The sequence below is a fragment of the Allolucifera butyrica genome, assembly GCF_900476375.1.
In the GTDB taxonomy this organism is placed as follows: domain Bacteria; phylum Bacillota; class Negativicutes; order Sporomusales; family UPPP01; genus Lucifera; species Lucifera butyrica.
In genome coordinates this window covers 1-57,671 of record NZ_UPPP01000074.1, presented here as the reverse complement: position 1 = coordinate 57,671, position 57,671 = coordinate 1, and the positions used below count along the sequence as shown (strand labels likewise).

General features: G+C 48.8%; 53 protein-coding genes and 4 tRNA genes (1 of these 57 running past the window's edge). 46 read left to right on the top strand and 11 right to left on the bottom strand.

Annotation, left to right across the window (positions count from 1 at the left end):
• The 17 genes from nifE to LUCIF_RS13255 form a co-directional block, all read left to right on the top strand.
• Positions 1-1,285, top strand: partial view of a nitrogenase iron-molybdenum cofactor biosynthesis protein NifE gene (gene nifE / locus LUCIF_RS13335; RefSeq protein WP_122628392.1) — the 3' portion only. It extends 68 nt beyond the left edge of the window; only the last 1,285 of its 1,353 coding nucleotides appear in the window; the start codon falls outside the window, past its left edge; it ends in the stop codon at positions 1,283-1,285.
• A gap of 2 nt (positions 1,286-1,287) precedes the next feature.
• Positions 1,288-2,652 carry a nitrogenase component 1 gene (locus LUCIF_RS13330; protein ID WP_122628391.1) on the top strand — a complete coding sequence of 455 codons (1,365 nt, stop codon included), beginning with the start codon at positions 1,288-1,290 and terminating at the stop codon, positions 2,650-2,652.
• Positions 2,653-2,685: 33 nt separating this feature from the next.
• Positions 2,686-3,927: a nitrogenase cofactor biosynthesis protein NifB gene (gene nifB / locus LUCIF_RS13325; RefSeq protein ID WP_122628390.1), complete on the top strand. Its 1,242-nt coding sequence runs from the start codon at positions 2,686-2,688 to the stop codon at positions 3,925-3,927.
• A gap of 13 nt (positions 3,928-3,940) precedes the next feature.
• On the top strand, positions 3,941-4,249 hold the full coding sequence (locus tag LUCIF_RS13320; protein ID WP_122628389.1) for a 2Fe-2S ferredoxin: 309 nt from the start codon (positions 3,941-3,943) through the stop codon (positions 4,247-4,249).
• A gap of 16 nt (positions 4,250-4,265) precedes the next feature.
• Positions 4,266-4,904, top strand: coding sequence for a Fe-only nitrogenase accessory AnfO family protein (locus LUCIF_RS13315; protein ID WP_122628388.1), 639 nt, complete (start codon positions 4,266-4,268; stop codon positions 4,902-4,904).
• A gap of 148 nt (positions 4,905-5,052) precedes the next feature.
• Positions 5,053-5,910: a flavodoxin family protein gene (locus tag LUCIF_RS13310; protein ID WP_122628387.1), complete on the top strand. Its 858-nt coding sequence runs from the start codon at positions 5,053-5,055 to the stop codon at positions 5,908-5,910.
• A gap of 240 nt (positions 5,911-6,150) precedes the next feature.
• Complete coding sequence (locus tag LUCIF_RS13305; protein WP_122628386.1) at positions 6,151-6,645, top strand: hypothetical protein; 495 nt, start codon at positions 6,151-6,153, stop codon at positions 6,643-6,645.
• Positions 6,629-7,393 (top strand): 6-carboxyhexanoate--CoA ligase, encoded by a 765-nt coding sequence (locus tag LUCIF_RS13300; RefSeq protein WP_122628385.1) that lies wholly within the window; start codon positions 6,629-6,631, stop codon positions 7,391-7,393. Before LUCIF_RS13305 ends, LUCIF_RS13300 begins: the two co-directional genes overlap by 17 nt.
• Before the next feature lies 1 nt (position 7,394).
• Positions 7,395-8,576: an 8-amino-7-oxononanoate synthase gene (bioF, locus tag LUCIF_RS13295; protein ID WP_122628384.1), complete on the top strand. Its 1,182-nt coding sequence runs from the start codon at positions 7,395-7,397 to the stop codon at positions 8,574-8,576.
• Positions 8,573-9,313, top strand: coding sequence for a dethiobiotin synthase (bioD, locus tag LUCIF_RS13290; protein WP_122628383.1), 741 nt, complete (start codon positions 8,573-8,575; stop codon positions 9,311-9,313). The genes bioF and bioD overlap by 4 nt, the downstream gene beginning before the upstream one ends.
• Positions 9,306-10,685 (top strand): adenosylmethionine--8-amino-7-oxononanoate transaminase, encoded by a 1,380-nt coding sequence (bioA, locus tag LUCIF_RS13285; RefSeq protein WP_122628382.1) that lies wholly within the window; start codon positions 9,306-9,308, stop codon positions 10,683-10,685. Before bioD ends, bioA begins: the two co-directional genes overlap by 8 nt.
• 281 nt (positions 10,686-10,966) lie before the next feature.
• Positions 10,967-12,448: an L-fucose/L-arabinose isomerase family protein gene (locus tag LUCIF_RS13280; protein ID WP_122628381.1), complete on the top strand. Its 1,482-nt coding sequence runs from the start codon at positions 10,967-10,969 to the stop codon at positions 12,446-12,448.
• Between the two features lie 186 nt (positions 12,449-12,634).
• Positions 12,635-14,350, top strand: coding sequence for an adenine deaminase (ade, locus tag LUCIF_RS13275; protein WP_122628380.1), 1,716 nt, complete (start codon positions 12,635-12,637; stop codon positions 14,348-14,350).
• A 259-nt stretch (positions 14,351-14,609) separates the two neighbouring features.
• Positions 14,610-15,776: an efflux RND transporter periplasmic adaptor subunit gene (locus LUCIF_RS13270; protein ID WP_122628379.1), complete on the top strand. Its 1,167-nt coding sequence runs from the start codon at positions 14,610-14,612 to the stop codon at positions 15,774-15,776.
• A gap of 11 nt (positions 15,777-15,787) precedes the next feature.
• Positions 15,788-18,946: an efflux RND transporter permease subunit gene (locus LUCIF_RS13265; RefSeq protein WP_122628378.1), complete on the top strand. Its 3,159-nt coding sequence runs from the start codon at positions 15,788-15,790 to the stop codon at positions 18,944-18,946.
• A gap of 100 nt (positions 18,947-19,046) precedes the next feature.
• Positions 19,047-19,697, top strand: a complete 651-nt coding sequence (locus LUCIF_RS13260; protein WP_165865997.1) for a TetR/AcrR family transcriptional regulator — start codon at positions 19,047-19,049, stop codon at positions 19,695-19,697.
• A gap of 18 nt (positions 19,698-19,715) precedes the next feature.
• Complete coding sequence (locus tag LUCIF_RS13255; RefSeq protein WP_122628376.1) at positions 19,716-20,504, top strand: inositol monophosphatase family protein; 789 nt, start codon at positions 19,716-19,718, stop codon at positions 20,502-20,504.
• Here LUCIF_RS13255 and LUCIF_RS13250 read toward each other — a convergent pair.
• Entirely contained in the window at positions 20,501-21,433 is a 933-nt protein-coding gene (locus LUCIF_RS13250; RefSeq protein WP_207857633.1) for an AEC family transporter, read from the bottom strand. The two genes, LUCIF_RS13255 and LUCIF_RS13250, sit on opposite strands and share 4 nt — an antisense overlap.
• A gap of 206 nt (positions 21,434-21,639) precedes the next feature.
• Between LUCIF_RS13250 and LUCIF_RS13245 the strand changes: the two genes are divergently transcribed.
• From LUCIF_RS13245 to LUCIF_RS13225, 5 genes are all read left to right on the top strand, one after another.
• The gene (locus LUCIF_RS13245) at positions 21,640-22,407 is read left to right on the top strand and encodes a histidinol phosphate phosphatase (protein ID WP_122628374.1); all 768 of its coding nucleotides are present in this window, start codon (positions 21,640-21,642) and stop codon (positions 22,405-22,407) included.
• A gap of 200 nt (positions 22,408-22,607) precedes the next feature.
• Positions 22,608-23,651 (top strand): type III polyketide synthase, encoded by a 1,044-nt coding sequence (locus tag LUCIF_RS13240; protein WP_122628373.1) that lies wholly within the window; start codon positions 22,608-22,610, stop codon positions 23,649-23,651.
• A complete protein-coding gene (locus LUCIF_RS13235) occupies positions 23,645-24,163 on the top strand; it encodes an isoprenylcysteine carboxyl methyltransferase family protein (protein WP_122628372.1) in 519 nt (172 codons plus the stop codon). Before LUCIF_RS13240 ends, LUCIF_RS13235 begins: the two co-directional genes overlap by 7 nt.
• A gap of 278 nt (positions 24,164-24,441) precedes the next feature.
• Positions 24,442-25,488: a stage V sporulation protein AD gene (spoVAD, locus tag LUCIF_RS13230; RefSeq protein WP_207857631.1), complete on the top strand. Its 1,047-nt coding sequence runs from the start codon at positions 24,442-24,444 to the stop codon at positions 25,486-25,488.
• Positions 25,489-25,579: 91 nt separating this feature from the next.
• Complete coding sequence (locus LUCIF_RS13225) at positions 25,580-25,777, top strand: DUF1657 domain-containing protein (protein ID WP_122628371.1); 198 nt, start codon at positions 25,580-25,582, stop codon at positions 25,775-25,777.
• 70 nt (positions 25,778-25,847) lie between these two features.
• On the opposite strand, the gene LUCIF_RS13220 is transcribed toward LUCIF_RS13225, so the two are convergent.
• A complete protein-coding gene (locus tag LUCIF_RS13220) occupies positions 25,848-27,281 on the bottom strand; it encodes a PIG-L deacetylase family protein (protein ID WP_122628370.1) in 1,434 nt (477 codons plus the stop codon).
• Between the two features lie 167 nt (positions 27,282-27,448).
• Here LUCIF_RS13220 and LUCIF_RS13215 point away from each other — a divergent pair, with 167 nt between their 5' ends.
• Positions 27,449-28,726: a TolC family protein gene (locus LUCIF_RS13215; protein ID WP_122628369.1), complete on the top strand. Its 1,278-nt coding sequence runs from the start codon at positions 27,449-27,451 to the stop codon at positions 28,724-28,726.
• Positions 28,727-28,779: 53 nt separating this feature from the next.
• On the opposite strand, the gene LUCIF_RS13210 is transcribed toward LUCIF_RS13215, so the two are convergent.
• Entirely contained in the window at positions 28,780-29,178 is a 399-nt protein-coding gene (locus LUCIF_RS13210) for a hypothetical protein (protein WP_122628368.1), read from the bottom strand.
• Between the two features lie 359 nt (positions 29,179-29,537).
• On the opposite strand from LUCIF_RS13210, the gene LUCIF_RS13205 reads away from it, so the two are divergent.
• Positions 29,538-30,665 (top strand): HD-GYP domain-containing protein, encoded by a 1,128-nt coding sequence (locus LUCIF_RS13205; protein WP_122628367.1) that lies wholly within the window; start codon positions 29,538-29,540, stop codon positions 30,663-30,665.
• Positions 30,666-30,991: 326 nt separating this feature from the next.
• The gene (locus tag LUCIF_RS13200) at positions 30,992-32,668 is read left to right on the top strand and encodes a glutamine--tRNA ligase/YqeY domain fusion protein (protein WP_122628366.1); all 1,677 of its coding nucleotides are present in this window, start codon (positions 30,992-30,994) and stop codon (positions 32,666-32,668) included.
• Between the two features lie 139 nt (positions 32,669-32,807).
• Here LUCIF_RS13200 and LUCIF_RS13195 read toward each other — a convergent pair whose 3' ends face one another.
• Both LUCIF_RS13195 and LUCIF_RS13190 read right to left on the bottom strand, forming a co-directional pair.
• Positions 32,808-33,467 (bottom strand): HAD family hydrolase, encoded by a 660-nt coding sequence (locus LUCIF_RS13195; RefSeq protein ID WP_122628365.1) that lies wholly within the window; start codon positions 33,465-33,467, stop codon positions 32,808-32,810.
• Between the two features lie 147 nt (positions 33,468-33,614).
• A complete protein-coding gene (locus tag LUCIF_RS13190) occupies positions 33,615-34,832 on the bottom strand; it encodes an ArsA family ATPase (RefSeq protein WP_122628364.1) in 1,218 nt (405 codons plus the stop codon).
• A 281-nt stretch (positions 34,833-35,113) separates the two neighbouring features.
• Here LUCIF_RS13190 and LUCIF_RS13185 point away from each other — a divergent pair, with 281 nt between their 5' ends.
• The 4 genes from LUCIF_RS13185 (at position 35,114) to LUCIF_RS13170 (ending at position 40,419) form a co-directional block, all read left to right on the top strand.
• On the top strand, positions 35,114-35,695 hold the full coding sequence (locus LUCIF_RS13185) for a TetR/AcrR family transcriptional regulator (RefSeq protein WP_122628363.1): 582 nt from the start codon (positions 35,114-35,116) through the stop codon (positions 35,693-35,695).
• Between the two features lie 179 nt (positions 35,696-35,874).
• On the top strand, positions 35,875-36,960 hold the full coding sequence (locus LUCIF_RS13180) for an efflux RND transporter periplasmic adaptor subunit (protein ID WP_122628362.1): 1,086 nt from the start codon (positions 35,875-35,877) through the stop codon (positions 36,958-36,960).
• A complete protein-coding gene (locus LUCIF_RS13175) occupies positions 36,957-40,052 on the top strand; it encodes an efflux RND transporter permease subunit (protein WP_122628361.1) in 3,096 nt (1,031 codons plus the stop codon). The genes LUCIF_RS13180 and LUCIF_RS13175 overlap by 4 nt, the downstream gene beginning before the upstream one ends.
• Before the next feature lie 94 nt (positions 40,053-40,146).
• A complete protein-coding gene (locus tag LUCIF_RS13170) occupies positions 40,147-40,419 on the top strand; it encodes a LysM peptidoglycan-binding domain-containing protein (protein ID WP_122628360.1) in 273 nt (90 codons plus the stop codon).
• A 17-nt stretch (positions 40,420-40,436) separates the two neighbouring features.
• Here the strand turns inward: LUCIF_RS13170 and LUCIF_RS13165 are convergent, their stop codons facing one another.
• Positions 40,437-40,892: a chemotaxis protein CheX gene (locus LUCIF_RS13165; protein ID WP_122628359.1), complete on the bottom strand. Its 456-nt coding sequence runs from the start codon at positions 40,890-40,892 to the stop codon at positions 40,437-40,439.
• Between the two features lie 320 nt (positions 40,893-41,212).
• Between LUCIF_RS13165 and LUCIF_RS13160 the strand changes: the two genes are divergently transcribed.
• The 3 genes from LUCIF_RS13160 to LUCIF_RS13150 all read left to right on the top strand — a co-directional run bounded on the left by LUCIF_RS13160 (position 41,213) and on the right by LUCIF_RS13150 (position 42,775).
• Positions 41,213-41,449: a hypothetical protein gene (locus LUCIF_RS13160; RefSeq protein WP_122628358.1), complete on the top strand. Its 237-nt coding sequence runs from the start codon at positions 41,213-41,215 to the stop codon at positions 41,447-41,449.
• A 195-nt stretch (positions 41,450-41,644) separates the two neighbouring features.
• Positions 41,645-42,253 (top strand): hypothetical protein, encoded by a 609-nt coding sequence (locus tag LUCIF_RS13155; RefSeq protein WP_122628357.1) that lies wholly within the window; start codon positions 41,645-41,647, stop codon positions 42,251-42,253.
• Positions 42,254-42,370: 117 nt separating this feature from the next.
• Entirely contained in the window at positions 42,371-42,775 is a 405-nt protein-coding gene (locus tag LUCIF_RS13150; protein ID WP_122628356.1) for a CBS domain-containing protein, read from the top strand.
• An 85-nt stretch (positions 42,776-42,860) separates the two neighbouring features.
• Here LUCIF_RS13150 and LUCIF_RS13145 read toward each other — a convergent pair whose 3' ends face one another.
• On the bottom strand, positions 42,861-43,469 hold the full coding sequence (locus LUCIF_RS13145; protein ID WP_207857629.1) for a phospholipase D family nuclease: 609 nt from the start codon (positions 43,467-43,469) through the stop codon (positions 42,861-42,863).
• Between the two features lie 352 nt (positions 43,470-43,821).
• On the opposite strand from LUCIF_RS13145, the gene LUCIF_RS13140 reads away from it, so the two are divergent.
• From LUCIF_RS13140 to LUCIF_RS13115, 6 genes are all read left to right on the top strand, one after another.
• Positions 43,822-44,439, top strand: coding sequence for a GNAT family N-acetyltransferase (locus LUCIF_RS13140; protein ID WP_122628355.1), 618 nt, complete (start codon positions 43,822-43,824; stop codon positions 44,437-44,439).
• A gap of 215 nt (positions 44,440-44,654) precedes the next feature.
• Positions 44,655-45,824, top strand: a complete 1,170-nt coding sequence (locus LUCIF_RS13135; RefSeq protein ID WP_122628354.1) for a TAT (twin-arginine translocation) pathway signal sequence — start codon at positions 44,655-44,657, stop codon at positions 45,822-45,824.
• A gap of 303 nt (positions 45,825-46,127) precedes the next feature.
• A complete protein-coding gene (locus LUCIF_RS13130) occupies positions 46,128-46,853 on the top strand; it encodes an amino acid ABC transporter ATP-binding protein (protein WP_122628353.1) in 726 nt (241 codons plus the stop codon).
• Positions 46,854-46,879: 26 nt separating this feature from the next.
• Positions 46,880-47,707 (top strand): transporter substrate-binding domain-containing protein, encoded by an 828-nt coding sequence (locus tag LUCIF_RS13125; protein WP_122628352.1) that lies wholly within the window; start codon positions 46,880-46,882, stop codon positions 47,705-47,707.
• Entirely contained in the window at positions 47,707-48,378 is a 672-nt protein-coding gene (locus LUCIF_RS13120) for an amino acid ABC transporter permease (RefSeq protein ID WP_122628351.1), read from the top strand. Before LUCIF_RS13125 ends, LUCIF_RS13120 begins: the two co-directional genes overlap by 1 nt.
• Complete coding sequence (locus LUCIF_RS13115) at positions 48,378-49,025, top strand: amino acid ABC transporter permease (protein ID WP_122628350.1); 648 nt, start codon at positions 48,378-48,380, stop codon at positions 49,023-49,025. The genes LUCIF_RS13120 and LUCIF_RS13115 overlap by 1 nt, the downstream gene beginning before the upstream one ends.
• A 173-nt stretch (positions 49,026-49,198) precedes the next feature.
• Here LUCIF_RS13115 and LUCIF_RS13110 read toward each other — a convergent pair whose 3' ends face one another.
• A complete protein-coding gene (locus tag LUCIF_RS13110; protein ID WP_165865996.1) occupies positions 49,199-50,800 on the bottom strand; it encodes a glycoside hydrolase family 26 protein in 1,602 nt (533 codons plus the stop codon).
• Between the two features lie 241 nt (positions 50,801-51,041).
• On the opposite strand from LUCIF_RS13110, the gene speE reads away from it, so the two are divergent.
• Positions 51,042-51,875, top strand: coding sequence for a polyamine aminopropyltransferase (speE, locus tag LUCIF_RS13105; RefSeq protein ID WP_122628348.1), 834 nt, complete (start codon positions 51,042-51,044; stop codon positions 51,873-51,875).
• A gap of 105 nt (positions 51,876-51,980) precedes the next feature.
• Here speE and LUCIF_RS13100 read toward each other — a convergent pair whose 3' ends face one another.
• Positions 51,981-53,093, bottom strand: coding sequence for an aminopeptidase (locus LUCIF_RS13100; protein ID WP_122628347.1), 1,113 nt, complete (start codon positions 53,091-53,093; stop codon positions 51,981-51,983).
• 171 nt (positions 53,094-53,264) lie between these two features.
• Here LUCIF_RS13100 and LUCIF_RS13095 point away from each other — a divergent pair.
• The 3 genes from LUCIF_RS13095 to LUCIF_RS13085 all read left to right on the top strand — a co-directional run bounded on the left by LUCIF_RS13095 (position 53,265) and on the right by LUCIF_RS13085 (position 53,501).
• Positions 53,265-53,340: transfer RNA gene (locus LUCIF_RS13095), tRNA-Asn, on the top strand.
• 5 nt (positions 53,341-53,345) lie between these two features.
• Positions 53,346-53,420, top strand: a tRNA-Glu gene (locus LUCIF_RS13090).
• Between the two features lie 5 nt (positions 53,421-53,425).
• Positions 53,426-53,501 (top strand) — tRNA-Val (locus LUCIF_RS13085).
• 98 nt (positions 53,502-53,599) lie between these two features.
• On the opposite strand, the gene LUCIF_RS13080 is transcribed toward LUCIF_RS13085, so the two are convergent.
• Positions 53,600-54,241, bottom strand: a complete 642-nt coding sequence (locus LUCIF_RS13080; protein WP_122628346.1) for a lactate utilization protein — start codon at positions 54,239-54,241, stop codon at positions 53,600-53,602.
• 148 nt (positions 54,242-54,389) lie between these two features.
• Between LUCIF_RS13080 and LUCIF_RS13075 the strand changes: the two genes are divergently transcribed.
• The 4 genes from LUCIF_RS13075 (at position 54,390) to LUCIF_RS13060 (ending at position 57,203) form a co-directional block, all read left to right on the top strand.
• Complete coding sequence (locus LUCIF_RS13075; RefSeq protein ID WP_122628345.1) at positions 54,390-54,905, top strand: transcription repressor NadR; 516 nt, start codon at positions 54,390-54,392, stop codon at positions 54,903-54,905.
• Positions 54,906-55,018: 113 nt separating this feature from the next.
• Complete coding sequence (locus LUCIF_RS13070; RefSeq protein WP_122628344.1) at positions 55,019-56,338, top strand: MFS transporter; 1,320 nt, start codon at positions 55,019-55,021, stop codon at positions 56,336-56,338.
• Between the two features lie 285 nt (positions 56,339-56,623).
• On the top strand, positions 56,624-57,010 hold the full coding sequence (locus LUCIF_RS13065; protein ID WP_207857627.1) for a zinc ribbon domain-containing protein: 387 nt from the start codon (positions 56,624-56,626) through the stop codon (positions 57,008-57,010).
• A gap of 118 nt (positions 57,011-57,128) precedes the next feature.
• Positions 57,129-57,203 (top strand) — tRNA-Arg (locus LUCIF_RS13060).
• 204 nt (positions 57,204-57,407) lie between these two features.
• Here the strand turns inward: LUCIF_RS13060 and LUCIF_RS26535 are convergent.
• Positions 57,408-57,671, bottom strand: a 264-nt coding sequence (locus tag LUCIF_RS26535; RefSeq protein WP_207857624.1) for a hypothetical protein, incomplete at its 5' end; no start/stop codon positions are given.

Below are 57,671 nucleotides of genomic sequence, written 5' to 3'. Positions count from 1 at the left end.
GCTGCGCTGTGATGCGGACAGCATTGCCGGCTGTGTCAGTCAGCGCGCCTGTGTCTATTGCGGTGCGCGGGTCGTCTTAAACCCGGTTACCGACGCCATTCATCTGGTCCACGGCCCCATCGGCTGTGCCAGTTATACCTGGGATATCCGCGGCAGCCTGAGCAGCGGCTCCGAGTTGTACCGCAACAGTTTCTCCACCGATTTGAAGGAACAGGACGTGATTTTCGGCGGTGAGAAAAAGCTGGCCGCAGCCATTGATCAATTGGTAGCCGCTTACCGGCCGCCGGTGGTATTTGTTTATTCCACCTGCATTGTCGGCGTCATTGGCGATGATTTGGAAGCGGTATGCAAAAAGGCGGCGCAAAAACATAAAATTGAAGTGATTCCCGTACAGTCAAGCGGCTTTATTGGCAATAAGTCGGCTGGGTACCGGGCGGCCTGTGATGCGCTGCTCCGGCTTATTGTGCCGGCCGGGCCGGCAACGGCAAAGCACGGCAAATCCGTCAATTATCTGGGTGACTTCAATCTGGCCGGAGAAGCGTGGATTATCCGCAACTATTTGCAGCAAATCGGCGTTACGGTAAATGCCGTGTTTACGGGGGATTCCAGCTACGCAGCCCTGAAAGAGGCGGCCCGGGCTTCGTTCAATATCATTCAGTGCGCCGGTTCCATGGCTTATTTGGCGGGGAAAATGGAAGAACTCTATCAGATTCCCTATCAGCAGGTTTCTTTCCTGGGGGTCCAGGATACCAGGGAGTCCTTGCGCAAAATCGCCGTCATGACGGAAGATGCGGCCGTAATGCGCCGCACCGAAGAACTGGTGGCTAGAGAAATGGCGGCGGTGCAGCCGGTGCTTGCGGGGTACCGGGCCAAACTGGCAGGAAAAAAAGCGGCCGTTTATGTAGGCGGCGGCTTCAAGGCCATTTCTCTTATCAAACAATTCCGGGAAATCGGCATTGATGTGGTTATGATCGGTACACAGACGGGCCGCCGGGAAGAATATCAGGTCATCAACGAACTGGTCGACGACGGTACGGTGATTCTGGATGACGCCAATCCGTCGGAATTGGAAAAATTCATGATGGAAAAAGGCGCCCATCTCCTGGTGGGGGGCGTCAAAGAGCGCCCACTGGCCTATAAACTGGGCATCGCCTTTATTGACCATAACCACGACCGCAAACATCCTTTGAGCGGTTTTACCGGCGCCGTGAACTTCGCCCGGGAAGTGTATTCAACCGTTTGCTCGCCTGTATGGAACTATGTCCGGCCGGAAGGGGGACAGTAAAAATGAAAGAAGAATGCTGCCGTAATGTAAATGAGAATCCCTGCAATATGTGCATGCCCATGGGCGGGATCCTGCCTTTGAAGGGAATTGAGCGCTCTATGGTAATTTTGCACGGTTCCCAGGGCTGCAGCACCTATATGCGGCGCCATATTTCCGAGCATTTTAGCGAGCCCATTGATATCGGTTCCTCTTCTCTGAATGAGAAGGGTACCATTTATGGCGGGGAAAAGAATCTCCGTCTGGCCCTGGATAATATTCGTAAAGTTTATAACCCGCAGTTGATCGGCGTGCTCACAACCTGCCTGGCTGAAACGATCGGCGAGGATGTGAACCGGATTACGGCCGAGTACCGGGAACAAAACGGACTGGACGACTTATTTATTGTCCCGGTTTCCACGCCGGGCTACGGGGGAAGCCATGCGGAGGGCTATTTTTACACCCTGCGGGCCATTATTGCCCAGTTGGCGGCGCCAGCCCCCAAACATAACAAAATTAATCTGCTGCTTCCTAACTTAAGTCCGGCGGATATCCGAGAAATTAAACGTCTGCTGGCAGTCATGCAGGTGGACTATACCCTTTGTCCCGATATTTCCGATACCCTGGACAGGCCGTTTGTCCGGCCTTATACCAAGATGCCTGAAGGCGGAACCCGGATTGCCGATATCCGGGCCATGCCGGGAGCGCCGGCCACGATTCAGATGGGAATGACCGTGGCCGATGACTTGTCGCCGGGTAAATATCTTGCCGATACCTTTGGCGTGCCCCTTTATACTGTACCCATTCCCCTGGGTGTCGAGAATACGGACCGCTTTTTGGCCGTACTGAGTGAAATTACGGGCCGTCCCGTACCGGAAGCGCTGCAGCGCGAGCGCGGCCGTTTATTGGATTGTATGGTGGATTCCCATAAATACAATTTTCAGGGCCGCAGTGTTATTTTCGGGGAGCCGGAACTGGTATATGCCGTGACGGCCGTTTGTATGGAAAATGGCATTTTTCCGGTCGCTGTGGCGACGGGGAGCAGGCCGGGGCCGTTAAGGGCGGTTTTGTCGCAGCTGACCCGGGATTGTCCGGAGCCGGTTGAATTTTTGGAGGAAGCCGATTTTGTCCAAATCCGGACTGTCAGCCGGCAAAAGAAAGCCAATATTGCCATTGGTCATTCCGACGGACGGTATCTGACGGAAAGAGAGGGAATCCCCCTGGTGCGCATCGGCTTTCCCATTCTTGACCGGGTTGGCGGACCAAGACTGCTGTCTGTCGGCTATACAGGGACAGCCGTTTTCCTGGACCGGCTGACGAATACCCTTCTGGAAGCAAAGCACGGATCGTACCGCCGGACGCTGTACGATCAATATTATCAGGCCAACTAAGTTTGGCGACTAAAAAATGGAGGTGAAAACAGAATGGGGTGTTCCTATTCGTGGACGGAAAAACATCCTTGCTTTTCTTTGGCGGCGCATCATAAATACGCCAGGATGCACCTTCCTGTTGCACCTCTGTGCAATATTAGCTGCAACTATTGCAACCGTCAATATGACTGTGTAAATGAGAGCCGGCCGGGGGTAACCAGTGAAATCCTTTCCCCGGCTGCGGCCAGGCAAAAGTTTGACTGGGTCCGGGAGAAGATCGACAATCTAAGCGTGATCGGCATTGCCGGTCCGGGCGACGCCCTGGCGAACTGGCAGGAAACACGAGAGACCATTGAATTGATCCGGGACGCCGACGCCGGTATTCTTGTCTGCTTATCCACCAACGGACTGATGCTTCCCGCCTATGTCCCGGAAATTGTGGAGCTGGGCATATCGCATGTTACTGTCACGGTCAATTGCCTGGAGCCGGAAATTGGCGCGCAAATTTACCGGTTTGTCAGTTATCAGGGAAAAACCTATACGGGGGCTGAGGGGGCCGGAATTCTGCTGCAGAATCAAATGGAAGGCATCACTTATCTGGCCGGCAATGGCGTGGTGGTGAAGGTTAATATTGTCATGATACCCGGGATTAATGATTTTCATATTCCCGAAGTGGTGGCCGAAGTCAAAGCAAAAGGCGCTTTTATTACTAATATCATGCCCCTGATTCCGGCCGGCGGCAGTGTGTTTCAGCATTTTCCCCAGACCAGCATGAAGGCAATCAACGACATGCGTAACCGGTGTCAGGCGGATTTGCCGCAAATGCGGCACTGCCGGCAGTGCCGGGCCGATGCCATCGGCCTGCTGGGGGAAGACCGTTCGCAGGAATTTTGCCTGCGTAACCGGGATAAGGAAAGGAAACAACCGGCCATGCCACCGTCCAAGCCGGTTAAAATAGCCGTAACGTCCCGCTATGGGCGCCTTGTTGACCTGCATTTCGGCCATGCGGCGGAATTTCTTATTTTTCAGGGTTCAGGACCGGAGTTTCATTTGCTGGAGAAACGACCGACCGACCGCTATTGTCTGGGGATGGAGGAATGTGACAGCGAAGAATCCCGACGGGATGCCATCCTGGAGACCATTCAGGACTGTGATGCCGTGCTGACCATGCGGATCGGGCACAGCGCGCAGCAACAGCTGCGGCAAAAAGGAATTTTAAGTGTGGAATACTGTTATACCGTCGAAGACGGATTGCGGTTTGCGCAGGCCCAGTTGGCCGGCAGTCAGGAAAAATGAAGGAGTGAATCGAATGAGAAAACCCGCCTATCATATTTTTGTTTGCACCAGCTCCCGGATTACGGGGCAGCAGAAGGGCTATTGCCACTCCAAAGAAGGCGTTACTATTGTCGCCAAATTTATGGAAGAAATTGAAGACCAGGATTTAGGCGGTGAAGTCTTTGTTTCCAACACGGGCTGCTTCGGGCTCTGCGAAAAAGGGCCCGTGGTGGTGGTATATCCCGGCAATGTATGGTATGGCGCCGTAACGCCGGCAGACGTGGAGGAAATTGTTACGGAACATATCAAAGGCGGTAAGGTAGTGAAACGGTTGGAAATTTAATAAAAAGGGTGATGTTATGTCCCGGGAAATTGCAGTGTTTACCGGCGGGGACGGTGCGACGGCTTCCTTATATGAACCGGGTACAATCAGTATTTATAAACGGCAGCAGGGAATTTGGACCATTACGCGGGCCATGCCGTTTGGTCTTGATAAGGAACGGGGTTTACGGGAAATGAGGGACAAGATGACGGAAGTTCTGCGTTTTCTGGAAAATTGCTCCGTCTTTGTTGCTTTGTCTGTTACCGGCGTACCCTATTATGAGTTGGAAAAAGGCCGGGTCAGCGTATGGGAATATGAAGGAATCCCGGCCGGGTTTTTGGATGCCGTTTTGGCGGAGGAGGAAGCGAGCCGGCAGGCTTCCCAGGATGAAGGCAAATTATGCGCCGTGCCGGTGCCGCAGGAAATCGGCCCCGGTCATTATCAGATTTCGATCAAAGAAATCCAGGAAGGCTGCTCCGGGATTACCTCCAAGCAAGTGTTGCTGCCATTGCTCCGCCAAGGGGGATTTTACCAGCTGGATGTGGTGTGCAAACACCTTCCGCCCTGGCTGGAAGGGGAGCTGTTGAGCGGCAACCTTACGGGCAGTCTGGAAAAAATGGACAATCAGGAACTGAAGTTGAAAATTGCCCGTAAAACCTGTTGCGAAAACCGTTAGACAGTTTTGGCCGGAGCCCGGGGTTGGGCTCAGGCCGCTTTAAAAATGCCAAGATCCGGATGATAAAAATCGTACCGTTCGCAGGTACGGTTTTTTTGTTATAATAACTATAAATCCCACATTCTTTGATATAACGGAGGTAGTTCCTTTGAAAATTCTTGGTCTTGTGGCTTCGCCGCGAAAACTGGGAAACTCGGAAATTCTCGTGCGGGAAATGTTTGCCGCATTGCCGGATGATACGGAAAAAGAGATGATCCGTCTGACCGAGCTCGATATAAAGCCCTGTAAGGCTTGCTATGCCTGTCTGCCTGGCGGCCGGGAATGTGTTATCCAGGATGACCTGGCTTTTTTACTGTCAAAAATAAAAGCGGCCGACGGCGTGATTATTGCTTCCGCCTGTTATTTTCTGGGTTGTCATACCAGCCTGAAGCGGATCGGCGACCGGCTCATTTCCGTTTTGGCCGAAGCGCCACAGTATGCCGGCAAGCGGTGTGTCACGGCGGTAACCTACGGCATTGCCGGCTGGGAAGGGTATGCCCGGGAAATGGTCAATAATTTCGCCCGGTTTCTTCATTTAGAGATAGTAGGTGACATGACCGTCCGGGCGGCGAATCCGGGAGAAGCCGTACGGCCCGAGGTGCTTTCCCGGGCGGGGGAACTGGCGCAAGCGCTGCTTTCGGCCGGCGAAAATTCCGGCTGTGCCGGCAGTGACTGGCCGGATTCCCTTTTGTGTCCAAGCTGCGGCAGCAGCCTGCTCCGTCTCGCGCCGTCCGGGGCAGTCCGGTGTGTTATGTGTGGTGCGACCGGCCGGATTGCGCCGGCCGGTACAGAGTATGCGATTCAGTTTCAGCCGCCGCAGCCGGCCCGCTATTCACCGGCCGGAATGGAAGAACACAGCCGGTTACTGGCCCAAATTAAGCAGGACTACCTCGCAAACCGCAGCCGGTTGTTTGGAGTGCGGAAAGCCTATGAGAAACCGGACTGGTGGGTCAAGCCTGAAGAATGATTCGGGACAATGCGCGGATTATGAGGATACGCCCGTGGGGTGGCTGTATCCTCGCCCGCATTTGGTAAAGCGTTAAGCTTTTTAGCTATTTACAACAGGCGGAGTATGGTATATGATGGAGGTAATGTTAACGAACAAATTGAAGATGGTTGACATTTTATTTTTATGTCTTTTGTTAACTTGTTATTTTGTTTTGGTTAACCATCCGGGATTTAGTACCGGCAAAGGAGGAGAGAGTGGTTGAGACACATTCGTCAATTGACAGAAACAGGATTATTGGCGGCATTGATTACCATCACCGGGGCCATAAAACTGCCCGGACTGTTTCCGGGAACGGAATTTCAGCTTTCGGCGCCGCTGGCTGTCGCCATATGCGGTGTTTTCGGTTTCCGCCAATATATTATAGCCGGGGTGATCTCCAGCTTGCTGGGTTTGGCTTTGGGCACGCAGAATGGTCTGGCGGTGCTGGTGGCGATGGTATTCCGGCTAACGGCAGGCGGTGTCCTTTATCTTGGCGGTTCGTCCTGGCCGGTGGTGGCCATCGCCGGTCCGGTTGCGTCGGCGGCAGCCAGAATGGTCGTGGGGTTGGTAGTGAATGTTTCTCCCTGGCCGCTGCTGGTGGCGGCTTTGCCGGGAATGGCGTATACAGCCGCCGCGTCCTGGCCTTTAACCCTGATACTGAGAAAGATCAAAAATCAATCAACCAAGGTGATGATCCATGTTATACAGCGTTAGAATGCGGGCGGCTCAGGGCGGTTCGCATGAGCAAGGCGGCAGGCATATATCGGGAGCTGAGCGGCTGGTTCCGGCGGAAGAGATTGCCCGTTTGACCGGGGTAATGATTGAAAGGGCGATGTTACATAGCCGGGGGCGGGCTGATTTTATTAATCTGACCATCGAGGCCATGGAGGCGGCAGCGGTGAAAAAAGTACCCCTGCTGCCGGTCCGGACGGTTGCTGAATCCGGCGTTGAAACAAGCCGCTTGGCGGCCCGGCGAGCACTGGCCGGCTTCGGGGTAAACCCGGTTGCGGCAGAGGCCGGGTTTGAACAATTATTGTCATTGGACGACAGTATGCATGGTGCGATGCTGATATGCTCGCAGACAGGCCGCCGGCTCGACGGGCGTGGTCAGCGGGGTGTCCGTGTATCCCGCATGGATATTACGGAAGAAGCCGCGTACAACAACTGGCTGCGGCAAAACGGACTGAGCGGGATTCATGTGCGGGAAGCGCTGGTTTTAGCCGCCAAAGTAGCGGCGGCAACCGAGGTGGCGGCCGAACTCTGCTGGTCCGATGATCCCGAATATACCACCGGCTATGTTGCCGCCGGGACTGCCTATATCCGCTTTTCCCATTTGAAGCCCTATGGCAGCCCCCGGGGAGGACGGGTATTTTTTGTTAAGCCGGGCAGTGATTTGGACCGTTTATGCGGGTATCTTGAACGGGAGGCCGTTCTGGTCACCGTTCCGGCGGAGGAGCGGTAAAATGAAAGACTGGAAGGAAGCGCTGGCGGGCTTAAAGCAAGAGAATCTGTTCCGGGAGACTTGTTCCTATGCTCCGGAAGACGCGGTGCATGTTCGCCTTGAAGGACGTTCCTACCTTCTGCTGGCGTCCAATAATTATCTGGGATTGACTCATTCTCCGGCGGTGAAGGAGGCGGCCCGGGCGGCCATTGACCGCTGGGGAACCGGTTCGGGGGGAGCTCGCCTGACTACCGGCAGTCATCCCCTTTATGCCGAGCTGGAAACGGAACTGGCCCGGTTCAAAGGAACAGAGGCGGCGGTAGTATTTAATACGGGCTATATGGCCAATGTGGGAACAATCAGCGCGGTAGCGGGAAGCGGCGACGTGATTTTTAGCGACGCCCTGAACCATGCCAGTATTATTGACGGCTGCCGCCTGTCTAAAGCCCGCACAGTTATTTTCCGCCACAACGATATGCCCCATTTAGCCGCCTGTTTAGCGCAGGTTCCCTGCACCGGGCAGCGGCTGATTGTAGTTGACGGGGTATTCAGTATGGATGGTGATATGGCGCCCCTAAAAGAAATCACTCAGTTAGCGGAACGGTATAGTGCCCTGGTTATGGTGGATGAGGCCCACGCCGCCGGTGTAATCGGACCGGCAGGGGCCGGTGCGGCCGCCTACTGGGGCGTCAAGGACCGGATTTCGATTCATATGGGGACCCTCAGCAAGGCGCTGGCGTCGGAAGGCGGCTATGTGGCCGGCAGCAGGGAACTGATTGCTTACTTGGTAAATAAAGCCCGCAGCTTTATTTTTTCTACGGCGTTGTCACCGGCGAGCGTTGCGGCGGCTCTTGCCGCTCTCCGGGAACTGAAAAAGCAGCCTGATTTAGCGGAACGGCTGTTATCTAATGCCCAATTTGTACGCCGGCAGCTGATTGACGCCGGGTTCGCCGTTAGCCGGGAGCCGACGCCGATTATTCCGGTCATGGTAGGTTCAGCGGCCAAGGCGGTGCAGTTGTCCCAGGCGCTGAAGGAGGCAGGCATACTGATTAGTGCCATTCGTCCGCCTACGGTTCCGCCGGATGCCAGCCGGCTGCGGCTAACCGTTTCCGCCGCTCATGAACAGACCGAACTGGCGGCGGCGGTGCAAAAAATAGCCAAGGCGGCGCAGGATTTGGGAGTTTTAAAGGGAGGATCCATATGAAAGGCTTTTTTATAACTGCTACTGATACGGAAACCGGTAAAACGGTAATTACCGGGGCGATTGCGGCGGCCCTGAGAAACCGGGGCATGCAGGTCGGTGTAGTGAAACCGGTCGCTTCCGGCGGTACCGCAGGCGCCGGTGGCCGTCTGCAATCGGAAGACGCGCTGTTTCTGATGCAGGCGGCCGGCATGGAGGCAAGGGATTATTCCACCGTAAATTTTGTATGCCTGAAACCGGCACTTACCCCCGCTGTGGCCGCTGCAGAAAGCGGCATTGCCATTGATATGGCGGCGGTTATTGCCCAATGCCGTTCGGCCGGAGCCCGTTACGACACGGTTCTGGTGGAAGGAGTCGGTGGGATTATGGCGCCGCTGTGGCAGGATTATCTTGTTGCCGACATGATTGAGGAACTGAAGCTGCCCTTGATTATCGTGGCCAATCCCCGGCTGGGGGCCATTAATCATACCGTATTGACGGCCAACTATGCCAAACAGCGCGGTTTTCCCGTGGCCGGCATCATTATCAATCAATGGCGGGAAGAAAGCGCCGGCTTGCTTGAACGCAGCAATATTGCCTATATTAAACGGCTGACCGGTTTGCCGGTCCTGGGATTGTTTCCTTTTGCAGCCGGTGTTTCCGTGCCGCAAAGGAAGACTGAATCGCTGGCCGGGCTGGCGGAACAGCATCTGAGCATCAGCGATTTGTTATGCCGGATGGAGGGGTTAAAGCGTGAATGAGTTTGAAGCCAAGGATAAAGAATTTATCTGGCATCCTTTTACCCAGATGAAAAGCTGGCGGGAAACCCCGCAGACCGTGATTGTGGCCGCGCAGGGGAATAAGCTGATCGACCAGGACGGCAGGGAATATTATGACGGGGTTTCTTCCCTCTGGGTCAATATTCACGGCCATCGGAAAAAGGAAATTGACGCGGCCATTATCGAGCAATTGGGCAAGGTAGCTCACAGCACTATGCTGGGACTGGCCAACGTGCCGGCGTCGCAACTGGCGGAAATGCTGGTTGAAATTGCGCCGGCCGGGTTGCGCAAGGTGTTTTATTCGGATGATGGTTCGACAGCCATGGAAGTGGCGATAAAGATTGCGTTTCAATACTGGCAGCATAAAGGGCTGGGAAAGAAATGCCGCTTTGTGGCGCTGGAGCAGGCGTATCATGGCGATACGGTCGGTACGGTGAGTGTCGGCGGTATTGACTTGTTTCACCGGGTATTTAAGCCCTTGTTGTTTGACCCCATTCAGGTGCCTTCTCCTTCGTGCTACCATTGCCGTTTTGCCGCGTCCCCGGAGGAATGCTGCGGCGAATGCGTTGCGGCCATGGAGAAAGTGCTGGCCGAACAGCATGAGCAAATTGCGGCTGTTGTTCTGGAACCATTGGTTCAGGCTGCTGCCGGAATGTTGATGTCGCCGCCGGGTTATCTGGCTAAAATCAGAGAATTAACCCGGCGCTTCAATGTATTGCTCATTGTAGATGAAGTAGCCACCGGGTTTGGCCGGACCGGGAAAATGTTCGCCTGTGAACACGAAGACGTTAGTCCTGATTTGATGGCCCTTTCGAAAGGGATTACGGGCGGCTATCTGCCGCTGGCGGCCACGCTGACGACAGATGAGATTTATAATGCTTTTCTGGGAGAGATGTCTGACAAGAAAACGTTTTACCACGGTCACTCCTATACCGGAAATCCTTTAGCCTGTGCCGCCGCGGTAGCCAACTTGCGGATTTTTCAAAATGAAAAGGTGATTGAGGCGCTGCCGGCTAAAGTTGAAACCATCCGGCGCTATTTAACGCCCCTGCGGCAGCTGGCGCATGTCGGCGATGTCCGCCAGTGCGGCCTGATTGTGGGCATTGAACTGATGGCGGACCCGGCTAATAAGGTGCCGTATGCCTGGCATTGCGGTATGGGAGCCCAAGTTTGCATGAAAGCCCGGGAATATGGCCTATTTATCCGCCCGGTGGGGGATGTAGTCGTATTTATGCCGCCCCTGTCCACGACCCATGCGGAACTAAAACATATGCTGCAGATCATTTGCCGGTCCGTGGAGGAAGCAACCAGCCGGGAAGCGGAGCCCGTGGCTGTCAGCGGGGCCCATTTTTAAACTTTATTGTATTTTTAATTATTTTTTTACTTAAAGACCGCGATGGCGGTCTTTTTTATAAATTCGTTGTTTTTCCAAAATCTAATTGCCAATTTCAATTACCGAAAACCGCGTCAGCGGTTTTTTCTTTTTATTTGAGAAAATTCTGGAATAAAGCAGGAATTCAATTACTTAATAAAGAACTTAATAAAGAAGTTTGGATAAGAGGTCTGTGCCACCGGTAGGAAGCAGACGGCCGGAGTGGTAAAACCTGATTTATTTATTAAGGAGGTCTCACGATAATGATCAACATTCCTCAGGTAAAGCTTGGCATTGTGGCGGTGAGCCGGGATTGTTTTCCGGTACAGCTGAGTGAGGAGAGGAGAAAAGCCGTAGTGGCGGCTTGCCGGCAAAAAGGAATTGCCCTTGAAGAAATAACGGTTGCCGTGGAAAACGAAAAACACGTTTTGCAAGCGTTGACGGAACTCAAAAACAAAGCGGTAAATGCGCTGGTAGTTTATCTCGGTAACTTCGGCCCGGAAGGCCCCGAGACAATGCTGGCTCAAAAATTCGATGGTCCGGCCATGTTTGTAGCCGCGGCCGAAGAGACGGAGAAGAATCTGGTTAATGGCCGTGGTGACGCATACTGCGGTATGCTGAACGCTTCTTATAATCTGGGACTCAGAAAACTCAATCCCTATATTCCGGAGTATCCGGTGGGAACGGCAGCGGATATTGCCGCTATGGTCGCCGATTTTGAGAATATTGCCCGCGTTTTACTGGGCCTGGCCAAACTTAAAATTTTCGGTTTTGGACCCCGGCCGCAGGATTTCCTGGCCTGCAACGCTCCGATCAAGCCCTTGTATGATCTGGGTGTTGAGATTATGGAAAACTCGGAACTGGATTTATTTGAATCGTTTAATAAACACGAACAGGATCCCCGCATTCCGGCTGTAGTGAAAGATATGGCCGATGAGCTTGGGGCTGGAAACGGCTATCCGGGAATTTTGCCCAAACTGGCGCAATATGAACTGACCCTGCTGGATTGGCTCGAAAATAATCTGGGAGCTTCGGAGTATGGGATTTTTGCCAACAAATGCTGGCCCGCTTTTCAAACGCAGTTTAAGTTTGTTCCCTGCTACGTAAATTCACGGCTGGCTGCCAGAGGAATTCCGGTAGCCTGTGAAACAGACATTTACGGCGCTTTAAGCGAATATATCATCACCTGCGCCACCGGGATGCCGGCTACGCTGCTGGATATTAACAATACGGTGCCTCAGGATATGTTCGACAACAATAAGAGCCGGTTTGCAGGCTATCAGTTATGCGACCTGTTTATGGGTTTCCATTGCGGCAATACGGCGGCATCCTGTATGAAACAGGCGGCTATGAAGTATCAATTGATCATGCACCGGCTGCTGGAACCGGATAAAGAGCCGGATATGACCCGGGGAACGCTGGAAGGCACGATCCGGCCGGGTGAAATCACTTTATTCCGGCTGCAGAGCACGGCGGACAGCCAACTGCGCAGCTATGTGGCGAATGGTGAGGTCATTGACGTGGATCCGAAATCCTTTGGCGCAATCGGCATTTTTGCCGTGAAAGAAATGGCAAGATTCTACCGGCACGTATTGATTGCCAAACGCTATCCGCATCATGCCGGTATTGCCTTTAAATCTGCCGGCAAAGTGTTGTTTGCGGCTATGAAGATGCTGGGTGTTGAAGACGTCGCTTTCAATCAGCCGGCCTCCATGCTGTATAAAGACGAAAATCCGTTTAAATAATTTTCTTTAAAGTACAGGGAAGAAACCGCCGCCGGCTGCAAACGCAGCCGGCGGCGGTTTTTATGGGAATGGAAAGATATTTTTTGAGCAGAAACTGAAAAAAGCAGGAGAAAAAGAATGCTTTCTAGAAATTACCTGAAAATTTAGCGCGATACCGGAACCCGCGCTCACGTAAGGTGGGATAAGGTGAAAGCAGTAGAAGCTTTAATTGCTGTGGCCAGGGGGCAGACCAAGGCTGATTTGGTCTTGAAACATGCCCAGGTGTTTAACGTATTTACCGGTAAATTCCACCGCAGTGATGTGGCTGTTTGCGGTGGCTATATTGCCGGCGTGGGTGATTATACAGGATACGAAGAAATAAACCTGGAAAGGAAGTATCTGACGCCCGGCTTTATTGACGGTCACGTGCATATTGAAAGTTCCATGGTCAGTCCGGTTGAATTTGCCCGGGTTGTGGTACCCTGCGGTACAACCACAGCGGTTATTGATCCCCATGAAGTGGCCAATGTGGCCGGCGCGGCGGGCATTCGCTATATGCTGGACGCTTCGGAAGGTTTGCCGCTAACTGTTTTTATGATGCTGCCGTCTTGTGTGCCGGCCAGTACTATGGAAAATTCCGGCGCCAGATTGCTGGCGGAGGATCTGACCCAATTTATTGAACATCCCCGTGTTTTGGGTCTTGGTGAATTAATGGATTACGGGGGCGTTCTCAAGGGAGATTCCATTATTTTGGATAAACTGAAGCTTATGCCGGCCAAGCGGGTTGACGGTCATGCGCCGGGTCTTGCCGGGAAGGAGCTGGCTGCTTATGCTGCGGCCGGTATCAAGTCCGACCATGAGTGTGTAACACCGGCCGAGGCCAGGGAACGGCTTGCTTTAGGGATGTATGTAATGCTCCGGGAGGGGTCGGCGACCAGGAACCTTCTGGACCTGCTGCCGGTTGTAGACCAGTACACGACCCGGCATTGTTTATTTGTCACCGATGACCGTCATCCGGCCGACCTGATTTCCCTCGGTCATATTAACCATATGGTACGGCTGGCCGTGAAGGCAGGATGCGACCTGGCGCATGTCCTGCAAATGGCCACAATCAATACAGCGGAATATTTTCAATTGAAGGAATTGGGAGCCATTGCCCCAGGATACCGGGCCGATATGCTGGTGTTTGACGATTTGTCTACCTGGCGTCCCGCCACGGTTTTTAAAAACGGCCGGGTTGTCGCCCGGGAGGGTTCGCCGTTATTCGGTGGACGTAAAACGGCTGAACAGGCAATCCGGGATTCGCTCAGATTGAATATGCCTTCCCGGGAAAAGTTGAAAATTCCCGCCCATTCGGAGAAGGCGCTGGTAATTGGTCTTGTGCCGCATCAAATTATAACGGAACGTTTAGAAATACAAGCACCTATTCAGGATGGCGGGTATATCGCGGACCCGGCGGTAGATCTTTTAAAGCTGGCAGTCTTTGAGCGGCATCATCATACGGGCAATGTTGGCAGCGCACTGGTCAAGGGACTGGGACTCCGCAGTGGGGCCATCGCGTCTACCGTTGCGCATGACTCGCATAATTTGATTGTCATTGGCGCCGATGATGATGACATTTTACTGGCGGCGCGGGAAATCAGGCGTATCCAGGGCGGTATAGCCGTAGTAAATCAGGGACGGGTCCTGCATTCCCTGCCGCTGCCGCTGGCCGGACTTATGTCCGAGCAGGATGTATTTACCGTGGAAAAAGAATTATCCCTGCTCAGACAGCTTGCGCGGGATTTGGGAGTGAAACCGGAGTATGATCCGTTTATGACCTTGGCGTTTTTAAGTCTGCCTGTAATACCGGCATTAAAATTGACCGATTTGGGACTGGTTGATGTGGCGGAATTTTCTCTGACGCCGGTATCCCGGAACTAAAAACGGCTACGGAATTGTTTTGGAACTACATACCGAAAAAAATAGCCGACAGGGAGGGAGGAGTTCATTGCCGGGCGTCGAAATATACATATCTGACTAACCATTCAGTTAAATAAAATGGATAGAAACTTATGGTCAATGAGGTGTGATGCAAAAAATTATCAATTGGGTAAATACCGGAGCGAGCAAAAAGAGAGCAGGCTCGCGACTATTTTTTGTAACGTTCTTCGCTTGAAAAATTGAAGGAGGAGTTGAATTTATGTCTTTAAAGGACCGGAAATATCAATGGCCGCATTTAAAACTGGCTATGCTGCTGGTGCTTGTCACGCTGACAGCGGCCGGCTGCGGCAATAAGCCGGCCGCGCAAGGGCCTGCCCCAGTGGGAGTCAAGGCAATGCAGGTCATTCAGAAAGATACACCCATTACCTACGAGTATGTTGGTCAGGTGGTAGCCAAAAACGAAGTAAAAATTATGGCGAAAGTAGCCGGTAATATTGTGGCTAAAATGGTGAACGGCGGGGAAACCGTACATAAAGGACAGCCGTTGTTTCAAATTGACGATAAGCAATACAAGTCGGCCATACTGGCCGATCAGGCGGCCCTGGCGCAGTCCGAGGCGGCGTACAATAATGCCCGCATGGACGCGGAACGCTACCAGCAATTGGTAGCGCAAGACGCCGTGGCCCAGCAAACAGCCGATACGGCAGATGCAACGGCCAAGCAAGACGCCGCTGCGGTGGAAGCGAACCGGGCCAAATTGCAGCAGGCCCAGGAAGACCTGCAGGATACGCTGATTGTTTCGCCCGTTGACGGACGCATTGATGTAAATGATTTAAGCGCCGGCAACTATGCTGTGGCAGGATCGACGGTCCTGGCTACGGTGTCATCCGTGGATCCGGTCTGGGTCCAGTTTAGTATGAGCGAAAATGATTATTTAAAATTCATGCAAACAGGAAACGGAACGCTGCCAAGCAGTTTTAAGGATAACCTGAAACTGACCTTGAGTGACGGGTCAACCTATCCGCTGACCGGGAAAGTCGAGCAAATCGACCGGGGCATTAATCAAAATACGGGTACCATTACGTTGAAGGCTGTTTTCAGCAACCCGCAGAAGCTACTGCTGCCCGGCATGTTTGCCCGCGTTGTGTCAGAGGGGGAAGTCCGTAAGGGAGCACTACTGATTCCGCAGCGGGCCGTGCAGCAAATGTTAGGCAAGAACTTCGTTACCGTTGTGGCGGAAGGTGACAAGGCGGAATCGAGGGCCGTCAAGCTGGGACCCAAGGTAGGCGATTTGTGGATTGTGGAAGACGGCCTGGCGCCAACGGACCGGGTGGTTGTGGAAGGCTTGACCAAACTGCAGCCGGGAGCCGCCTTGAAAGTGACCATGATTGGGCTGGATGATTTGAAAAATCCGGCTCAGCAATAGGGGGTAGTCTGGTGGCTAGATTTTTTATTGAGCGGCCTATTTTTGCCATTGTATTGTCCATAATCATTACGCTGGTAGGTTCCATTGCCGCATTTAACCTGCCGATTGCCCAATATCCGCAAATTGCGCCGCCGACCGTCCGGGTCAGCACCACCTATCAGGGAGCGAATGCCGACGTAGTGGAACAGACGGTGGCCCAGACGATTGAAGAACAGGTTAACGGTGTGGAAGACATGACTTCTATGCAGTCCACGAGCACGGATTCCGGCACCTATACGCTAAATGTTCAGTTTGAGGTCGGTAAAGACCCGGATATTGCCACGGTGCAGACCCAGAACCGGGTATCCCAGGCGAATCCCAGTCTGCCGGACGATGTACAGCAAACCGGCGTAATTACCCGTAAATCTTCCCAGGACATGTCGCTGATTTTTAGTTTGTGGTCGCCGAATAATACTTATGATATGACTTTTTTGAAGAATTACGGCACCATTTATCTGGAAGATGCGATCAAGCGGGTTAAAGGCGTAGGCAATATTATGGAATTCGGTTCCGACTTTGCCATGCGCATCTGGCTGCAGCCGGATAAAATGGCGCAGTTGGGAATAACAACGGCGGATATTAAGAGCGCTATTCAAGCGCAAAATGTTCAGGCCCCGGCCGGCGGAATCGGCGAAAGGCCGGCGCCCCAAGGACAGGAATTTCAGTATTCGGTCCGGGTGAAAGGGCGGCTGACGAAACCGGAAGAATTCGGCAATATTATTATCCGGGCCAATTCGGACGGTTCGTTCGTCCGGATTAAGGACGTTGCGAAGGTGGAACTGGGCAGCAACAATTATGACTTCGATGTCCAGTTTAAGGGGCATCCGACGGCCGGTTTTGCCATTCAGCTGACCAGTGACGCCAATGCGCTGCAAACAATCAGCAATGTGAAACAGGTTTTGGCGGACGCTGCCAAGCGGTTTCCGCCGGATCTGAAGTATAATGTTGTAGTTGACAATACCGAATTCGTCAGAGAATCCATGAAGGAAGTCGCTAAGACTTTTGCGGAAGCATTGCTGCTGGTACTCTTAGTGGTATTTTTGTTTTTGCAGACCTGGCGTGCCACGCTAATTCCAATGCTGGCGGTGCCGGTATCTCTGGTTGGGACCTTTGGCGCATTTAAGGCTCTCGGATTTTCGATCAACACCTTAACGCTGTTCGCCATGGTGCTGGCTATCGGGCTGGTGGTGGACGACGCCATCGTGGTTATTGAAGCGGTAGAGCATCATATGCGTTATTCCGGACTGAGTCCGAAAGAGGCAACGAAACGGGCCATGAGTGAGGTGTCCGGGCCGGTTATTGCCATCGCCTTCGTGTTGGCTTCCGTATTTTTGCCGGTTGCCTTTTTTGGCGGCACCATGGGCGTGCTGTATCAGCAGTTCGCCTTGACAGTCGCCGTATCCATGGCGCTGTCGGCGATTGTGGCGCTGTCGCTGACACCGGCGCTCTGCACGCTTTTGTTAAAGCCGTATAATCCCGATGCCCATAGCGGCATCGTCGGCCGGTTTTTTGACCGGTTTAATATTTGGTTCGAAAAGACGGTGGAACGGTATGGCAGGGGACTGGGTAAAATCATTCCCCGGGCCCGCCTGGTGATTGTCCTGCTGGCCGTATTGGTAATCCTGGCCGGAGGACTGGCGCATTTTGTCCCTTCTTCCTTTGTGCCGGACGAGGACCAGGGATTTGCTATCGCTTCTTTGACTTTGCCGGAAGCGGCCAGTATGGACCGTACCGAGGCGGCGCTGAATAAACTGGTGAAAATGGTCAGTGCTCAGCCGGGGGTTGAGGACGCTATGGCGATTACCGGCTATGATCTGATCGGCGGCGGTACAAAATCCAATGCCGGAACCTTGTTTATCCGGCTGAAACCGTGGGCGGAGCGTCAGGCGCCACAGTTACAGATAAAATCGGAAATTGGCCAGATCTTTATGAATGCCGCTAAGCTGCCGGAAGGAAGCGTGATTGCTTTTAATCCGCCGTCTCTGCCGGGGCTGGGGATGGTCGGCGGCTTTACGCTGATGCTGGAAGATAAAGGCGGCAGCTCGATTGATGATTTGAACAATACAGCCCAGCAATTTTTGGCCGCCGCCCGTAAACGGCCGGAGATCGGCATGATTTATACCCAGTTTAAAGCAGATACACCCGGCTATCAGCTGGATGTCGACCGTGACAAAGTAGAAAAACTGGGAATTCCGATCAGTGATGTGTTTACGGCGCTGCAGACTTTCCTGGGTGGCGCTCAGATCAATGATTTTAACGAGTTCGGGCGGACTTATAAAGTCATGCTGCAGTCGGAGATGAAATTCCGTGATGATATTGATGCGACGCGGCTTCTGTACCTGCGGAGTTCAAACGGGACCATGGTGCCCCTAAACACCCTGCTGAAACCTAAATCAATCAATTCAGCTACCATGATTACCCGCTACAACGGTATGGACGCGATTCAAATCAACGGCAATCCGGCTCCCGGCTATAGCTCCGGCCAGGCCATGACCGCGCTGGAAGAAGTAGCGGCTCAGACGCTGCCGAGCAGTTATGGTTACGAGTGGTCCGGACAAAGCCGGGAGGAAAAAATTTCCGGCAGCCGGGCGCCCATTGTGTTTGGCTTTGCCATTGTGTTTGTCTTCCTGTGTTTGGCAGCTTTGTATGAGAGCTGGAGCGTTCCTTTTGCCGTTTTGTTGAGTGTACCTACGGGAATTTTTGGCGCTTTTCTCTTCCAGTACCTGCGCAGTCTGGAAAACAGCGTATATATGCAGATCGGTTTAGTTATGCTGATTGGGTTGGCGGCGAAAAATGCCATCTTGATCGTTGAATTCGCCAAGGTCAGGGCGGATAAAGGCATGAATCCCGTCCAGGCGGCGATCGAAGCGGCTAAAATCCGGCTGCGGCCAATTCTTATGACTTCACTGGCATTTATTATCGGCTGCGTGCCGCTGGCAATTGCCACGGGCGCCGGCGCCGGCGCCAGAAATTCAATGGGAACGACGGTTGTGGGCGGCATGCTCATGGCGACCTCTTTGGGAATCTTTCTCATTCCGGTGCTCTTTGTCGTAGTGGAAAAAATAACGGCAAAAATCCATGGACATCGGCAGCAGACAAACGATTCAGGAACTCCCCCGATTTCCCAGTAAGGCTTTACTTGTTCAAGTAAATACTGTGTGAATGGGCCAATGCCCTACAGTTTATCACTGTAGGGCATTGGTCAAACTAATAATTATATTGGAGGAAATCATGTTAGTAAGCCAACCCGGGGATAGCGGTGAATCGAAGAAAAGAATACTGGATGCTGCTAAAGCGGAGTTTTCCCATAAAGGCTTTGAAGGAGCCCGCGTTGATAAAATCGCCGATAAAGCAGGCGTTAATAAAGCGTTAATTTACTACTATTTTAAAAGCAAAGACAGGCTGTTACAGGAAATTATTTCAGAATTTTTTGATGAACTGTTACAGCAAATGAGTTATTTGCCGGTGAATGACTGCTGCAGCGAGGAATACCGGCAGCAGGCGTTTGAGCGGTTGTATTTGTTTATGAATCAAAGAAAAGCGGTGATACGCATCATTCTGGCCGAAATGGCCAAAGGGGCCGCAATGGCCGACCGGATTATAACCGAGAGTGAAGCCGTATTAGCTTTGTTTGCCAAAAAATTAGAAGAAAAGGGAATTTTATTGGACAACCGGTCCATTCATTTTAAGCTGCGTAATATTTTCTTTGGCATCACGCCTATGCTGATGTTTACGATTTTAAAAGAACCGATGGCCCGGCATGTGCACGCCTCTCAGGAAACGGTTGTCCGGGAATTTAAAAATATCGGCGAGCAAATAAACCAGGGCTGGCTTGAACAATTAATTGACACGACCGGCCAGGATTCAGCGAGTCATAGTTGAAAAGGAGGAATTTTGGGCATGATTGAATTATCAGTGGCGTTGGCAAGCGCAGAAGAAATTGCCCGGTCTGTCGGCCAAATGCAAAAGGAACGGCTTGGCCGGAAGGACCTCCGGATCAGCCGCAAGTCCAGCGGTATCGATTTAGTAACAGATGTGGATAAGAAGTCGGAGGAGGCTATTATCCGGTTTATAAAAGACCGGTATCCGTCCCATGCCATTCTGGCGGAAGAATCGGGACGTTCGGATAATGAATCGGACTATGTCTGGGTGATTGACCCTCTGGACGGGACCACCAATTATGCTCAGGGGTTGCCTGTGTTCTCCGTTTCCATCGGGCTTACCTACCGTGATGAGGCCGTTCTCGGCGTCGTTTATGTACCGGTCATGGACCAGTCGTTTACGGCAATTAAGGGACAAGGTGCCCGCTTAAACGGCGAACCAATCCAAGTTGCCGCTAAGACGGAACTTTTGGAAAGTGTTCTAGCCACCGGATTTCCTTATGATATTGCTGATCATAAGGATAATAACGTGAATTATTTTAGTGATCTTGTAGTGAAGGCACGGGCGATCCGGCGTATGGGCTCGGCGGCGTATGACCTGGCTTGCGTTGCGGCCGGTAAATTCGACGGTTTTTGGGAGATGGGCCTGAATCCCTGGGACATCACTGCAGGGGTCCTTCTTGTTGAGGAGGCCGGGGGACAAGTGATTCATTTCCGTTCGGACCGTAAAATTTCTCTTATTGCCGGCAACGCCGTTCTTTGCCAAAAAGTGCTGGCGGAAATTCGAAAGGTTGACCAGCAAGGTTAGCCGGGAAGATGCTGCAGAATCGTCATGTAAAGGGGAACGACCAGAATAGTCAGGAGGGTTGTGACCAGTGTCATAACTGCGGCATAGCGGTAGTCTGATTTATACTGGCGGCACATGATGGAGGTTTGCGTCATGACCGGCATTGCTGCTTGAATGACAAAAACATTTTTCATTAACAGCGGGATAGGAAACAAGGCGGCTACCCCAAGTACGGCCAGAGGCGATACGACAAACCGCCCTAACAGAATGGCGATCATATCTTTGTTAAATCGAATTTCCTTGAATTTCACCTGAAATAAGGCGATGCCGATAAACAGCATGGACAGCGGGGTGGTCATACTTCCCAGGTATTTGGAGGTATCGGTAATAAACGGCGGTAAGTGAATTCTTAATAAAATGAAGAGAATTGCGCAGAGAAAACCCAGTAAAGGCGGCGACAGAATTTGCCGTAACGTATCCAGGCTCAACAGGCTTTTGCCGCCGCCTGTTCCGTCGGCACGGATGCCATGCAGTCCGATTGTCCAAAAGGTAGTGGTGTTGGCAATGTAGTAAAGAAGTACATAGGGGAGACTCTCCGGGCCAAACAGGGCCAAATTGATGGGTAAGCCGATAAATACGGAATTGGATGAAAAAAACATGGAACGAAAGGTGCCTTGATGCTTCGGTTCGATTTTAATGGCGCGCGAGACGGTATAGCCAATGGCATAGCATAATGCTATGGAGGCAAACGGAACGAGGAGTCCGCTGCTCAGTTCGACCAGTTTATCGTGATTAAAACTGCTCATAAGATTCCATAACATATAGGCCGGCAGAGCGATATAACTGACTAAACGGGCGAATAAGCGGCCTGATTGCTCGTCAAACCATTTGTGCGCCGTTAAAATATAACCGATTGACACCATAATAATAATACTTAAAATGCTTTCCATAGAATTGAGAAATGTCATGGATTAAAGCCCAGCTTTCTGTAATTAGATTCAGTCCGTGACGCAGAAACGGCAGCAGAATTTTGTTGGTTTTCATGCGTACCAGACTTTAAGATAACATATCCTAATTCTATCATGCCGGCAAACTATGGTAAACCGGAATTGTCCGGCTTATAATTTATATTGAGCGGAGAAGTAGGAGGGTCGCTATGCTTTTTGATACGCATATTCATACTCAATATTCGACAGATTCCCGGATGAAAATAGAAGACGCTGTCAAGGAAGGAAAGAAGCAGCAGCTTGGTCTTGTGATTACCGAGCATATGGATCTGGACTATCCCCGTCCGGAAGCCTTCGTTTTCGATGTGAACCGGTATTTTCAGGAATACGAACAATATCGGGGTGACTCGGTGCTGTTAGGCATTGAGCTGGGAATGCGTCCGCATGTGGGGGAAGCAAACCGGCAAATTATTGCCGGGCATCCCTTTGACTATGTAATCGGTTCGATTCATCTTGTTGACGGTTTGGATATCTATTATGAGGAATTTTACCGGAATCGCAGTAAACAAGAGGCATACAACCGCTATTTCGATTCAATGCTGGAGTGTTTGAAGTTACATGATTTTATTGACAGCCTGGGTCATATCGATTACATTGCCCGCTATGCCCGGTATCAAGACCCGGAAGTGTATTTCCGGGATTTTGCCGAGCGAATTGACCAAATTCTAACAGTCCTGGTGGAACGGCAAAAAGCGATTGAAATCAATACCCGGCGATTTGACCGGCAGCAGGTTGTTGAGTCTTTACTGCCAATTTACAAGCGGTTCGGCGAGTTGGGCGGACGCTGGGCAACCATTGGGTCCGATGCCCATGATGCCGCCGGTATCGGCAAGGAAATTGCCGCAGCCCGGGAGATTGCCGAACGGTGTAATTTAAAAACCGTCTATTACAAGCAACGTGTTCCAATTGAACAGTAGCACACAAAAAGGACTGCCTGTAGGCGGTCCTTTTTGAAATATAAGTATATTTTGAGCAGGTTTCCCCGCGCCCGGAACCCTGCGCTACGAGCCGAAAGACCGCGTTAGCGGTTTTTCTTAATGCATCATTATTGGCTAACAAACATATAAATTAGCATTGGTTTTGTCCGATTCCAGGAAAACGGTAAGGATGTGATTGCATGGCTTGTAAGATTGCCGGCTTAGGAACAGCTGTCCCGCCTTATAAAGCGGAACAAGCGCAGTTAAAGAAAATGACCTCTTTGATGTTTAAAGAGGATGTCGCCAACTTGGACCGTCTGTTGTCTATTTTCGACAATGCCTGTATTGAGGCCAGGTATTTGGCACAGCCCTTGGAGTGGTATGCACAGGCCCATTCTTTCGCTGAAGCGAACGCCCGCTATTTGGAAGTTGCCCCGATTCTGGCTGAACAGGCGGCAACGGCGGCTATACAGGCAGCCGGCACCGACCCGGCTGAAATTGACGCTATTTTGTTTGTTTCTTCGACGGGAATTGCTACACCTACCATTGATGGAAAATTGATACAAAAGCTGGGATTATCCCGTCATACCAGACGCCTGCCTATCTGGGGACTGGGATGTGCCGGCGGGATCGCCGGCCTGGCCAGAGCGGCCGAATTGGCCCGGAAAACTCCACAGGGTAAGACCTTATTGGTTGCCGTCGAATTATGCAGTCTTACCTTTCAAAGAAACGATTGTTCCAAATCCAATATTGTCGGTTCCGGCTTATTTGGCGATGGCGCCGCTGCCGCCATTCTTGCCGCCGATGGAACCGGACCGGAAGTTTTGGGAAGTTACAGTACTCTTTTCGACGCTTCGGAGGACGTCATGGGCTGGGATATTGTTGACAGTGGTTTTAAGGTGAGATTTTCCCGGGATATTCCGGCTATTGTGAGAAAAAATTTGCCGTCACTGGTTAGGAAAGCCGGTGAATTCTGGAAAATGGATCCGGCAACAATCCGGTATTATGTTGCCCATCCCGGTGGAGTTAAAGTTTTGGAAGCTTATGCCGACAGTCTTGGACTGGCTAAAGAGCAACTGGCAGCGGCTTATCACATTCTTGCCGCCTATGGGAATATGTCCAGTGTGTCCGTATTGTTTGTTTTACAGGAATTTTTACACCGGCAGGCCGCGACTGGCGACTACGGCGTGATGCTGGCTCTGGGACCGGGATTTTGCGCCGAGCAGGTACTATTCCGATGGTAGTAAAAATCGTAATGGGTCTGGTTCTGATTTTGGCAGCGGAGCGATGCATCGAACTCTCGATTGCTTATCGTAACCGGCGCTATCTAATGAGTCTGGGGGCCCGGGAATTTGGCGCGCGCCATTATCCGCTTTTTTTTGTTCTTCATGGCGGATGGCTGATAGGCTGGCCGGCGGAAGCCCTTATTCGCGGCGCCGCTGTTAGTGACTGGTGGCCTGCCTGGGCAGTATTGCTGATTACTGCTCAGAGTTTGCGGTATTGGTGTATTCTCAGTCTGGGAAAATGTTGGAATACGAGAGTCCTGGTGCTGCCGGGAAGTCCGAAAATTTACGCAGGGCCCTACCGCTATCTGTCGCATCCGAATTATGGCGCGGTAATTGTTGAACTGGCCGTTGTTCCGCTCCTCTTTCAAGCGTGGATTACGGCTATCGTAGCGTCGGCGGCCAATTTTCTGCTGCTTTGGAAATTGAGGCTTCCCGCGGAGCGGCAGGCACTAGAATTACTGAAAGATTAGTGCCTCCTTGTCACAATTTGATTTGAATCCAGTGGTCTGTAAACCCTAATTCTATAGTGTTCTTACGAGAAGTTTTCCGCCCTGCTTTGTTGTCGTCGGCTTACAGATTTCCGATATGCGCGCCTCCTCCGCCTCACAGGACGAAAAACCTCTCGCAATTCATCCTGTAGCTTTAGAGTTTACAGACCACTAGTTTGTCCACTGTTGCAACCAATTACAAAACGGAATTTTTAACCGGCGCGAATTATTTTTTTCCTGGGGGCTTACAATAAGAAAACATGAAAGTTGAATTTATGACGGAGCAGGGGGAGAATACGTTGCAGAAAAAACAAGGCAAACAAAGCATTGTTTTTGCTGTTCCGCCGTACGTGACCGGAACGGCTAATATTGTCGGTCCCATGGAAGGACAGGGATTGCTTGCTTCCTATTATGACAAGATTATGGAAGATACAATCGGTCAGCATCCCAGTTGGGAAAAATGTGAATCCTTTATGCTGGAATGGGCTGTCAAAGAAGCCGTAGCCAAAGATAGCAGCCAAATGGATGAGATTGATTATATACTGGCAGGCGACCTTCTTAACCAATTAATGTCGACCCATTTTGCCATGCGGAGCTTGGGTCGTCCGTTTCTGGGCTTGTACGGCGCCTGCTCAACCTTAGCGGAGGGCCTGCTTCTGGGCTCTGTTTTACTTGACGGAGGGTTTGGCAATAAAGTTGCGGTGGGAGTTTCCAGCCATCATGATGCTGCCGAACGTCAGTACCGGTTTCCGACGGAGCAAGGTGTACAACGTCCCCCCATCTCCCAGTGGACAGTTACCGGTGCGGCGGGGACGGTACTGTCATTGACCGGTCAGGGACCGCGGATAACCGTAGCGACGGTAGGGAAAATTGTGGATCTGGGCATCAAGGACCCGAATGCGATGGGACCGGCCATGGCCCCCGCTGCTGTTGACACACTGTGGCAGCATATTCAGGATACAGGCCGTCAGCCTGCCTACTACGATATGATCTATACCGGCGATTTGGGAAGGGTCGGCAAGAAGCTGGTTATTCAACTCATGCAGGAGAAGGGACTGGATATAACCGCCAACTATGAAGATTGCGGCTGCATGATCTACCGCGGGGAACAGGACACACAATCGGGGGCAAGTGGCTGTGCAAGTTCGGGTATAGTCTTTACCGGTTATTTATACCGGCAATTACAGGCCGGCAACTTGAAAAAAATTTTGTTGATGGGTACGGGGAGTCTACATAGCACGACCTCCTATCAGCAGAAAGAGTCTATCCCCTGTATCGCCCATGCGGTTGCTATTGAGGCAGAGTAAAGTAGACTGCAGCCTGCAAATTCCACTTATAAATTGAACAACAGAGCCGAATACTATCATTGGTTCACCAAAAAAACAAGGAGGAAAGCGAATGACCGTAAAAAAAGATTTACAAAAAGCAGTCGCTGCCGCTGAGTCAGCCAAAGGAACGTATGCTGCCTTTGCGCAGTCTACGGAAGATAAATCGGCGCAACAAATGTTTGAGCAAATGTCCAATGATATGGATCGCCATATTAGTCAATTAAACAGCCGGCTGAGTTCTACGGCGGAAAATCAAATGCAGGATTGAATCATGTTAAAAACGGGAGAAGCCTTGAAGGCTCTCCCGTTTTTATAGGGTCATACACTAGATAAGTAGGTTAAATTTCCCCGTTCAGTATCGGTTGCCAGGCGCTGTGATTAATTACAGCGCCATAATGATCTTTCGTTATTGCACGCAAATAAAAAAAAGCAGGTGGATGCGAAGGAAACGGTAATTTTATAATAACGTCCTCCTTGTAACGGAAGATGTCTGAGGGGGGAATACTGGCTTCGGAATTATCGAAAGAGAAGGCTTTGTAATCCCGTTTGTATTGGCCGTCGCCGGTCCGAAACCAACTGATAACAGCTAAGTGATATCCGTTCCGGGTAGCGGAAAATCCGGTAATTGGCAGATGCAGCCATAATGACCGGTCCTGGATAAGGCCATAGACCGACATGATTTTCCCCTTTTGTTCCAGAGCGCTTAACGGATTTATACCTGCCGGATTTTCCAGCAACAGCGGAGCTTGCTGCCAGGAAGACAGGTTCCGCAAATCTAGTGTGGACGATACCGTTGCGATGGAAGAAATATTCGGTTCGGCAAATAATTCGTTTTGGCGGGTAAAACTGTTTAACAACCCGGCCATGATCGGCACTTTGATTTGACTCCGGTACTCTTCGATGGCCGTTCGCTTTAGGTTTTTCAGTTCCGGCGGCAAAGGATAAACATGCCAGACAGAGGGATATAACAGGGCAAGAGGTTTCGGCGGTAAGAGCGAAGCATTGGGTAAATACCCGTGGGGAATCGGATAATCGCCGCGATGAACCAAATAGGTAAAAAAGTTTGGCACCTCTAATTGGCCGCTCAGCTTATTTTCAAGGACTGCAGCCAAGATAAAGGCCCAAACGGCGGCGTGGTCGGGGTGCTCATCATTGGGATGCGGGGCAAGAATATAATTCGGGGCAAAGGACAGAATGATTTTCTGTAAATCATTCAACAGGTTTTGACCGGCATAAACGGCACCGGGATGAAAGGTGGCCGAATAAGGAGAATGATTGTATTGCGTATATCTGGATGTATACGGACTTGCTAAATCCCAGTTTGTTTCCCATAAGCTGGTTATACCCCGGTCGGGATAACCGAGAAACAAAATGTCCTGTGCCGGTACTCCCAATAAAGCCAGCGCCCGTTTGGATTCGCGCTGACGTGTATAGCCCGATTGCACGTAATCTTCGCCTGTTAACAATAAGCGTTTGAATTCTTCCTCTGTAGCGAAGGTAAAACCGTCGCCGTTGGTAACAATGACAACCCGTACGTGACCGCCGGCCTGGATTACGTCGTGGATCATACCGGCGGTACCAAGCGTTTCATCATCACAATGGGGAGCTATGACCAGCAGGCGGGTATTGGCATTAATGGGCGGCATTGCCTGCATAGGCAAACCCGGCAGGGGCTTTTCCTGATAATAAAAATAGAAATAGTCCACGGCATAGAGAAGCAGTGGGACGGCTACCAGTAAAATTAGCCAGTAATAAAAGGGTCGTACGCGCATAACAGACCTTTCGTAGGTGTTTTATGTTAGTATATCCCATCTTAGACCGGGTTATGAACCGGTTTTTGATCCTGTCACATTTACCCGGTAGACTAAAGGCCTAAACAGTGTTATTATAAAACATGACTGACTGGTCAGTCGTATATTGCGGCAAGGGGAGAAAGAACATGATGCGGAAGCAGATGTGGAAAAGGCATTTGGCGGTAGCGTTTAGCGGCGGATGGCTTTTGTTGAATGCGACGGCAGCTTGGGCTGATGCCCCAATGTTGTCATTGGATGACAGTGTTGCTATGGCTTTGAAAAATAATCCCAGCATCCAAATGGCAGTTGACGATAAAGAAAAAGCAGCATGGGGAATTAAGCTAGCTCAGGCGGGAAAAGAACCAACCTTTTCTCTCGGCAGTTCCGCCACCCGCGGCAGCGCCAATTTGGAAACTCCGGCGGGAAACCTGTTTAGTACATCCCTGAAGCTCAGCGTACCCCTATATACCGGCGGCAGAGTGGAAGGGTCGGTAGAAGAGGCAAAATTAAACGCTCAGGCAGCGGATTTAGGCGTGGAGACGGCCAGAGCACAGGTCAAACTGGATGCGACAACTGCCTATTTTGATGTTCTCCAGGCGCATAACATGGTTCAGGTTAACCAGGAAGCACTGGATAATTTGAATGGGCACCTGGAAAATGTGCAGGCCCAGTATGATGCCGGCACCGTCGCCAAAGTGGATGTACTGCGTTCCGAAGTAGAAGTGGCAAATGCCCGGCAAAACTTAACAAAGGCGCAAAATGATTATAATGTTGCGGTGGCCAGTCTAAATAATACAATTGGAATCCCGCAAAGCACACAAAGTATACTGAAAGATGAACTTACCTACACTCAATTTGATTTACCTCTGAACGAGTGCATTCAACAGGCATTGTCCAACCGCCCGGAAGTCGGGCAGTCGGAGGATACGGTGGCGGCGGCTAAAGCAGGTGTGAAAGTGGCCGACAGTTCCGGAAAACCGACGATAGCCTTAAGTGGGTTGCAAGGCTGGAGTGGTCCCGAATTCTCCAGTCAGGATAGTAACTGGTCCATAGGCATTAATGCCAGTTGGAACATTTTTGACGGCGGATTGACCCATTCTCAGGTTAAGCAGGCCGAAAGTACTCTTGATAAAGTAAAGGAACAGGACAAACAAAACCGGGATGCGATCGAACTGGAAGTCCGTCAGGCGTATATGAATATGAAAGAAGCGGAAAGCCGGATTGAAACGTCCAAAGTAGCTGTCGATAAAGCGGAAGAGGACGTGAAAATTGCTCAGACAAAATATGCGGCCGGAGCAGGCACGAACCTGGATGTAATTGATGCCCAACTGGCTCTGACCCAGGCTAAGACCAATTATGTTCAAGCCCTCTACGATTACAACGCAAATAAGGCTAAGTTGACAAAAGCGATCGGTGAAAGATGAGTAAACAATAAAAGGGACCTTCAAAAAGCGTTTTTGCTTTTTGGAAGGTCCCTTTATTGTTCTTCTTTCATATAATGTTTTGGTATCCGGTTGGTATCAATCGGTTCAGACAGATAGATAGGCTGTTTAGTAATTGTATGGCCGGGAAAGCCGTGTTCATGGGAACGGATGGTGGTGAGCACCTGGCGGATATTTTTGGTCCGTCCGATGACTTCATTGCAAGTTTCGCAGCGAATGATGCAGCCCGACCAAAGTGGTATACAGCCTTGTCTGACAAAGGACTGTACAATTTCTTTCATTTGCAGATAACCGCCATAATCTTCGGCAAAAGCCAGATGGCCTGTTTCCAGGCAATGAAGTTCCGCCGTTGTAACAGCTTCTTTTTCTGTAAGCAGTCCTAGTGGTGTGATCGCATTGTTGCAGTCATTACACACTACATGCCAGCCAAACATAGTTTCCCCCCCCGTTGGTGATTTTGATAATATACCCGCAAAAGAAGGGGAATATGCTTTACTTTCTTGGATGATTTTGGCGATCTAAAAAGGATTTAGGCGAAATGTCCAAGAATAAATAGAAAGTATTGCTAAAAAATTATGATACCAAGAAAGTATTTTACTTTTCGGCTTTCTTAAGAAGCATGTGTTATTCTAGAAACAACCCGAAAAGTTATACTTTCTGATCCCAAGAAAAATGGGAAGGCAACGAGGGCGGATGGAACGAAAAATAAGTACGAAGGGAACCGAAGGCATGGTTAACGATACAAGAAAGACCCGGCCCCAAATAAATACCGGTGAATTGAAGGGCGTTGTTTATGCAGCGAATTTCTATTGATGCATTAATTCCGGGAATGGTGACTGCCCGGGACATTTTCAGCGCCGAAGGGAGAATCCTGCTGGGGCGGGGTGTATTGCTGACCCAGCGGTATATTCAACGTTTACGGGAGCTGGGGATTTATTCAGTCTATATCCAAAGTTCTTTAGCGGCAGACGTTGTTATTCCGGAAGTTATCCGGGAGGAAACGCGGATTAAAGCCATCAAACAGGTGAAAGAGGCATTTGAGAAATTCCGCGGCGGTTTTCATCATGACTTTTCCAAATTGAATGCGGTTGCCCGGAATATTGTTGATGAAATTTTACAGCATGGTGAGCATATGGTGCACCTGACGGATATCCGGCAATATGATGAATATACTTTCGGTCATTCGGTGAATGTTTGTATTCTTTCCGTACTGACAGGGGTCAAACTGGACTATCCTTACGGCCGGCTCCGGGAATTGGCCCTGGGAGCTTTACTGCATGATATCGGCAAGTTGGGTATACCAAACGAAATATTGAATAAACAAGGCACTTTGACAGCGGCAGAAATGGAATTACTCCAAAAGCATCCCGATATGGGCTTTGATATGTTACGGCGGAATCCCGACCTGCAGATTTTATCGGCCCATGTCGCTTATCAGCATCACGAACGGATGGATGGAAGCGGTTATCCCCGCCGGCTAGCCGGCGACGATATTCATGAATTTGCCCGCATCGCCGCTATTGCCGATGTATATGATGCTTTGACCGCCGACCGGGCCTACCGGAAGGCATTACCGCCGCATAAAGCCTATGAGATTTTAATGGCTACGGCCGAAAAGCATTTTGATCCGGATATATTGCATGTTTTTTTGAGTAATATAGCGCTTTATCCCGTAGGGTCGATTGTAAAATTAAATACCGGCGAAACCGGGGTTGTCCTTAAAGTAACACCGGTCTGTCAGGAGCGTCCGCTCATCTACATTGTTACCGATGCGGACGGTTATTTTGTCCCAAAGGGTAAGGAAGTTGATCTGGCCCAATACCCGGAATTATTTATCAGCAAGATTTTTAAGATGGAGGAAGTGCTGGATTTATTACAAAAGCTGCATACATTTGACTCGAAGAAACATTTTAATGGGTAAATGAAGTTGAAAAGAATTGGGTCTTTCTTTCTCAGGAGAATTATTGTCGGGTAACAGAGAAAATGCGGATATTTGACAGATTGGAAGGAAATATTTAGTATATAGCTAATACTAATATAATTACTATACCGGTGAGAGCCTGCTTAAAAAGATGCAGATACTAGGCGCGGCGAGCATTCGAACGAGGCGTACTCAGGCGTACGTTGAGTGAGAACGCGCAGCCGCAACAACGGGTCCCACATTTCGCACTCCAAAATAATGACAGAGGACTGCGAAAAATGGGATTGATGCGCTTTTTAAGCAGGCTCGGAGAAGGAGTTAACAATATGACCACAGAAGCTTCTATGCCATCGTCCAACTTTATCCAGAATATTATTGATGAAGATGCTCGTACTAATAAACATCAGGGCCGGGTGCACACGCGCTTTCCGCCGGAACCGAACGGCTATCTTCACATTGGCCACGCAAAGTCGATTTGTCTTAATTTTGGCATTGCCGCCCAAAACGGAGGACTTTGCAATTTGCGCTTTGATGATACCAATCCCAGTAAAGAAGATGTGGAGTATGTCGACTCCATCCAGGAAGACGTCAGGTGGCTGGGTTTTGACTGGCAGGACCGGATGTTTTATGCTTCGGATTACTTCGGACGGCTCTACGAATATGCGGTACTGTTGATCCGGAAAGGAAAAGCTTATGTCTGCGACCTTAGCGCGCAGGAAATCCGGGATTACCGTGGTACATTGACGCAGCCGGGCCAGGAAAGCCCCTACCGGAACCGTTCCGTAGCCGAGAATCTGGACTTATTTGAGCGCATGCGGCAGGGAGAATTCCCGGACGGTTCCAGAGTGCTCCGGGCTAAAATTGATATGGCATCGCCCAATTTAAACATGAGAGATCCCGTTCTCTACCGGATCTTACGCTCCCATCATCACCGGACGGGTAACCAATGGTGCATTTATCCTATGTATGACTATGCGCATCCCTTATCCGACGCGATAGAAAAGGTCACGCATTCCATTTGTACCCTGGAATTTGAGGATCACCGGCCGTTGTATGACTGGGTGCTGGCGGCAGTGGAGCACGAATATCGTCCGCAGCAGATCGAATTTGCCCGGCTTAATTTAAATTACACCGTAATGAGCAAGCGGAAATTACGGGAACTGGTCGAACAGAAATACGTAAACGGGTGGGACGACCCCCGCATGCCGACCATTTCCGGCTTACGGCGGCGAGGCTATACGCCGGAAGCAATCAGGGACTTTTGTGACCGCATCGGCGTAGCCAAAAGCAACAGCATTGTGGATATTGCCCTTTTGGAGCATTGTATCCGGGAAGACCTGAATGCCCGGGCAATGCGGGCCATGGCTGTACTGCGGCCGTTAAAGGTGGTTATTGACAACTATCCGGAGGGAGTAACCGAAGAACTGGCGGCGGAAAATAACCCGGAAAAACCGGAAATGGGGAATCGTACCATTCCTTTTTCCCGGGAACTGTTCATCGAACAGGAAGATTTCTGTGAAAATCCACCGAAAAAATTCTTCCGTCTTGCTCCCGGTCAGGAAGTCCGCTTAAAGCACGCCTATATTATTAAATGTGAACGGGTTGTCAAAGATGGGGCAGGAAATGTTGTGGCCGTTCACTGTACCTATGACCCGGATACAAAAAGCGGCGGTGCCGCCAGCGGGAAGAAGGTAAAGGGGACGCTTCACTGGGTTTCCGCCGCTCATGCTGTCAAGGCCGAAGCCCGCTTGTACGATAACCTTTTCAATGTGGAGAACCCCGATGAAGGGGAAGATTATAAAACTAATTTAAATCCTAATTCGCTGGACGTCCTGCAATGCTTTGTGGAGCCCGGGCTGGCGGCGGCAGAACCGGGAACTAGATACCAATTTCTGCGGCAGGGTTATTTCTGCGTAGATACGGTGGATTCCCGCCCGGGACAGCTTGTTTTTAACCGGATCGTTTCATTGCGCGATTCCTGGGCGAAAGCACAAAAATCGTAAGTAAAACTAAGGAGGGTGTTTCCCAAGCTAAGCCGGGGAACACCCTCTTTTACCTGACTGCAGCAGGAATTTTTTACTCCGCCGTGCAGGACGAGAAATCTCTCGCAATTCATCCTACAGATTTAGGGTTAACAGAGCACTAGAGATTTAATAACCAATCCGTTCGGGTGATGATTTCATTAAAATCTTTAATGACCCTATCAGCCCGGGATAAGTCCTGGGCACCGGAGTTGGGGTTGTAAAAACCAAGGCATTTCATCCCGGCTGTTTTTGCCGCCGTTACGCCGTTTTTTGAGTCTTCGATTATCAGGCACTGCTCCGGGGGAAGAGCCAAAAGTTCTGCCGCCCGTAGAAAGATATCCGGCGCCGGTTTGCTGTTTGCTACTTCCAGACCGCTTATTTTGACGGCAAACAAATCCGTTAAATGAAACATGTTTAAAATAATATCAATGTGTTTGCGGGGGGAAGAGGAGGCCAACGCCAATTTTACCTGGGAACTTAATTTATTGATTAGGAGATCAACACCGGCAAGGGGTTTTTCATCCGGCGCTGTTAATAAATAATCAACATAACGTTGTTCGTAGTCTGCAATCAGCGTGGTAAGTTCCTTTTTAATGCCATATTTGGCTTTTAGCGTCGAGAACATATAGAGATTGGTACTGCCGATAAAGGTATTATATTCTTCCTCGGAGATAGCAAGCCCTAACTCCGAACGGGTATACTGCATAAATATTTTATGATGCAGCGGCTCGCTGTCAATAATGACACCGTCCATGTCAAAGATTACACCTTTAATCATAAAAGATAACACTCCCAACCATTTAGTATTAAAAACCACTTCGTTATCGATATGCGGTTTTCCTGTCGGGAAATAGGAGATAAAGCGGGAGTGGGGGAAGGGGGATTGAAAAGGAAAAAGCGCTTCATCGACTGATGAAAGCGCTTTTTATTTACAATTAACGCGGTAAGAAATTTCTTTTGTTCCGTAGACCGCCGTTTTTGGCCCTTCAAATTCAATCATCAGCACATCCGCATTTACCTTTGCCCGGGTAGCGCAGCAACCCTGTAACTGGCGGGGTAAATGGAGATTCCGTTTGTATTCCCCTACCCTGATTGTAATCTCATCGTCTTTTTGGGACCAGGCAATCTCGTCTTTACTCACAAACGGCAGTTTTAGTTCCAGAATATACTGGTCACCGGCCCGGCTGATTTTTTGCGTTTGCCCGCAGTAGAAGAACCCCGTAGGCAGCAAATCACCAAAGCATTCGTTACCCATTTTTTCCAGGGCGGCAAAACCTGCGACTTCTTCCGCGAACAACGGCACGGTGAGAACCGGTACGGGACTGAACTGATTTTTAATATACTGGAGGTAAGTGTGTTGTATTTGGCTCCACTTTTCAAAGTATTGGCCCAAATCCACCGGGGGGAGCAAACGGTTAACGATCACTGCGTCGGTATTAAAACCGAATAAACTTAGATACATGAAACTGCGTTCTGCTTCTTTGATGACCATTTTTTCAGGATTTACTACCAATCTGACGGAAGTGATCATCCGGTTGGCTAATAGAGCGTGCATTTCCCGGATATGCCGGATTAATTCGGCGATTCCCTCCAGGGCATCATCTGTAGGCAGCGGAACGCCGACAACTGATTTGGCGACAGGGCGGGCAACTTTGAAAAATAACTTTTGTTTGGGAAATATTTTTTCCAGCCACCATTTGAGAACTTCAGGAAAACTAAGGAGTCTGAGTGTTTCGCCGGTTGGTGCGCAGTCAACAATGACCACGTCATATTTCCCCTCCTGACAGTGAGTGAGAATTTCCAGCAGGCGGAAGAGTTCCTCCAGTCCCGGAAAAACCATCAATTCTTCCGTGGTAATATCATTAATATTCTGTGATACGAACAGGGAGGATAAATAATTTTGCACTTTACTCCAATACCGTTCCGTACTGGATAAAGTGCTGATTTCCTGCGCCCAAAGATTTTCCCGGATCTGTAATGGTTCATTGTTTAATTCCATACCGAAGGAATCTCCCAGGCTGTGAGCAGTGTCTGTACTTACGACAATTGTTTTTTTGCCTGAAGCTGCCGAGGCCATCGCTGTGGCTGCAGCCAGGCTGGTTTTGCCGACGCCGCCCTTTCCGGTGTAAAGGATAACCCGCATAATAACCCTCCCCGCATTTCGTCAAATCAACTCCTCTTAGGGAAGAGCTGAAATAAGGCATTCATTTTATTCATCGTGTTAATTTATAAATTTGTTATCAGACTTATGTACTATTTTTTGTAGGCCTAAAGTCCTGATTTGTCGGAGAATCGCTTTGGCAAGCTGTGGTCCTGGTGTTTGCCTAAATGCGCTTGCTTTTTGAAAACTAAAACACTATAATAGTTTATGGGTTGAAAGGATGAATTTGGTAATCTATTAAATGCTTGGTAAGTGGTGATATTTTGGATGATCTAAAAAACGACATTCTCGACAAGGCGAAAGAGCGATTTGACCGGTTTGGTTATAAAAAAACAACCATGGATGAGATCAGCCGGGATTGCAGAATTTCCAAAAAGACGGTTTATGAACAGTTTAAAGACAAAGAAGACTTGTTTACCTGCCTGATTATCAGGGAAAAACGCAAAGCCCGGGATATTATTTTTGCTTCCATCAGAGAAATCAATGATCCGCTTGACAAGCTGCTCCAAATGATGCGGACGGCAATCGGCTATTTTAATGAGGATAACTTTCTGACAAGACTGCTAAAAGATGACGAAATTCTCTTTTCTAATTTTTTGAGTACAAAATCCCATTCTTTAATTCGAGACGAATTGATAGCAATGATTGCCGATATCATCGTCGAAGGGAAGAAACAAGGTAAAATCCGGGATGTGGATGAACAGTTTGTGGCTTATGCCGGTCTGAAGTTATTCGAGGCGTTTAGTTATATGCGGACAATTGAATTAGACCGGAATAAGGCGGCGCAGGGCTATTATACGGAGGCTCTGGTGGATTTCATTGTGCATGCTTTGATTAAAAAATAGCAGAGAGAATACATCCCCCATTTCGCACCTTGAACTTAGAGCGACAATTGACATAGGCCTGCGAAAAGCGGGATATATAAAAAATTTTACCATTAAGAAACTTAAACACCAAAATAGTTTTTTGGTTATGACAACCGGCTTTTCCATGACCCGGAATAAAAATTGCAAAGGAGGAAAAAATGCGAAACAATTTTGACCCAATTTTTATAGTTATTGCCGTTCTGGGGATTTGTTTGCTGCTTTCAGGCTGTGCCAAAACAACGACGGCAGCAACCGAAGCGCCCCTGGTCCGGACTAAAGTAGTACAGTTAACGGGAGGGGGAGAAAGCGCAAGCTATTCCGGCGAAGTAAGAGGAAGATATGAGAGTCAGCTCGCTTTTCAAGTCGGCGGCAAAATCATCGGCCGCAAGGTCGAACTTGGCAGCATTGTAAAGCCGGGGGACATTCTCCTGGAGATCGATCCCCAGGACATAAAAGAGACCGTGGCCATTCATTCTGCGCAGGTCTACTCGGCTGAGTCGCAGCTAGAGCTGGCGAAAAATGATCTGAACCGCTACCGGAAATTATATGAAGATCATGCTATCAGCCGCGCCCAACTGGACCAATATCAAAATGCCTACGATGTGGCCGTGGCAGCCGTACGGCAGGCTTCCGCCCAGTATTCGCAGGGTGTTAATCAATTAGACTACAGTAAACTGGTTGCGGATAAACCGGGAGTGATTTCCGCTATTGCTGCGGAAACCGGCCAGGTAGTGAGTGCGGGACAGCCGGTGATTACCCTGGTACAGGACGGGGAGCGGGAAATAGAGATTCATGTTCCGGAAAACCGTATCGAGGAACTGCGCAAAGCACAACAAATTAAAGTTTCCTTTTGGGCTTTGCCGGGGCTTGTCACTGCCGGCGAAGTACGAGAAATTTCCCCCATCGCCGACAAGGTTTCACGAACTTTTAAAGTACGGATTCATTTAACAAATCCATCGCCGGAGATTAAGTTGGGCATGACTGCATCAGTGCAGGTAGTTGACCAGCAAAATCAAAAAAACGCCTATATTCCACTCTCGGCCCTTTATCAGACGGACAATACACCCGGGGTATGGGCTGTTACGAATGGCAGCGTCCATCTTAGACCGGTTCAAATCGGCGCATTTGGTGATAATCAGGTACAAGTTCTGGCAGGGCTGCAAGACGGCGACGTGATTGTAACCGCCGGAATCCATAAGCTGCAGGAAGGGCAAACGGTGCGCCTGGCGGGTGACGCACCATGAAGCGGCTGAATCTGACCGAATGGGCGCTGAATCATAAACAGCTTGTCTATTACTTTATTATCATGACGTTTATTATGGGAACCTTCTCCTACCTTCATCTGGGAAGAATGGAAGATCCCGATTTTGTAATCCGCCAGATGATTGTTTCGGTGGCCTGGCCGGGCGCCAGCGCCCGGCAGGTGGAAGAACAAGTAACCGACAAAATAGAAAAAAAGCTGCAGGATACGCCTGGTCTGGATTATCTGAAGAGTTATTCACGGCCGGGACAGGCGGTAGTCTATGTAACGCTAAAGGATACGGTCAAGGAAAAGGACATCCGGCCAACCTGGCTGGAAGTGCGCAACATGGTCAATGATATTAAGGGAACCTTGCCGCAGGGAGTCGTCGGTCCCGCTTTCAACGACCGGTTTGACGACGTATTCGGTTCCATTTACGCCTTGACTGCCGATGGTTTTACTTATGAAGAAATGCGGGACCGGGCGGAAAAGATACGGCGCATTATGCTGGGTGTTCCCAATGTAAAAAAGGTTGAGCTATTAGGGGTACAAGATGAAAAAATCTATATTGACCTGGAAAACAGTAAACTGGCTCAACTAGGGATTGACCCTAACCTGATCATCAATACTGTGAAGGCGCAGGATGCCATGGCTTCTGCCGGCATGGTTGAAACAGCCTCCGATAATGTTTGCCTGCGGGTCAGCGGTATGTTTGATGATCTGGAGAGCATCCGCAGCCTGCCCATCCGGGCTGACGGCCGTACCTTTCGTCTGGGGGACATTGCCAAAGTCCGGCGAAGTTATGCCGAGCCGATCGAACCCAAGATGTTTTTTAACGGTCAGCCGGCTATCGGCATTGCTGTTTCCATGGATAAGGGCGGCAATATTCTTACTTTGGGCCAGAATTTAGCAAAAACAATCGGCCAAATTAAAAAGGATTTACCCCTCGGTTATGAAATCAGCCAGGTCTCAAACCAGCCTAAAGTGGTGGAAGAATCCATTGATGACTTTGTTAAATCGCTGCGGGAAGCGATACTCATCGTTTTGGCCGTCAGTTTTCTGAGCCTTGGTGTACGCTCCGGCATCGTGGTCGCGTTATGTATTCCGCTGGTTATTGCCGGAGTCTTTACCTGTATGAAGATACTGGGAATAGATTTGCATAAGGTTTCCTTAGGAGCTTTAATCATTGCTCTGGGGCTGTTAGTGGACGATGCGATTATTGCCGTGGAAATGATGAGCGTGAAACTGGAACAGGGCTGGGACCGGTTTAAGGCGGCCTGTTTCGCCTATACGGCGACTGCCTTTCCCATGCTGACGGGAACTTTAATTACCTGCGCCGGTTTTATCCCGATCGGATTTGCCCAAGGCGCTGCTGCAGAGTTTACCCACAGTTTGTTCACCGTGATCACCATTGCGTTGGTAATATCCTGGATCGTTTCCGTCCTGGTTACGCCGCTTTTGGGGTATAATCTGATAAAAGTTAAAAATGGCGGCGAAGGCGGACACGATGTATATAATACGAAGTTTTACCGGTTTTTCCGGCAAATACTGATCTGGTGCCTGAGTCACCGGAAACTGGTGCTTGGTATTACCGTCCTCTGTTTTGCCGGCTCCATTTTCCTGCTGAAATTGGTAAAGCAGGAATTTTTCCCGCCTTCAATGCGGCCGGAACTGATTGTGGAATTAACGTTGCCGCAAGGTGCTTCGTTGAAGGCGACAGAAGGCGAAGTAAAACGGTTCGCCGGCAATCTGGACGGCGATCCTAATATTGACAACTACAGCTACTATGTCGGTGAAGGCGCTCCCCGCTTTGTGCTGACTACAGAACCGAAACTTCCGGCCAACAATTATGCCCAGTTTGTTATTGTCGCCAAAAATGTGGCGGCCCGGGAGGCATTGGAACGGAAAATAAATCAGTTATTGGCCGGCGGTTTTTCCAATGTACGGGGAAATATTAAATTAATTCAGACCGGACCCCCTTCCGCCTATCCGGTTATGTTACGGGTCAGCGGTTATGATTCCGCCAAAGTACGGGAAATTGCCCGGCAGGTAGGTGGCGTGATGACGGCTGATCCCAAGCTTACGGATGTCAATTTTGACTGGATGGAAAAAAGCCCAACCATGCATTTGGCAGTAGATCAGGATAAAGCGCGAATGCTGGGGATCGACAGTCAAACCCTGGCGGCCAATTTGCAAACCCAGCTATCGGGGGCAGTTATATCCGAGTTTCGCGAAAAAGATAAAACCGTAGATATTGTATTCCGGATTGCACCGCACAATCGAAACGATCTGGCTCAAATTAAGGATCTTATGATCCATATCGGCAACGGCCAATTTGTACCTTTAGACCAGATTGCCAAAATAAGCTATCAAGCCGAGGATGGCTTGATTTGGCGGCGTAATCTCAAACCGACAATCACGGTGCAGGCCAACGCGGTCCCGGGCGTGACCGGGAATGATGCCACGAAAGAAGTATATGAAAAACTGAAAAATTTGCGGGAAAGCCTGCCGCCGGGTTATAGCATCCAGGTCGACGGTTCCCTGGAAAGAAGCCAAATTTCTATCGGCTTTTTGCTGCAGCCCGTGCCGGCGATGGTGGTCATTATTCTTACCCTGTTGATGCTTCAACTGCAAAAGATGTCACTGGCTTTTTTAACAGTAATGACCGCACCACTGGGAATTATCGGCGTCAGTCTGTCCATGCTTTTGACTCAGCGTCCCATGGGGTTTGTAGCCGAATTGGGAATTTTGGCGCTGGGCGGTATGATTATCCGGAATTCGGTGATCCTGATTGATCAGATCGAACAGCATATTAAAGGCGGCGAGTCACCGTGGAATGCTATTATTGATTCGGCAGTGCTGCGATTCCGCCCGATTATGCTTACGGCCGCCGCCGCCATACTGGGGATGGTTCCCTTAGTGCCAAGCACCTTTTGGGGACCCATGGCGGTTGCTATCGGCGGCGGCTTATTTGGGGCCACTGTATTAACACTGCTGGTTCTGCCCACAATGTATGCAGCCTGGTTTAAGGTGAAGCCGGAAGGGATAGGCAGTGAGACCGGAATTTATTCCAGTCTCGAACAAAAACAAACATAAGTTCTGTTTTTGGGGAAAACCTCTTGCATCGAACATATGTACTGTGATAAAATAAATGCAAGGTTGAACATATGTTTGGAAGAGGTGCGGAGATATGACGAAAACGATATTAATTTTTTCCGTGATGCTTGCTTTATGGTCGATTACCCCGTTAGCCAGTTCTAACGCTTATTTCGCTGCCGACCGGTTTACCGTCGTTCCTGTCGGGGCCGGTGATACAGTATGGAACATTGCCGCCAAATATGTGACCAATAAAGACGATATAAGAGAGCTGACAACGGCCATAAAACAAATAAACCATTTAAATACGAATGCGCAGATTTATCCGGGACAAATGCTCAAAGTGCCAATAAAACCTAGGAAATAACAGGTTGTTTTCTTATTCTAATTCAGGCCAATGCTTATTTCGATCATCAGTTCATCGACAGTCATTTCCAGACCAATATAATTTGTATTGCAGATTTTAATCTGGGAAGTGCATTGCGATAATGCGGGCGGCGCAAGCTTAACCGGGATTCCGTTGTTTTTAAGCGAAGTCGCCGCGGTAGAGGTCACCATATTGGCCATTTCGCACAGTGCGCTTTGCGCTATATCATCCAATTTGTTTACTATGGCACCCATCATTATGACGGAAGATAGTTTTTTGGCCACTTCTTCCGTCATATTGAACACTACATTACCGGTAGTCTGGGTGACCAATTCTACATTTACAGTGACACCCAGGCTGTCGAGAAACTGATCTTTGGTAAATACTTTTCCTCTCGCAATATTTTTAAATCCTAATTGAGGGAGCACATCGGACAAAGCAGCAATAAACGGATTGACAAACCGTGCGTCCATCGCTACCTCACCTCCTTGATTCAGCAGTCCAATTTAAAGCTTACAATTTATTCATCGTGATAAATTAAAGATTTGTTATCAGACTTCCGTTCTATTTTTATAGAACAAAAGTCCTAATTTGCAAATAATACCAGACCGGAGTTTGTTTAATGCGCGCTCCGAAATAATGCAGAGAACTGCGAAAAATGGGGTTTGATGCGCTTTTTAAGCAGACTCGGCTAGGAAAAATTTACACTTAGACCAGCACTCTAATTTCTGATATAATAAATCTGTTTTAATTGCTTTTTATAATAGACTGTATATAGAAGGAGAATTAGGTAATGAAAAAGCTTAATACGGTTTTAGCGGGATTTGCTCTGAGTGTATTTCTTGGCGTCTCGATGGTAGCAACGGTGGCAAATGCAAATGCAAATGTGTCTGATATTGCAGAAGTTGCTAACGAACTGCATCCGCCGATGAATGAGGTGGAGAAAGAACTGCATCCGGATTCGGACGTAAGCAGGCAGTCTCCAACGATGCGGGAAGAAACAAACTATTTCCGGCCTAAAAATAACTAATCCTGCAAAACATAGATTTTTGCAGGATTAGTTATTTTTATTATTTATAGTATTCTGTTATAATAAATATAATTAGGACTGTTTAAATGATTGAGTTATTCGTGCAAAGCCTGGTTTTTCCGGGAATAAAAAATATAAAAAGAAAGTAGAGGAGGGAAGAGAATTTTCAGTTGAATTAAGGAGGTGCCCCATGATATGAAGTCATTTATAAAAAAAGCGATTTGTACACTTGCTTTAATCGGCATAGTGTCTGTTCATAGCACTTTTGCGGCCGCCCTATCATTACAGGATGAAGCGTTTTATCCTACGCCGGCCAGTTTATTGGCCAATATGAAATTAGTAGAGAAAAAGGATGGTTATTCTACATACCGTGATTCATACGGACAAATTGAATATGTGGTTTTTCATGATAATGGCTGTGTTTCTTTTATTGAAACGAATGGAATTGAGTGTAATGCCAGGACATACAGTGAAGACGGCAGAACAATAAGAATAACAGCCTACGGCGATCCTGACGGGGAAGTTCTGGTTTTGTATCAGAAAGACCCGCAAGATACGGTTGTCGGACGTTATTCCGGTAAAGTGAAAATTTCTCCCGACGGTGTCAAGACGGCTGAATTCCAGATGGTTACAGTCAGAGCGGAAGGGAAACCGAATGACCAAATTACCGCCAAAGATATTATGACATTTAATTATGACGACATTGCGGACATTCCGTCCGATTTCTATCAGAAAATTTTTAAGACCGTGAGGGAAGCGGATGAGGAAGAATGGCTGGACTATTTTGACCTCGATACCTTCTGAGTTAAGCAGGAAGAAAAATCCTTACTCACCCTGCACCTGGAACGCAGTGGCCATACTTTTGAGAACTGTGAGAAAAACGAATCAGGATCTTCCTGATCGTTTTATGGAGGCCGGTTTATGAATATCGCTTTTTTTCTCATTCCCAAAGGGGAAGTGATTTATTTACCGTTAAATTGTACAATGCGGCAGGCGCTGGAAAAAATGGAATACCATCGCTATACTGCAGTTCCGCTTATTGATGAGCATGGCCGATATGCCGGGACAATTACGGAAGGTGACTTATTGTGGAAAATGAAGAACACGCCGGGTTTAACCTTTGCCGATACTGAGCGGGTTATGCTCAGGGAGATTTCCCGGCGAATGACCAACCAGCCGGTGCGGGTCGATTCGGAAATGGAGGACCTTCTCTCATTGGTTGTTGTTCAAAACTTTGTCCCCGTAGTGGATGATGGAAATACTTTTATCGGTATCATTCGCCGCCGGGAGATCCTTGAGTACTATGTGAAACTGAAATTGCAGTGATGAGGCTGCCGCTGAGCCTTGAAAGCAGAAGGGAGTGTCTAAAAAGTATTTCACTTTTTAGACACTCCCTTCTGATCCTTCTGCGTTACTTCTTGTATGCCTCGGTGGCATCCCAACGCCACTGCCAGTAGTTGGCAAACTCGTCGGCCAGCGGCTTATTACCCTGGTGAATCTCGCAGTTTTCCGCATTATTATGTTCGGCGGCTTTCGTAAAATTGAATGACCCCGTTACGACGTCGGTGCCGTCGATAATCATCACCTTATTATGAGCAATTTGAAAAGCCCGGTCAATATGCACGGGAATACCGGCATGAACCAGAAAGGTTGCAGATGAATATTTTTCAGTTTCTTGCGATTTGTCCAGAATCACTTTTACATCCACGCCGCGTTTTTTGGCGGTTGTCAGGGCTTTGGCTATTTCCGGTGAGGTAAAAGAATAGGCTTGCACCAATACGGATTTTTTGGCATGATTCAGTTCGTCAACGATCATCGCCGTGATCCCGCCTTCCGGGGAAAAGGCCAATTTTATGGTGCCTGTGGCCGGAATGGTATGCACGCCTTTCAAGTCAGCGGGCATGACTCTATTTTCCGACGCATCGGCAGGCTCCTTCCTGGTACAGCCAAGGATAAATCCGGCAGAAAAAGTCGTCAGCATGACGAGCGCGATTATGCACTGTTTCAATGAAATGCGCATAGTGAAGGTCCTCCTTAGTTTCTTTGTGCTATCTCAGGATCCCGAGATATTATATGGATCAAGGCATTGTGCCTTGGTCATTTTTATTTCTACTATACATATTATAGGTTTTCTCAGAGAATTTTACCAGAGTTCGGTCAATAAACTCGATTAGCCCTTATGGATAAATCTTTCATATATTTTTTTATAAAAGGCAGATAATAGTATATTCAGGGGCATCTTGTTATAATTGTCATAATAAATTATATTTGTCATTTTCATTGTTACGGTTTTGTTATGATTTTGTAACAAAATCGTAATAATTGAGGTATAAGATGCCAGTGTAGAGTAATTTAGGGCGGGGAGTCTTACCATGAAGCCAGTGCATTTGTTGAAAAATGGAGACCGGTTAGTTATGCTTATGGGCGTTGACGGGAATGACCTATATAAATTTCCTTACTATCTTAGAACTTACATGGAAAACAATTTTTATAAGGGTGATTTGAGCCGTATCAGCGGGGAAAAAAAAGAAGAAGACAAAAATAAATTATTTTTAGCCAAGATAGGGAATCAAGTTGTCGGTTATATCCGGCTGGCAATCGGAACAAGTCCAATGAGCATTCATGTGGGCGAAGCTTTTTTGTTATTGGATGAAAATTACCGGGGCCTTGGAATTGATAAGCTGTTGGTTAAACAATTAATTTATTGGACGAAAGAAACCGGACGAATCCGTAAGATCAATATTAAAGTCCGGGCTGATGATAAGCCGGAAATTGCCTTTTACAAGAGGCTGGGTTTCCAAACAGAGGGTTTATTAAAACAGGAGCTTTACAGTGACGGCATTTTTTTCGACGCAGAAATGCTAGGTCTTTGGATAAATCCTCCGGCGGAACAGTCCGTTAGAAGAAAAGTAAAACAATTTGGACGTAGTCCGAAACCAATGCAATTTGTAAAGCCGGCTGCTGAACTGTCAGATACAGTGGCTCCTTAGGCAGTATACGAATCTAGTAATATTTTGCTTACGCAGTGAAATGAGGGGGACGGGTTACCGTCCCCCTTGCCGCATCTAGTGGTCTGTAGACCGTTTACAGACCACTAGGGAGAATTTCAGGCGGCAGGCGAAAGGAATTTTTTAACAGGAAAATAATCATTTGTTAATATGTGGAAGCGATTCTTTCGGTATTATTGATGTAAGGAGGTATGTTTATGGAAAATAAAAAGGAAACGGAAAGCACAGTCATAGGCCGGAAACGGTTTCTGGAATGGACGATAAGCGCTGCCGCGGGATTGGCAGTCAGTTCTTTTCCCAACGTATCTTTTGCCGGTACGCGTATTTTTACCTTAAAAGCCAATACGCTGGCGGCCTGCCAGACAATCAGCCCATTGGAAATGGCCCAGGGTTCGGATATGGTGAGAAATGCCTATTTTTACATAACAAAGACTGTAAATGAAATCATGGACATCAATTTACGTAACACCGTAGCCGGAATTATTGCCAATCCTGCCCCTACCTTTATGAACCGTTATATGGACCGCGACAGCCGGAAAAGCATTTGGCAACGACTAACCGATGCCGGATTGCTGGACCACGGTGTATCCTCCGATTCGTTATTTCCACCTTATAAAGATCCTAATGAGAGTCCCCAGCAATTTATCAGTGCTCCCGGCAGTGGCTATGACAGCCATCATCCTTATCCGGGGGGATTGTCCGCTCACGTGGCGACTAATATAAAAATTACGTTATCCCTCTATCAGACTTACAACCAAATTTTTGCCTACAAAGTGGACAAAGATGTGATTCTGGCAGCACAGGCCCTCCATGACTTGCATAAACCGTGGGTATTTCAATGGCAGGACAATGATTCTTCTTTGCCTGAATTAATAATTGCCGGCACCGGTGCCCACCATATCTTCAGCTTGGCGGAAGTGATGTATCGTGCTTTGCCGGCAAAGGTTATTATTGCTCAGGCCTGTGCCCATAATCATCCCGGTTCGCCGCAAGGAGAAGCGGATGTGGTGAGGTGGCTTACGGCGGCAAGCATGATTGCCGGCAAGGATCCCGTTAAGGAGGGCTATCTTGCCAGAGGTGGTAGAACATTGCCAGAGCCATATCAACAGGAGGGTTATATTGTTCATTTAGGGGACCACGATTGGGTATTAAGTGTGACTGCGGCCCAAGAAACGATTGCCGTATTGGCTAAGATTGCCCGGAAGGAATACGGGCTGCCGGCAAATGAACTTAAAACGCGCCGGTTTCATTCTTTCCGCAACTATGTTGCGTCGCAAATAAGCATGATGAATTTGCACCATTTACTATGCACCGGTGGTGAAACGGCAGTTGCTGAAGCTGTGAGAAAAGTAGTGAGTCCGGCTTAAGCAAAAGGGGGAATTCCGGCAGAGGACGGAATTTTACTTGCGGTTCTAGGTTATGTTAGTGATGAATAAAGCTAAAAAGTACGAAAAATAGTAAATATTTAAGCAATCTGTACATGAAGACACGGAATTTTAATATAACATAGTGTTTTGGTGAATTTAGCCATATGACATGAACTGGATTATAATGTAAAATAAATTAATAAGTAAAAGTGAATATAGTTTTTAGGCAATGATGCCCAGGCAAATGATTTAATGGTTGCCGGGCATTTTTTATGTTTGTTGGGAAGCGAAGGGGATGAGACGATGATAAAGCTGGAGGGAATTCATAAACATTTTGGCTCGCTGCATGTCCTAAAAGGAATTGATTTTTCCGTAGCCGCCGGGGAAAAGGTGGTAGTAATCGGACCCAGCGGTTCGGGTAAGAGTACGCTAATCCGGTGTATTAATCTATTGGAAAAACCAAGTGAGGGAAAAGTAGTCGTTGACGGAGTTGAAATTACGGCGCCAAAAGCACCGGTAACCCAGGTCCGGGAATCGGTGGCGATGGTATTTCAGCAGTTCAATTTATATCCGCATAAAACAGTGCTGGAAAATTTAGTTTTGGCGCCGACGCTGGTAAAAGGGATACCGAAGGCGGAAGCGACGGAATCGGGGCTGGCCTTCCTGGAGCGGGTTGGTTTGAAAGAGAAGGCACATGTCTATCCGGCACAGCTTTCTGGCGGGCAGCAGCAGCGGGTCGCCATTGCCCGGGCCCTGAATATGCGACCGAAGATTATGTTGTTTGATGAACCGACTTCGGCGCTAGACCCGGAAATGATCCAGGAAGTTCTGGATGTTATGGTTGATTTAGCCACTGAGGGGATCACGATGGTAGTCGTGACGCATGAAATGGGATTTGCACGCCGGGTGGCTGACCGTGTAATTTTTATGGACGAAGGACGAATTTTAGAAGAAGGCACACCGGAACACTTTTTTACGAATCCGGTGCAGGAACGCACCAAATTATTTTTAAGCCGTATCGTTCACTAAAATAGATAACAGAGGAGAGATTGTGTATGAAAAAAGTATGGATTTTCATGGCGGCCTGCCTGATTGGCGCCAGTCTGTTGCTGTCGGGCTGCGGTTCCGGTAGTACCCCGGAGACCTCCGCATCTACGGGGCAGAAAAGTTCTATTCCGGCGGATATTAAGGCGATTAAAGACCGGGGCGTTCTGAAGGTAGGCGTTAAGGTGGATGTTCCCAAATTCGGCTTTAAAGACCCGAAAACAGGAAAAATCGAAGGGATGGAAATTGACTTGGCGAAAGCAATTGCCAAGAAGATTCTGGGTGACGAAAACAAACTGGAGGTTCAGGCTGTAACCGCCAAAACACGGGGGCCGCTGTTGGATAACGGCGAGGTGGACCTGGATATTGCCACGTTTACTATAACGGATGAGCGGAAAAAGAGCTACAATTTTTCGGACCCCTATTTTACGGACGGCATTGCTTTAATGGTCAAAAAGGATTCGGGTATTAAAAGTTTCAAAGATTTGAACGGCAAGAAAATTGGGGTTGCGCAAAGCGCCACAACCAAAAAAGCCTTACAGGAAGAAGCCAAAAAACAGGGTATTAAAATGGATTTCTTAGAGTTTGCTACCTATCCGGAAATTAAGACGGCGCTGGATGCCGGACGGATTGATTGTTTCTCTGTGGATGGCGCTATTTTATATGGCTATTTGGATGATTCCACGGTTATTTTGCCGGATCGCTTCAGTCCGCAGCAATACGGCGTAGCCTCCAAAAAATCGAATACAGGATTGGCGAAGCTGGTAAACGATACCATTCATGAAATGAAAAATTCCGGTGAGTTAGACAAATTGATTCAGAAGTGGGGTTTAAAATAGTGAACGGTCCTTTTGCCTGGTTTAAGTGGCTGGCTCTTTTTCAAGACTGGTCCGTATTCGCGGAGGGGTTTCTCATGACCCTGACCGTTTCGATTCTCGGGTTGGCCTTATCCCTGGCACTAGGTGTCTTATTCGGCGTTTTGGGGACAGCGCACTGGAAGGGATTCCGGGTTATCAACCGGGTGTATGTCGAATTTATTCAAAATACACCGCTGGTCATTCAGATTTTCTTCTTGTATCACGGGCTGCCGCATTTAGGGATTATTCTTCCCGTTTTTAGTGTTGGCGTCCTTGGGGTTGGCGTCTATCACGGCGCGTACATCGCTGAAATCGTCCGGGCCGGAATTCAGGCCATACCCAAGGGCCAACTGGAAGCGGCGTATTCGCAGGGCTTCAGCTATTGGGGGGCCATGCGGCACGTCATATTACCCCAGGCGCAGCGGATCGCCTATCCTCCCTTGACCAATCAGGCCGTTAATCTAATTAAGAATACGTCGGTCATGGCTATGGTGGCGGGCGGAGACCTGATGTATCATGCCGACTCCTGGGCCAGTGACAACTTATATTACGGCCCGGCATACATTGTCACAGGATTGCTTTATTTATCGCTGTGCTTTCCTTTGGCGACTTATGCCCGCCGTTTGGAACGTAAGCTGGAGGTGGTCCTGTAATGCATGCGATATTGCAAAAAGATATTTTGCTGTTTTTGGGACAAGGGTTGTTAACAACGTTATATATTGCCGGCGCCTCTATTGTTCTGAGCCTGTTGTTCGGGACCATACTGGGGGTGGCGCGCTATTCCGGTCACGCTGTTTTCAGCCGGATCGCCGCCGTATATATTGAGATTGTCAGAAATACACCGTTATTGCTGTTTATTTTAGCTGCCCGGTTCATGACCAGTTTACAGCCATTGAATGCCGGCATTACCGCTATGACTGTTTTTACCTCTGCCGTCATTGCCGAGATACTGCGCGGCGGCTTAAACTCAATTCATAAGGGACAATGGGAAGCGGCCCGGTCACAGGGACTTACTTACCTGCAGACATTGCTGCATATTATTTTGCCGCAGGCCCTTCGCAATATGATTCCACCGCTGGTTTCGCAATTTACCACTGTCGTTAAAGACACTTCATTTGTTTGGGCAGTAGGAATTGAAGATTTAACGGGAAAAGGTATGATTATTATGGGCAAATACGGTACGACCGAGCAGGTGTTTTCGCTGTTCGGCCTGATTGCCCTGCTGTATTTTGTGATTAATTATACCTTGTCGGTGTTAGCCAGACAGCAGCACAAACGATTGGCACTTAGAAGCTACTGAACTGGCTGTAGAAAAGGGACTAGTTAAAAAATCGCAAGCTGCACCAATGTGGTGATGCTTGCGATTTTTTGTGGGGTTAGAAAGTATAGACGATCCTTCTGCCTGGATTGGCGTCCAAAATGATTTCCAGATGGTTTCCCCGCGCCCTGTGCCATGAGCCAAGAGCCGAAGGATTAGTGTTCCAGTCCATTCCGGAAGGCGGCGAGAGTATTTTCATTTTCGTCCAGACGGTAAATGCGGCCGGGTTGTCCGTTCCGGTCGTAGTCCGTGCCGGACCACCAAATCGCCAGTTTAATTTGATCGTAGTGGCCGATTTGGCGGAACATGTTTTTTATCCAGGCCGGTTTGTCGCCGCCGACGGAATTGGAGCCGAATTCGGTAATCATGAATGGCTTATCGAACAGCCGGGTGTATTCAGCATAAAGGGGACGGTAAATGGTATCAAATTCCTGCCACGTTTCACCGGGAAAGTAGGTTCCCGTATTGTAACCGGTCAGACCGATAATATCCACATACTGGTCTCCCGGATAATACATCAAATAATGATTCCATTTGAAATCAGGGCGGTTTACATCGTTAGGATTCCAAACCCATAGGACGTTATCGACACCGTCCTGTTTAAATAAATTGAAAAGATACCGCCACACTTCTTTATAAAGGTCCGTATCCTTAGAAGCGTAATACGCCGAATACCAGCACCAGTCACCGTTCATTTCATTATCAAGGCGAAATAGCACCGGATGCCGGAACGATTTTAGCCGGGCCGCGTATTCATGAAAATAGGTATCATATTTTCCGTCCAGAATATCATAAATAATACTGGCATTAGAGTGGGAAGAATCGCTCCCCAGGGCATTAACATCGTTTGCATGGGTTGTTTGCAGCGTGAGCTCAACATATTTGTGATGTTCATACGCATTGAAAAGTCCCCGCTCCGGCAGGTTTTCATCCAATGACTGGTAGCGGATAACGACGGGAAAGGAATAGTCCAGTTCCTGCTCCAGCGTGTCCAGATTTTGCAGCGATTCCGGGGCTGAGGGTTCAAAGATTCCCCAGCGCAGCGGACTGGAATTGCCGAAAAATTTAGTGAAGAAGGCTTGTGTTTCCTGGTTTAAGGGTGTGACGGAAGGCATAAAGGTTTTCGTAATCCGGGCTTGGCCCCTTTTAGAATGCAGGGAAAAACTTTGCAGGATCTGTAACGCATTATCGAAGTCAATGGGCTGGCTGGATTTTATAAAAAGCGTGTAGACTTCATGTGGATTTTTTATAATCTCGGCGCTCAGATAATAATTTTTGTCATTCCTGACGCGGGCCAGTTTATGGCGCCACCATTTAAGCATATGTACCCTGCGGCCATTGATGGTAAGCATCCGCTCCAGTTCCAAATGGTGGTCCCGGGTATTGTTGAGAAAGCGGTTGCCATAATCGGTATAATCGGTGGCTGTAGTTTGCGTATTGTTAAAATCATCGTAATAAACTTCCATTTGGGTAGCTGTATTGCTAAATACGATGCGAATTGGCGAACAGGAAACGTCTACCACCATGTCGGACGGGTAGTTTAGGCTGTAGCCGTTGGCATAATCGGTATAAGTCGTAAGCCAGGCATTGTAAGGCTTGAGATTTTTGACGTCGTCATCGGCTGCCGTGGCAGACAAGTTATCGCTGATATAGCCGTTAACGATATATGTTATATCGCTGTTTCCGGCCACGGCCGCGGGGGTCAGAGCCATGGTAAGCCAAAAAGCAAGGAGGATGGGGACGGTACGGAGTTTCATTTTGCCACCTCTCCATTCGTAGTAGGGCTGTATCATAATCAGTGTACCCCTGGATTTGGCAGTTGGCAACGCTTTTCCATTTCTCGCCCGGACCCGACTTTTCCTATTGCCAGTTTTATGATAAAATTTATATTTAAGAACATTATGGTTTATTGGCCGCTAATAGAACCATAATAAAAAATGCAGGCGGTATCATGCCTGGGGAGAATGGAGATTTTTCCCGACATAAGGAGGTTTTATATTGGAATTATGGTATACCGAATATCAAACAAAAAATCTTGGATTGACGTGCCGGATTAAGGAAACGTTGTTTCAGGGACAGTCCGAGTTTCAGGAAGTCGCTGTGGTCGATTCCCTGGAATTCGGCAGAATGCTGGTCCTGGACGGTGTATTTCAGACTTCTGTCTTTGACGAATACATTTATCACGAGATGATTGTTCACGTACCGCTTTGCACTCATGCCAATCCGAAAAAGATTTTGGTGATCGGCGGCGGCGACGGGGGAGCGGTGCGGGAGACCGTAAAACATGCCGGGGTTGAGAGTGTGGAGATGGTGGAAATTGACGGCTTGGTGGTGGACGTTTCGAAAAAGTTTTTGCCGGAAATCAGTGCCGCCTTGCTTACCAATCATCCCAAAGTGCAGTTGAAAATTGGCGATGGCATCAAACATATGGCGGAGGCGGAAGGGCAGTATGATGTGATTATTGTCGACTGCTCCGACCCGATTGGTCCGGGAGAAGGATTATTTACACCGGAATTTTACCGGAATGTACATAAAGCGCTGAAAGCAGACGGCTTATTCGTGCAGCAAACAGAGTCGCCTTTTTATCATCAGGACCTGATTCGCCATCTTTACCGGGATATTGCCGCCTTATTTCCGCTTACCAGACTATATTTGGCCAATATTCCTCTGTATCCCGGCGGTTTGCACTGTTTTACCATGGGGTCCAAAAAGTATGACCCGCTGCAAATCAATGTTGCCAATCTGCCTGAGTTGAACACTCGCTATTATAATGGGGCTGTCCATAAGGCCTGTTTTGAACTGCCTAATTTTATTCGTAATTTAATACGGTAAAAAATTCGGCTCATGGCGCAGAAAAAAGACCTGATTTTAAATCAGGTCTTTTTTAGTATCCCGTACCCTGAGACATGAGCCGGAAGGCTGCGTGAACAGTCTTTCTCACATCAGGTTTTCCGGGTTGAGGCCTTCCAATTCAGGAATGACAAAACGGCCGTCTTTGCGTATTAACCGGTCATCGAACCAGATTTCGCCGCCGCCGTATTCGGGATTCTGGATACAGACCAAGTCCCAGTGAATCGCGGATTGATTGCCGTTAAATGCTTTTTGGTAGGCATTGCCGGGGGTAAAATGAAAACTTCCCTTAATTTTTTCGTCAAATAAGGTATCTTTCATTGGTTTTTCAATAAACGGATTTACCCCCAGGGCAAATTCGCCAATATAACGGGCCCCTTCGTCCGTATCAAATATTTTGTTGATTTTTTCCGTATCGTTGGCGGTGGCCTTGACAATTTTACCGTCCTTGAATTCAAGGCGGATGTTTTCGTAGGTAAAACCTTGGTAAACGGCAGGAGTATTATAAGTAATTGTTCCGTTAACGGAATGTTTTACCGGCGCCGTATAGACTTCTCCGTCGGGGATATTGCGCAGACCACAGCATTTTATTGCCGGGATCCCTTTAATGGAAAAGGTTAAGTCCGTATCCGGGCCATGGATTTCTACCCGGTCCGTACGCTGCATCAACTCAACCAGCGGCGTCATAGCTTCAGCCATTTTCGCATAATCCAGAGTACATACCTGAAAATAGAAATCTTCAAACGCTTCCGTGCTCATGTTGGCCAACTGAGCCATGGATGCGTTAGGATAACGCATAACACACCATTTGGTCTGGGGTACCCGTACGTCCGTGTGGACAGGTTTCATCCAATATTTTTGATACATTTGCATTTGTTCCGGCGAAACATCCGCCATTTCACTGACATTTTGACCGGCTCTGACGCCGATATAAGCATCCATATGCTGCATCCGTTCGGTTTCCCATTGTCCAATTAACCGCAGCTGTTCACGGGATGCGCTGCGCAGCAATTTGCGCTGCAGCTCCACGTTTTTTAGCGTGAGAAATGGGACGGCATCGGCCTGATAGGCTTGATCAACCAGGGATTTTGCCAAAGGAAGCGCGTTATCATACACTTCAATTAAGACTTTTTCGCCAGGCTGGAGCGCAGTGGAATATTGAACCAGATTTTTGGCCAGCGTTTGTATTCTTGAATCCAAATAGAACACCTCCTAAGTCCATTGAATAGTATTTGGCATTTTTCTACAATTATCCTTCTTATCATTGGGAAAAGCGGCCGGATCTTTTAGTTTCCATAAAAAAACACGAAATATTTTATTTAATGGCTTGATTTTTTCCCGGAGGTATTTTATAATACATTATGTTGTCATTCCTCGATAGCTCAGCTGGTAGAGCAATCGGCTGTTAACCGATCGGTCGTAGGTTCGAGTCCTACTCGAGGAGCCAGTTATGGCCCGTTGGTCAAGCGGTTAAGACACCGCCCTTTCACGGCGGTATCAGGGGTTCGAATCCCCTACGGGTCACCATATTCGGGCGATTAGCTCAGCTGGGAGAGCGCCTGCCTTACAAGCAGGATGTCGGCAGTTCGATCCTGTCATCGCCCACCATAAGGAAGACGGAAACACAGGGAAGAGAACCTGTGTTTTTTTATCGGAAAAATAAACTGCGCAGCCCGACCGCAACTTGCGGCGGGACTGCGCAGTTTTTAAAAGCCTAGTTCTTCGCCGACGACAACAACATGAATGTCCGTTGCTGACGGGCGTTTACGGAGAATGGTGGTAACATTACAGATACGGGTCGGCAATTGACAATCCATGCAGACTCCTGTCTGAACGCAGGGGTTGGGCCGCCCCAGGCGCTTATTATTGATTGGCGCGGCATACTGTTCGATCCGTCGTTCGGCCGCTTCGACATCCTTCACTATTTTATTAATGCCGGCTATAACGATTACTTTTTTGGGGCCGTAAATCATGGCTGCTACCCGGTTGCCATTGCCGTCGACATTTACCAGCTTTCCGTCAAGAGTGACGGTGTTGGTGCCGGTCAGAAATACATCGGCGGTTAATTGTCTGCGGCGCAATTCGGCCGCCTCTGCCGGTGTAAGTCCCGGTTTATTGTGATTAAATATAGGATTGCCACGGACCTCCAGTGCCTCATCCAGTCCCAGCTCTTTTACCGTCCAGGAGCCGCCCATGCCGATCGTTGCCTCGGGCGGTATAAGAGCTAAAATTTGTTGGCAGGCTTCTTGCCTGGTTTTTACATAGGCGGCGGAAAAATTATTTTTAATCAAAGCCTGGACTACCTTTTCGCCTAACAGGTCATTGTGCCATTCTGTAAACTGACTCACGGGAAAGCCCCCTCTTGTGAATTGTAAGCTAGTGATTTTTTCGACAGTGCCGGGGGATTTCCTTTTTCGGGTAAGGAAGAACTTGTATAACCTTGAAAGAACAGCTAAAATAATTCTTATCAATGATTGACCCAGAAGAGGTGAAACCATGAATGCTAAAGAAAGGCGAGCCATGTTGGTCGAAAGATTACAGGGGGCCGGTTTACCGGTTACCGGCGGGGCACTGGCTCAGGAACTGGGAGTAAGCCGTCAGATTGTTGTCGGCGACATTGCCATCCTGCGCGCGGCAGGGCTGGATATTTACGCGACACCGCAGGGATATATACTGCCTGAACCGAAAAAGCAGCTCAATGTAGTGGCCAAATTGCCCTGCAAGCATGGCATGGATCGTATGGAGCAGGAATTAACCATCATTATTGATAATGGTGGCAAAATTCTGGATGTGATTGTGGAACATGCGCTATATGGTGAATTGAAAGGGAATCTCATGCTGGCATCCCGGCGGGATTTGGCCGACTTTATGCAAAGACTGCAAGACAGCGGTGCGGAACCTCTATCCAGCATAACCGGCGGCGTGCATCTGCATACGGTGGAAGTGCCGTCACAGGACGTGTTACTCCACATTAAAAGAGAATTGCAGAAACAGGGTATTTTATTGAAATAGAACAGAAAAATAGTCGGTAAGAGGTTGACGGCATCTTGTATCCCCAGCCGGACCGCTGTATAATATTTACATGTGACAAGACAGATGTAAATACTATACAGGGGGAATGCAAGATGGACATCATCAGTCGGTTGGAGCGAATTCCCGCCGGACGGTTTCATTATCAATTGCTGTTGCTTACGGGTCTGGGATGGATGTTTGATGCTATGGACACGGGGATTATCGCCTTTGTGCTGCCGGTACTGGCCCGGAAATGGGGATTAACACCGGCGCAAGTCGGGTATATCGGCAGCATGGGACTGGTAGGAATGGCTTTGGGCGCAGTGCTGGCCGGTTCACTGGCCGACCGGTTTGGCCGCAAGAAAGTATTTGCCGCCACGCTGGTGTTTTATAGTATTGCCACCGGTTTATGCGGCGTAGCCTGGAATTATACCGTCCTATTATTATTCCGTTTTTTAGTCGGCTTTGGTTTGGGCGGACAACTGCCGGTAGCCGTTACCCTGGTATCGGAATATGCTCCGGCTGGAAAGCGGGGGCGGTTTATTGTCCTGCTGGAAAGTTTCTGGGCGGTAGGCTGGCTGGCAGCTGCGCTGATATCTTATTTACTGATTCCCCGCTACGGCTGGCAAGCCGCATTTTTAATCGGCGCCCTGCCGGCTCTGTATGTTTTTCACATCGGAAAAAAAGTGCCGGAGTCAGTGCGTTATTTATTGGAAAAAGGACAGGTGGCAGCAGCACACCAACTGGTAAGCAAGCTGGAAGAAGAGTCCGGCCTGGCGGTGGCGGAAGCCGCAATTGTGCCTGAAAAGGCGGCGAAATTCCGTCCGGCCTTCCAGGATATTTGGACGAAGGGCTTGGCCCCAAGAACCGTTATGTTATGGATTTTGTGGTTTGGCATTGTTTATACTTATTACGGTATTTTTATCTGGCTGCCTTCTTTGATGGCGGGCCAGGGAATTACTATCCTGAAAACATTCCAATACCTTTTAATTATGACATTGGCTCAACTGCCGGGATATTATTCGGCGGCTTATCTGGTAGAGCGCGTTGGCCGCAAAGCAACGCTGGCAGCTTATTTGCTGCTTAGCGCATTATGCGCCTGGTTTTTCGGACAGGGGGGCAGTGTGGTCTCTATTCTGTTTTGGGGAAGCATGATGTCATTTTTCAATTTGGGAGCGTGGGGAGTCGTGTATACTTATACACCGGAATTGTATCCGACCCGGATACGGGCTTTCGGTTCCGGTTGGGCGGCAGCGGTCGGAAGAATTGGCGGAATTTTGGCGCCCATTTTTGTCGGCTATATGGTTAGCGCCCGGAGTGGATTTATGAATGTATTTATTATGTTTACTGTTGTTATGGTGTTGATTGCCGGCGCCGTTTGGTTTCTTGGCGAAGAAACCAAAGGCAAATTGTTGGACGAAATTAGTCGGTAACTGTCAAAAAAGAATTTATTGAAATTATCTATCAATTCTGATAATATATAACCACCGGAAGATAATTAAGGTGGTGTATTGCGATGAACGTATCTCTGGGAGATGTGGGAAAATTACTGCTGTATAGTCTTGCCACCGCATTATTTTTGACAGTGACTTTTTGGTGGGCTTTTCATTAACGCAAGCTTAACAGTCAGCCACGCATTTTGCGTGGCTTTCCTATTTTAAATTGCAATGTTATAATAATACGGTAACTACTTTAGTAATCGGCAGGGGGAACTGTTTGTGACGACAATTGGCTTGGCCATCGCGCTGGTAGCGGCATATTGGGTATATACCGATGCAAGAAGCAGGGGGCAAACAAATAGTACGGCGTTGATGTGGGCAGCCGGTGTATTGGCGGCTTTAATTATTTTTCTTCCTTTGTATCTGGTTGTAGGACGTAAACAAATGCCCAGGGCCCATCGGGATGAGAATGTGATTGATGTGGAAGCAACGGTCGTGGAAAATACAGTCCATTGTCCCATGTGCGGTAATCGGGTGCAAGAGGATTTTAAAATTTGTCCCTATTGCGGTCATACGCTGAAACCGAAATGTCAAAACTGCGGCAGGGAAATTAACCGGGAATGGAAGACTTGTCCTTATTGTCAAACACCGACACCGGACAAGTAATCAGAGCGTACCGGTGGTAAAACCGGTATCCTGAAAAAGGTAATAAAAAGTTGCAGATTTTAGTTGCCATAATGTTTAGGCTATGCTATAATGCAATATGTGACTTGAAACAGCCAATGCGCCCGTAGCTCAGGGGATAGAGCACCGGCCTCCGGAGCCGGGAGCGCAGGTTCGATTCCTGCCGGGCGCACCATAAGAAAAGTATTGAGATCTCGCGGGTTCGCGGGGTCTTTTTATTTTTGCTCATTTTCAAATAACTGGAAATGGAAGGCAATTAGGCAGGCAATACTGTATTTTATGGGGTAAACACAATTTTATGGGGTAGACTATGTCAATAACTTGTGAAAATGTCACCCCCAAATAGGGATAATTATCGTGAGAAAATGTCACCTCGTAGTTAAGCATATTTGCATAGGAAAATGGATTCCAGCATTGCTAGAATGTCCTTGTCGGTATCTTCGAAGGAGACTTTATTAATCAAGGTATGGCCGTATTTGTAATAATGACTATCAGGCGGCCTCCATGTTGATTTTTGTTTGGACGAAGGGGCAACAGGCTCTTTTTTGACAGGCTTGATATACGGCAACACCGGATACAACTGCAGTTTCCATTCAACGGCAATGCCAATATGAGGGCTTACAAGAACACTAATTTTGGCCTT

What these genes read in the sequence shown, in the direction of transcription:
- LUCIF_RS13330 (WP_122628391.1), top strand. Translation starts at nt 1,288, where the DNA reads ATGAAAGAAGAATGCTGCCGTAATGTAAATGAGAATCCCTGCAATATG.
- nifB (WP_122628390.1), top strand. Translation starts at nt 2,686, where the DNA reads ATGGGGTGTTCCTATTCGTGGACGGAAAAACATCCTTGCTTTTCTTTG.
- LUCIF_RS13320 (WP_122628389.1), top strand. Translation starts at nt 3,941, where the DNA reads ATGAGAAAACCCGCCTATCATATTTTTGTTTGCACCAGCTCCCGGATT.
- LUCIF_RS13315 (WP_122628388.1), top strand. Translation starts at nt 4,266, where the DNA reads ATGTCCCGGGAAATTGCAGTGTTTACCGGCGGGGACGGTGCGACGGCT.
- LUCIF_RS13300 (WP_122628385.1), top strand. Translation starts at nt 6,629, where the DNA reads ATGTTATACAGCGTTAGAATGCGGGCGGCTCAGGGCGGTTCGCATGAG.
- bioF (WP_122628384.1), top strand. Translation starts at nt 7,395, where the DNA reads ATGAAAGACTGGAAGGAAGCGCTGGCGGGCTTAAAGCAAGAGAATCTG.
- bioD (WP_122628383.1), top strand. Translation starts at nt 8,573, where the DNA reads ATGAAAGGCTTTTTTATAACTGCTACTGATACGGAAACCGGTAAAACG.
- LUCIF_RS13280 (WP_122628381.1), top strand. Translation starts at nt 10,967, where the DNA reads ATGATCAACATTCCTCAGGTAAAGCTTGGCATTGTGGCGGTGAGCCGG.
- LUCIF_RS13270 (WP_122628379.1), top strand. Translation starts at nt 14,610, where the DNA reads ATGTCTTTAAAGGACCGGAAATATCAATGGCCGCATTTAAAACTGGCT.
- LUCIF_RS13260 (WP_165865997.1), top strand. Translation starts at nt 19,047, where the DNA reads ATGTTAGTAAGCCAACCCGGGGATAGCGGTGAATCGAAGAAAAGAATA.
- LUCIF_RS13255 (WP_122628376.1), top strand. Translation starts at nt 19,716, where the DNA reads ATGATTGAATTATCAGTGGCGTTGGCAAGCGCAGAAGAAATTGCCCGG.
- LUCIF_RS13250 (WP_207857633.1), bottom strand. Translation starts at nt 21,433, where the DNA reads ATGGAAAGCATTTTAAGTATTATTATTATGGTGTCAATCGGTTATATT.
- LUCIF_RS13245 (WP_122628374.1), top strand. Translation starts at nt 21,640, where the DNA reads ATGCTTTTTGATACGCATATTCATACTCAATATTCGACAGATTCCCGG.
- LUCIF_RS13240 (WP_122628373.1), top strand. Translation starts at nt 22,608, where the DNA reads ATGGCTTGTAAGATTGCCGGCTTAGGAACAGCTGTCCCGCCTTATAAA.
- LUCIF_RS13235 (WP_122628372.1), top strand. Translation starts at nt 23,645, where the DNA reads ATGGTAGTAAAAATCGTAATGGGTCTGGTTCTGATTTTGGCAGCGGAG.
- spoVAD (WP_207857631.1), top strand. Translation starts at nt 24,442, where the DNA reads ATGAAAGTTGAATTTATGACGGAGCAGGGGGAGAATACGTTGCAGAAA.
- LUCIF_RS13225 (WP_122628371.1), top strand. Translation starts at nt 25,580, where the DNA reads ATGACCGTAAAAAAAGATTTACAAAAAGCAGTCGCTGCCGCTGAGTCA.
- LUCIF_RS13220 (WP_122628370.1), bottom strand. Translation starts at nt 27,281, where the DNA reads ATGCGCGTACGACCCTTTTATTACTGGCTAATTTTACTGGTAGCCGTC.
- LUCIF_RS13215 (WP_122628369.1), top strand. Translation starts at nt 27,449, where the DNA reads ATGATGCGGAAGCAGATGTGGAAAAGGCATTTGGCGGTAGCGTTTAGC.
- LUCIF_RS13210 (WP_122628368.1), bottom strand. Translation starts at nt 29,178, where the DNA reads ATGTTTGGCTGGCATGTAGTGTGTAATGACTGCAACAATGCGATCACA.
- LUCIF_RS13205 (WP_122628367.1), top strand. Translation starts at nt 29,538, where the DNA reads ATGCAGCGAATTTCTATTGATGCATTAATTCCGGGAATGGTGACTGCC.
- LUCIF_RS13200 (WP_122628366.1), top strand. Translation starts at nt 30,992, where the DNA reads ATGACCACAGAAGCTTCTATGCCATCGTCCAACTTTATCCAGAATATT.
- LUCIF_RS13195 (WP_122628365.1), bottom strand. Translation starts at nt 33,467, where the DNA reads ATGATTAAAGGTGTAATCTTTGACATGGACGGTGTCATTATTGACAGC.
- LUCIF_RS13190 (WP_122628364.1), bottom strand. Translation starts at nt 34,832, where the DNA reads ATGCGGGTTATCCTTTACACCGGAAAGGGCGGCGTCGGCAAAACCAGC.
- LUCIF_RS13180 (WP_122628362.1), top strand. Translation starts at nt 35,875, where the DNA reads ATGCGAAACAATTTTGACCCAATTTTTATAGTTATTGCCGTTCTGGGG.
- LUCIF_RS13175 (WP_122628361.1), top strand. Translation starts at nt 36,957, where the DNA reads ATGAAGCGGCTGAATCTGACCGAATGGGCGCTGAATCATAAACAGCTT.
- LUCIF_RS13170 (WP_122628360.1), top strand. Translation starts at nt 40,147, where the DNA reads ATGACGAAAACGATATTAATTTTTTCCGTGATGCTTGCTTTATGGTCG.
- LUCIF_RS13165 (WP_122628359.1), bottom strand. Translation starts at nt 40,892, where the DNA reads ATGGACGCACGGTTTGTCAATCCGTTTATTGCTGCTTTGTCCGATGTG.
- LUCIF_RS13160 (WP_122628358.1), top strand. Translation starts at nt 41,213, where the DNA reads ATGAAAAAGCTTAATACGGTTTTAGCGGGATTTGCTCTGAGTGTATTT.
- LUCIF_RS13155 (WP_122628357.1), top strand. Translation starts at nt 41,645, where the DNA reads ATGAAGTCATTTATAAAAAAAGCGATTTGTACACTTGCTTTAATCGGC.
- LUCIF_RS13150 (WP_122628356.1), top strand. Translation starts at nt 42,371, where the DNA reads ATGAATATCGCTTTTTTTCTCATTCCCAAAGGGGAAGTGATTTATTTA.
- LUCIF_RS13145 (WP_207857629.1), bottom strand. Translation starts at nt 43,469, where the DNA reads ATGCGCATTTCATTGAAACAGTGCATAATCGCGCTCGTCATGCTGACG.
- LUCIF_RS13140 (WP_122628355.1), top strand. Translation starts at nt 43,822, where the DNA reads ATGAAGCCAGTGCATTTGTTGAAAAATGGAGACCGGTTAGTTATGCTT.
- LUCIF_RS13135 (WP_122628354.1), top strand. Translation starts at nt 44,655, where the DNA reads ATGGAAAATAAAAAGGAAACGGAAAGCACAGTCATAGGCCGGAAACGG.
- LUCIF_RS13130 (WP_122628353.1), top strand. Translation starts at nt 46,128, where the DNA reads ATGATAAAGCTGGAGGGAATTCATAAACATTTTGGCTCGCTGCATGTC.
- LUCIF_RS13125 (WP_122628352.1), top strand. Translation starts at nt 46,880, where the DNA reads ATGAAAAAAGTATGGATTTTCATGGCGGCCTGCCTGATTGGCGCCAGT.
- LUCIF_RS13115 (WP_122628350.1), top strand. Translation starts at nt 48,378, where the DNA reads ATGCATGCGATATTGCAAAAAGATATTTTGCTGTTTTTGGGACAAGGG.
- LUCIF_RS13110 (WP_165865996.1), bottom strand. Translation starts at nt 50,800, where the DNA reads ATGAAACTCCGTACCGTCCCCATCCTCCTTGCTTTTTGGCTTACCATG.
- LUCIF_RS13075 (WP_122628345.1), top strand. Translation starts at nt 54,390, where the DNA reads ATGAATGCTAAAGAAAGGCGAGCCATGTTGGTCGAAAGATTACAGGGG.
- LUCIF_RS13070 (WP_122628344.1), top strand. Translation starts at nt 55,019, where the DNA reads ATGGACATCATCAGTCGGTTGGAGCGAATTCCCGCCGGACGGTTTCAT.